Raw genomic sequence first — 56,060 nt, forward strand, 5'->3', positions numbered from 1 at the left:
TGCTGCGATCAGGGTTTCGCGTTCGATCCGGTCCTCGCTCAAGAGAGGCTCCTTCACCGTCGTCATCGGATGCAACCCCAGGGTTGCACTTTGACCGCTGAGATGCAACCCGAGGGTTGCGCCTAGTGTCCTGAGCCGGAGGTCCGGTGTCGGCTGGGTATGAGTCGTCCGGGTCCCGAGCCCGCGCCGTTGTCGGTCACCGATGCCCAGCGGGTGGTGCCGGAAGGCCGGCGCGCCTGCGCACCCCGGTCACGGAACCAACCGCCGGGGCAAGCCCCGGAGGACTTCCTGAGCCGATCGGTAAGCTCGGGTCTCATGCCGACCAGCCGAGTCCCCGTCGTCGTCCTCACCGGCCATCTGGGCAGCGGGAAGACGACGCTGCTCAACCACCTGCTGCGGAACCGCGCGGGGCTGCGCATCGGCGCGGTCGTCAACGACTTCGGCAGCATCCCGGTCGACGCGCTGCTGGTGGACGGGCAGGTCGACGCGATGGCGTCGTTCGGCAACGGCTGCCTGTGCTGCGCCGTGGACACCGAGGACCTCGACGCGGCGCTCGGGCGGCTCGCCGACCCGGCCACCGGGATCGGCCTGGTCGTCGTGGAGGCCAGCGGGCTCGCCGAACCGGCCGCGCTGGTCCGCATGGTCCTCGCGAGCGGGCATCCCCGTGTCGTCTACGGCGGGCTGGTGCACGTCGTGGACGCCGCCGAGGCCGAACGCGCCCCGTACCCCGGCTTCGCCGACCTGCTGGTCCTCAACAAGACCGACCGCGTGGACGCCGCGCGGCGCGACGGACTGCTGGCCGCGCTGCGGGAGGCGGGCGGGGGAGCGCCCGTCGTCGCCGCCGAGCAGGGCCGGATCGACCCGCGCCTCCTCTTCGACCCCGCGGGCGCGGGCGGGGAACCGCGCGCGCGGCAGCTGTCGTTCGCCGACCTCCTCGCCGAGGACGACACCCACGACCACGCGGCGCACGCGCACACGCCGTACGAGAGCCTGGCGTTCGAGACCCCGGGGCCGCTGGAGCCCGGCGCGTTCATGCGCTTCCTCGACACACGGCCCGCCGGTCTCTACCGGATGAAGGGCTTCGTCTCCTTCGGCGGCGGCCCGGCGGACCCGTCGTACGCGGTGCACGCCGTCGGCCGGTTCCTGCGCTTCCACCCCGGGGCCGCCACGGGCGCGACGCGGCTGGTCCTCATCGGCGCGGGTCTGGACACCGCCGCCCTGCGGGCCGGGCTCGCCGCCTGCGTCGCGACGGACTGGGACACGCCCGGCGCGGCCCGCGAGGGCATGGGCGAGGTGCTGCGCTTCGTCGAGCACCCCGAGCACCCCGAGCACGCACCGGAGCCCGGCGCGCCCGACGTGGCCGACCCCGCCCACCCGTACGCCGCCGGGCCGGGGGCACCCGCGGCGTACGGGGGCGCGGCGGCCCGCTGATCAGGCCGGGCCCGCGACCACCGCGACGACCTTGCCGAGCGGCGCGCCCGAACCGTCCCGCCGCGGATCGGGCTCCGGCAGCTCGACCGGCGCGCCGGTCGCCGTCGCCGCCCGCGCCGGAGCCGCCCCCGCCCAGGCGAACGTCAGCCCCTCCTCGCCCTTCAGGAACCGCTGGCAGCGCACACCACCCGTCGCACGCCCCTTGCGCGGGTACTGGTCGAACGGCGTCAGCTTCGCCGACCCGAGCGAGTCGTCCAGCGTCCCGCTGCCGCCCGCGACCGTGAACACCACCGCGTCACGCGCCGGATCGACCGCCGTGAACGACAGCACCCGCGCGCCCTCCGCCAGCTTCACGCCCGCCATGCCGCCCGCCTGCCGCCCCTGCGGCCTGACCTGCGACGCCTGGAAGCGCAGCAGCTGGGCGTCGCTGGTGATGAACACCAGGTCCTCCTCGCCCGTCCGCAGCTCGACGCCGCCCACGACGCGGTCACCCTCGCGCAGCGCGACGACCTCAAGCTCCTCCTTGTTCGCCGGGTAGTCGGGCACCACGCGCTTCACCACGCCCTGCTCGGTGCCGAGCGCGAGCCCGGGGGACGACTCGTCCAGTGTCGTCAGGCAGACCACCGTCTCGCCCTGCCGCAGCGACAGGAACTCCGACAGCTGCGCGCCGCCCGCCAGGTTCGGCATCGCCGGGGTCTGCGGGAGCTGCGGCAGGTCCACCACCGACAGGCGCAGCAGCCTGCCCTCCGATGTCACGGCGCCGATCTCGGCCCGGATCGTCGTCGCGACGGCGGAGACGATCACGTCGTGCTTCGTCCGCTTGGCGCGCGGCTCCCCGCCCTCGCCCGCGTCCGTCGTACGGGCCAGCAGCCCCGTCGAGGACAGCAGCACGCGGCACGGGTCGTCCGAGACTTCGAGCGGCACCGCGTCCACCGGCGCGCCGTCCGCCTCGGCCAGCACGGTGCGCCGGGGCGTGCCGTACTTCTTGGCGACCTGGGCCAGCTCGCCCGAGACCAGCTTCCGCAGCTCGGCGTCCGACTCCAGGATGCGCGTCAGCTCCTCGATCTCCCCGTTCAGCCGGTCGCGTTCCGCCTCCAGCTCGATGCGGTCGAAGCGCGTCAGCCGCCGCAGCGGGGTGTCCAGGATGTACTGCGTCTGGGTCTCCGACAGGCCGAAACGCCCGATCAGCGCGTCCTTGGCCGCCGCCGCGTTGTCGCTGGAGCGGATCAGCCGGATGACCTCGTCGATGTCGAGCAGCGCCACCAGCAGGCCCTCGACGAGGTGCAGCCGGTCGCGCCGCTTCGTCCTGCGGAACTCGCTGCGTCTGCGCACCACCTGGAGCCGGTGGTCGACGTAGACCTCCAGCAGCTCCTTCAGACCGAGCGTCAGCGGCTGCCCGTCGACGAGCGCGACGTTGTTGATGCCGAAGGTCTCCTCCATCGGCGTCAGCTTGTACAGCTGCGCGAGGACCGCCTCCGGGTTGAAGCCGTTCTTCACCTCGATGACCAGCCGCAGCCCGTGCTCGCGGTCGGTGAGGTCCTTGACGTCCGCGATGCCCTGGAGGCGCTTCGCGTTCACCAGGTCCTTGATCTTCGCGACGACCTTCTCCGGGCCGACGGTGAACGGCAGCTCGGTGATCACCAGGCCCTGCCGCCGCGCCGTGACCTTCTCCACCGTCGCCGTCGCCCGCATGCGGAAGACGCCGCGGCCGGTCGCGTACGCGTCACGGATGCCGTCGAGCCCGACGATCCGCCCGCCGGTGGGCAGGTCGGGGCCCGGGACGTGGCGCATCAGCGCGTCGAGGTCGGCGTTCGGGTACCGGATCAGGTGCCGCGCGGCGGCGATGACCTCCACCAGGTTGTGCGGCGGCATGTTGGTGGCCATGCCGACGGCGATGCCGCTCGACCCGTTGACCAGCAGGTTCGGGTACGCGGCTGGCAGCGCGAGCGGCTCCTGCTCGCTGCCGTCGTAGTTCGCCGTGAAGTCGACGGTGTCCTCGTCGATCGAGTCGACCATCAGCCCCGACGCCGGCGCCGAGCGGCACTCGGTGTACCGCATGGCGGCGGGCGGGTCGTCGTTGCCGAGCGACCCGAAGTTGCCGTGCCCGTCCACCAGCGGCAGCCGCATGGAGAACGGCTGCGCCATCCGCACCAGCGCGTCGTAGATGGCCGAGTCGCCGTGCGGGTGCAGCTTGCCCATCACCTCGCCCACGACGCGGGCGCACTTGACGTACCCCCGGTCGGGGCGCAGCCCCATGTCGTGCATCTGGTAGAGGATGCGGCGGTGCACCGGCTTCAGCCCGTCCCGCGCGTCGGGCAGCGCCCGCGAGTAGATCACCGAGTAGGCGTACTCCAGAAAGGAGCCCCGCATCTCGTCGACGACGTCGATGTCGAGGATGCGCTCCTCGAACTCCTCCGGCGGCGGGGTCTTGGAACTTCGGCGGGCCATCGGGGCGCTGGCTCCTTCGTACGGGTGGACGGGTTCGTGTGCGGACCATTGTGGACCGCGCCGCTGACAACCCGGAACTTCGCACAGCCCGGCCCGCCTTGCATAAGGTGACAGGACATCGCGACCGTCCGAGAGAAGGGACCTCATGCCCATGGGCCACACGGCCACCCCGCAGAATACCGCCGGCGGGCTCACCGCGACCGAGCACCGGCTGGCCAACGGGTTGCGGGTGGTGCTCTCCGAGGACCGTCTCACGCCCGTCGCGGCCGTCTGCCTCTGGTACGACGTCGGCTCCCGCCACGAGGTCGCCGGCCGCACCGGCCTGGCGCACCTCTTCGAGCACCTGATGTTCCAGGGCTCCGCGCAGGTGTCGGGCAACGGGCACTTCGAACTGGTCCAGAGCGCCGGCGGCTCCCTGAACGGCACCACCAGCTTCGAGCGCACCAACTACTTCGAGACCATGCCGGCCCACCAGCTCGAACTGGCCCTGTGGCTGGAGGCCGACCGCATGGGCACCCTGCTGACGGCGCTCGACGACGAGTCGATGGAGAACCAGCGCGACGTCGTGAAGAACGAGCGCCGCCAGCGCTACGACAACGTGCCCTACGGCACCGCGTTCGAGCGCCTGACCTCCATGGTCTTCCCGGACGGCCACCCCTACCACCACACCCCCATCGGCTCGATGGCGGACCTCGACGCGGCCTCCCTTGAGGACGCCCGCGCGTTCTTCCGCACCTACTACGCGCCCAACAACGCGGTGCTGTCCGTCGTCGGCGACATCGACTCCGAGCGCACCCTCGCCTGGATCGAGAAGTACTTCGGCAGCATCCCGGCCCACGACGGCAAGCGCCCGCCGCGCGACGGCGCGCTGCCCGACGTCATCGGCGCCGAGCTGCGCGAGCTGCTGCGCGAGGACGTCCCCTCCCGCGCCCTGATGGCCGCCTACCGCCTCCCGCAGGACGGCACCCGGGAGGCCGACGCCGCCGACCTCGCGCTCACCGCGCTCGGCGGCGGCGAGTCGTCCCGCCTGCACAACCGCCTGGTGCGGCGCGACCGCACCGCCGTCGGCGCCGGCTTCGGCCTGCTCCGCCTGGCGGGCGCGCCGTCGATGGGCTGGCTGGACGTCAAGGCGTCGAGCGACGCGGAGGTCGCCGACATCGAGCGCGCCGTGGACGAGGAGCTGGCGCGCTTCGCCGAGGAGGGGCCGACTCCCGAGGAGATGGAACGCGCCCAGGCGCAGCTGGAGCGCGAGTGGCTCGACCGGCTGGCCACGGTCGGCAGCCGCGCCGACGAACTGTGCCGCTACGCGGTGCTGTTCGGCGACCCGCAGCTCGCGCTGACGGCCGTGGACCGCATCCTCGCGATCACCCCGGAGGAGGTGCGCGCCGTCGCCGCCGCACGCCTGCGGCCCGACAACCGCGCGGTCCTCGTGTACGAGCCCACCGGGGCGCCGGCCGCCGACGCGGACGCCACGCCGGACAGCAGCACCGAGAGCGACGCCGCGACCGAGCCGACCGAAGGGGCGGACCAGTGACCGACCGGACCGACCGGACCGAAGACCACGTGACGGGGGACGGCGCCCCCGCCGCCACGATGACCCTGCACCCCCGCCCCGCCGGCGGCGAGCCGAACCCCTGGGCGTTCCCCGCACCCGACCGGGGCGGGCTGCCCAACGGGATGACGGTCCTGCGCTGCCACCGTCCCGGCCAGAAGGTCATCGCCGTCGAGATCAACCTGCCCGCCCCGCTGGCCGCCGAGCCCGCCGGGCAGGAGGGCGTCGCGACGATCATGGCCCGCGCGTTCTCCGAGGGCACCGACCGGCACTCGGCCGAGGAGTTCGCCGCCGAGCTGGAGCGCTGCGGCGCGACGCTCGACAGCCACGCGGACCACCCCGGCGTCCGCGTCTCCCTGGAGGTGCCCGCCTCGCGCCTGACGCAGGCGCTGCGGCTGACCGCCGACGCGCTGCGTGCCCCCGCGTTCCCCGAGCACGAGATCGAGCGCCTCGTGCGCAACCGGCTCGACGAGATCCCGCACGAGCTGGCGAACCCGGGCCGCCGCGCGGCGATGGCCCTGTACGACACGCTGTTCCCCGCCACGGCGCGCCTGTCGCGGCCCCGGCAGGGCACGGCGGAGAGCGTCCAGCGCGTGGACGCCAAGGCGGTCCGCGCGTTCTACGAGGCGCATGTCCGCCCGGCGGGCGCCACGGCCGTCGTCGTCGGCGACCTGACCGGCATCGACCTGGACGCCGCCCTCGCCGAGACGCTGGGCGCCTGGACGGGCACGCCCGCGACCGAGCCCGTCTGGGAGTCCGTCACGGCGGACGACCGCGCGCGCGTCGTGATCGTGGACCGGCCCGGCGCCGTCCAGACGCAGCTGCTGATCGGCCGCACCGGCGCGGACCGGCACGACCCGGTGTGGGCCGCCCAGCGCGTCGGCGTCTACTGCCTCGGCGGCACGATCACCTCCCGCCTGGACCGCGTCCTGCGGGAGGAGAAGGGCTACACGTACGGCATCCGTGCGTTCGCCCAGGTGCTCAACTCGCGGGCCGACGGCTCCGGGCTGGCCCTGCTGGGCATCCGCGGCTCGGTCGCGACCGATGTCACGGGCCCGGCACTCGCCGACCTGTGGCAGGTGCTGCGGACGCTGGCCGCCGAGGGGCTGACGGACGAGGAGCGGGACGCGGCCGTGCAGTTCCTGGTGGGTGTCGCCCCGCTCAGCTTCGAGACGGCCGCCGCCGTCGCGGGCACGCTCGCCGACCTGGTCGAGGAGGGTCTGCCGGAGGACTACCAGGCGCGGCTGTACGCGCGGATGGCCGAGACCGGCACGGTCGAGGCGTCCGCGGCCGTGGTGAGCGCGTTCCCGCTGGAGCGGCTCGTCACGGTCCTCGTCGGCGACGCGGCGCAGATCGTCGGGCCCGTGCGCGCCCTCGGCATCGGCGAGGTCACGGTGATCGGCGGCTGACGCCCGCCCCGGCCCCCGGCGGCGGGAAGGCCGCCGCCGGGGGCCGTTTCCCTGTCCGGGGACTTTCCGCGCGCGGGTTTTCCGCGCCCTGGACTCTCCTGGCTGTGAAGTTTTCGTGCTGTGAAGTTTTCGTAAAAATGGGCCGAAAGGCATCGCAGCCCACCGGGACCCCTATCGGCATTCCCGGTTTCTTGCCATACAGTTCGGGGGAGTGATCCGGTCGTAATGCAACAGGGCTGAAGCCGGCGATGGCTGTGGGGGTTTGTCATGCGTATCTCCGCGCACACGGTATGCACGGCGATCCGTGACGACATCGTCGGCGGCGTCCTGCCGCCGGGCGCCCGCCTCGCCGAGGAGCAGCTCGCGCAGCGGTACGGCGTCTCCCGCGTCCCGGTGCGCGAGGCGCTGCGCACGCTGGAGTCCGAGGGCTTCGTCGTCTCACGCCGCCACGCGGGCGCCTGCGTCGCCCAGCCGGGCGACCGCGAGGCCGCCGACCTGCTCGACATGCGCGCCCTCCTGGAACCGCTGGGCGCCGCCCGCGCCGCCCAGCGGCGCACGGAGGCGCACCTCAAGGTGCTGCGCGGGCTCGTGCGCCTCGGACGCCAGCGCGCGGGCCAGGGTCAGGAGGCCGACCTGCGCTCCCTCGCCGACTGGTTCCACGAGACGGTCGCGCAGGCCACGTGCAGTCCCGGCCTGACCGCGCTCCTCGTGCAGCTGCGGCGCAAGGTCACCTGGCTCTACACGGGCGAACCCGTCTCCCGCGCCGTGGTGCTGTGGCAGGAACGCGGCGCCCTGGTGGACGCCATCGCCCGCGGCGACGCGGAACGGGCGCGGGCCCTGGCCGCGGCCCAGCTGGAGCGCGCCGCCCCCGTCAGGCGGCAGTTCCGCACCCCCGTCGCGAGGACCCCGAAACCTGCTGTCAACACGGGCCGCGGCCAGATTTAACAACGACCGCATACAAAAGAACGGCGAGGTCGCGGGAGCGGCGGGACCGTGAATTCCGCCGCCGTATTGGCGGCCGCGCATCGTGCTGCCCGGAATCCAGGAAAACCGCCGCTGTTTATTGTCCGCGGGTGAGTGCGCGCTTACGCATTCGACCGCGACAGGAAGAATCCGCCCGCGCGGCCGCGTGTTTTTCCTCACACCGTTCCGGCTTCCGCCCGCTTTACGTGCTCACGCCTTTTCGGGGAGTTCGTCGAGGCCCTCGGAGACGAGCCGCGCCAGCCGGTCCACCGCCTCCTCCGCCGCCGGGGTGTCCTCGGCGGACGACGCGAGCACGACCTCGTCGCCCCCCTGCGCGCCGAGGGTCAGGACGGCGAGGAGCGACGCCGCGTTCACCGGCGCGCCGCCCGGCCGGGCGATCGTCACCGGTACCCCGGTCGCCATCGCGGCCCGGACGAAGACCGAGGCGGGCCTGGCGTGCAGCCCGTCGGCCCACCCGATCGTGACACGGCGTTCAATCATGCTGTTGCCCTCCGCTGAGGTGGATCGTCGGCCCGACGCCGGTTGCGCGGCCACCTCGGCCGCCCGCCCGGTCCCGCCCAACCGTACGCTGGGCCCATGGCGCCGACACCCGCCGAGCACCCGTACCCCGCCCATTGGGAGGCCGACGTGGTGCTGCGCGACGGCGGCACGGCCCACATCAGGCCCATCACCCCGGCGGACGCCGACCGGCTCGTCAGCTTCTACGAGCGCGTCTCCGACGAGTCGAAGTACTACCGCTTCTTCGCCCCCTACCCCCGGCTGTCCGACCGCGACGTCCACCGCTTCACCCACCACGACTACGTGGACCGCGTCGGCCTCGCCGCCACCGTGCGCGGCCGGTTCCTCGCCACCGTCCGCTACGACCGCGTGGCGCCCGGCTCCGACGTCGCCGAGGTCGCGTTCCTCGTGGAGGACGCCCACCAGGGCCGTGGCCTCGGCTCGGTCCTGCTGGAGCACGTCACCGCCGTCGCCCGCGAGCGCGGCGTCCGCCGCTTCGAGGCCGAGGTCCTGCCCGCCAACGGCAAGATGATCAAGGTCTTCACGGACGCCGGGTACTCCCAGCGCCGCAGCTGGGAGGACGGCGCCGTCCGCCTCACCCTCGACCTGGCGCCCACCGCCGAGTCGCTGGCCGTCATGCGGGCCCGCGAGCAGCGCGCCGAGGCCCGTTCCGTCCAGCGGCTCCTCGCGCCGCGCTCGGTCGCCGTCGTCGGCGCGGGCCGCAGGCCGGGCGGCGCGGGCCGGCGGGTGCTCGCGGCGCTGCTCGCCGCCGGGTTCACCGGCCGCCTCCACGCCGTCAACGCGACCCTGCCGCCCGGCACGGAACGGCTCGGCGGCGTGCCCGCGCACCCGTCCGTGCGCGCCATCAGCGAGCCCGTGGACCTCGCGGTGGTCGCCGTCCCCGCCGGACGGGTCCCCGGCGTCGTCACCGACTGCGGCGAGGCGGGCGTCCAGGGCCTGGTGGTGCTGGCGGCCGGACACGGCACCCACGAGCAGCGGGCGCTCGTCCGGACGGCGCGCGAGTACGGCATGCGCGTCGTGGGCCCCGACGCGTTCGGCCTCCTCAACACGGACCCGGCCGTGCGGCTCAACGCCAGCCCGGCCCCCGCGCTGCCGCCCGCCGGGCGCACGGGGCTGTTCACGCAGTCGGCCGCCATCGGCATGGCCGTGCTCGCCGAACTGGAGCGCCGCGGCGCGGGCCTGTCCACCTTCGTCTCCGCCGGGAACCGCGCCGACGTCTCGGGCAACGACCTCCTCCAGTACTGGGACGAGGACCCCGCCACCGGCGTCGCCCTCATGTACCTCGAATCCATCGGCAACCCCCGCAAGTTCACCCGGCTGGCCCGCCGCACCGCCGCGTCCGGCACGCCCGTCGTCGTGGTGCGCGGCGGGCGGCACAGCGGCGGCGTCCCCCCGCACGGCCACGACGTCCCGCAGGGCGCCACCCCGGAGGCGACCGTCTCCGACCTCCTGCGGCAGGCCGGGGTCATCGAGGCGGACACCGCCACCGAACTCGTCGACACCGGGCTGCTCCTGGCGCAGCAGCCCCTCCCCGCCGGGGCGCGGACCGCCGTCATCGGCAACGCGGAGGCGCTCGGCCTCGTCGCGTACGACGCCTGCCGTGCCCAGGGGCTCACCCCGCTGCCGCCCCGGGGCCTCGGCGCGGCGGCCGGCCCGGACGCGTACGGCGCGGCGCTGGCGGCCGCGCTCGCCGACCCGGGCACCGACGCCGTGGTCGTCACGGCCGTGCCCGCCGGGGCGGCGGCCGTGGTGGCCGAGGACCCCGACAGCACCGACAGCCCCGCTCCCGGCCCCGGACGGCTCGCCCCGGCCCTGCGCGCGGCCCTCGACGCCGCCGCCGACACCGGGCCCCGCAAGCCCGTCCTCGTCGCCCACCTCGGCCTCGACACCCTCGCCGCCGACCTCGGCGGCCACGGCATCCCCGCCTACCCGTCGGCGGAACGCGCCGTCCAGGCACTCGCCCGCGCCGTCCGGCACGCCGAGTGGCGCGCCCGCGCCGCCGATCCGGGCCGCGTCCCGGTGTTCGACGACGTGGACGAGGCCGCCGCCGCCCGGCTCCTCGCCGCCGCCGCGCCCGCCTCCGGCACCGCCGCGCTCGGCCAGGACGCGACGGGACGCCTGCTCGCCGCGTACGGCATCCACGTCCCGCCCACCGCCCCGGCGCCCACCCCGGACGCCGCCGCCGAGGCCGCCGCGCGCCTGGGCTACCCGGTCGCCCTCAAGACCACCGCCCCCCACCTGCGCCACCGCGCCGACCTCGGCGGCACCCGGCTCGACCTCGCCACCGAGGACGAACTGCGCCGCGCCCACGCCGAGCTGACCGGCCGTCTCGGCGACGCCGCCCGCCTGCGCCCCGTCGTCCAGCGGATGGCGCCGCGCGGCGTGGACACGGTGGTCAGGGCCACCGTCGATCCCGCCATCGGCGCCGTCCTGTCCTTCGGCCTGGCCGGCCCCGCGTCCGAACTGCTCGGCGACGTCGGCCACCGGCTGCTGCCCGTCACCGACCGGGACGCGGCCGGGCTCGTACGCTCCCTGCGCGCCGCCCCGATGCTCTTCGGCTGGCGCGGCGCCGGCCCGGTGGACACGGCCGCGCTGGAGGAACTCCTGCTGCGCCTGGGGCGGCTGGTCGAGGACCACCCGGCCATAGCGTCGGTCGACCTGGAGCCGGTCGCGGTCGCCCGGGAGGGCGCCACCCCGCTCGGCGCGACCGTCCGCGTGGCGCCGCCGCCCCCCAGGCCGGACCTCGGCCCGCGCAGGCTGCGCGCGTACTGACGCGTCCCCGGCGGAGTCGGCGACGGCGGCGCCGCTGTCGGAGGCGCCCCGTAGGATGGGCACATGGCGAAGACCGGTACAACGTCCCAGGGACTGCGGGAGGCGATCGAGCGCAGCGGCTACTACCCGGCGCTCGTCGCGGAGGCGGTGGAGGCGGCCGTGGGCCGCGAGCCCGTCGTCTCTTTCCTTGTCCACCAGGAGACCACCTTCGACAGCAACGAGGTGCGCCGTCACGCCACCGTGCTCGTGCTGACCGGCACACGGTTCATCGTCAGCCACACCGACGAGCAGACCGCTGAGACCTCCTCGCCCGCCCCGTACGCGACGACGTCCACGGAGTCCGTCAAGCTGTCCCGCATCTCCTCCGTCGTGATCAGCCGCGTCGTGGCCGACCCGCAGTCGTACGTGCCGGGCACGCTGCCCCGCGAGGTCGTCCTCACCATCGGCTGGGGCGCCGTCTCCCGCATCGACATGGAGCCCGCCGCCTGCGGCGACCCCAACTGCGAGGCGGACCACGGTTACACCGGCTCCAGCACGGCCGACGACCTCTCGCTGCGCATCAGCGAGGCGGGCGACGGCCCGGAGACGGTCCGCCAGACCCTGGACTTCGCGCAGGCGCTGTCCGAGGCCACGGCGGCGGCGGGCAGGTGACGTACGCCCAGGCCGCCGATCCCGAGCCACTGGACCCGCGCGACGCCCCCGCGCCCCGCTACGGTTCCGCGTCACTCGCCGACGTGCTGCCCGCCGCGGCGGCCGGGATCGGCGTACCCGGGCTGACGTCGGGTCTCGAACTGCCGCCCGCCGACCGGGTCTGCCTCTTCCTCGTCGACGGCCTCGGCTGGCACGCCCTGCTGGACAACGCGGCGGACGCCCCGTTCCTCACCTCGCTGCTGCCGACCTCCAAGGCCGGGACGGGGGAGCCCATCACCTGCGGCTTCCCCTCCACCACGGCCACCTCCCTCGCGTCCGTCGGCACCGGGCTGCCCCCCGCCGCCCACGGCCTGGCGGGCTACCGCGTCCGCGACCCCGCCACCGGCGCGCTGATGCACCAACTGCGCTGGGACCCCTGGACCGAGCCCGCGCTCTGGCAGCCGCACCCCACCGTCTTCCAGGTCGCCCACGCCGCGGGCGTCCCCGCCGCCCAGGTCTCCGCTCCCCGCTTCGAGCGCACGCCGCTGACGCAGGTCGCCCTCTCGGGCGGCACGTTCCTCGGCCGTCTCGACGCGGGCGAGCGGATCGACCTCGCCGCCGCCAGGCTCGCCGCCACCGAGCGGGCCCTCGTCTACACGTACTACGCCGAACTCGACGCCACCGGGCACCGCTACGGCATGGCGTCCGCCGACTGGCGCCGCGAGCTGCGCGAGGTGGACCGCCTCGCGCGGCGCCTCGCCGAGCAGCTGCCGCCCCGGTCCGTCCTCTACGTGACGGCCGACCACGGCATGGTGGACACGCCCCCGGCCGGGCCCGACCGCCTCGACTTCGACGAGGACTGGGAGCTGTCCGCGGGCGTCGCCACCCTCGGCGGCGAGGGCCGCGCCCGCCACCTGTACGCCGTCCCCGGCGCGGCGGCCGACGTCCACGCCGTGTGGCGCGAGGTCCTCGCCGGGCAGGCGTGGGTCGTGACGCGCGACGAGGCCGTGGAGCTCGGCTGGTTCGGCCCGCCGGGCACCGGCGTCGAGGCCCGGGTGCGCGACCGGATCGGCGACGTCGTCGTCGCCATGACCGGCAACGCCGCCGTCGTCGCGAGCCGCCGTGAGCCCAAGGAGTCGGCGCTGGTCGGCATGCACGGGTCGCTGACCCCCGCCGAGCAGCTCGTGCCGCTTCTCGAAGTCCGCACCTGAGACCGCACTGGAGCACGATCCGTGGCTGAACTCGCCTTCTTCTCCGGCACGATGGACTGCGGGAAGAGCACCCTCGCCCTCCAGATCCAGCACAACCGCTCGGCGCGCGGCCTGCTGGGCCTGATCTTCACCCGGGACGACCGGGCGGGCGCCGGGCGCCTCTCCTCCCGCCTCGGCCTGGTGACGGAGGCCACCGAGGCGGGCGACGGCTTCGACTTCCACGCCCACCTCGTCGGCCTGCTCACGGCCGGGGGCCGCGTGGACTACGTCATTGCGGACGAGGCGCAGTTCCTCTCGCTCGGGCAGGTGGACCAGCTGGCCCGCGTCGTGGACGACCTGGGCATAGACGTCTTCGCCTTCGGCATCACCACCGACTTCCGCACCCGCCTCTTCCCCGGCTCGCAGCGGCTGATCGAGCTGGCCGACCGCGTCGAGGTCCTCCAGGTCGAGTCCCTGTGCTGGTGCGGCGCGCGGGCCACGCACAACGCCAGGACGGTCGGCGGCCGGATGGTCGTCGAGGGCGCCCAGGTCGTCGTCGGGGACGTCGGCGAGCCCGGTGGCGGGCTCGCCGACGTCGGCTACGAGGTGCTGTGCCGCCGGCACCACCGCCGTCGGCTCACCGCCGCCTCGGCGGGCGCGGGCGCCCTGTCGCCCGAGGTGCTGCCGGTCGACGCGGCGCGGCGCGCCGACTGACGCCGGACCGGCCGGGGGCGCTCAGCGGTCGGCCGGGCGGATCAGCGCGAACGGCGCGCCCTCCGGGTCGGTGACCTCCGCCCAGCGCCCGAACCGCGAGTCCGCCGGGTCGCTCGTCCGCCGCCCGCCCAGTTCCTCGGCGCGCGCCACGGCCTCCTCGACGTCCGGCACCGAGAAGTACGTCAGCCAGTGCGGCCCGCGGTCGTGCGGCAGTTCGCCGGCCACGCCCCGCACGCCCGCCACCGGACGCCCGTCGAGCCGCAGCGTCAGCCGGTCCGAGCCCTCGGGGGCGGTGGGCTCCGGCGCCGCCTCGTACCCGAAGACCGTGCAGTAGAACTTGGCGGCGCCCGACGCCTCGCGGGTGATCAGTTCGTTCCACACCGGCGCGCCCCACGGGCCGCGGTACGGTCCGCTGCGCCGCGGGCCGCCCTGCCACAGGCCGAACGCCGCGCCGCTCACGTCCGAGGCGATCCCGAGGCGCCCCACCCGGTCGATGTCCAGCGGCCCGACCGCTACGGTCCCGCCGCAGTCGCGCACCAGCGCGGCCGTCTCGTCCGCGTCGCGGGCCGCGATGTACGGCAGCCACGCGACGACCCGCCGCGCTCCCGCCGCGATCTCCCCGAGCCCGGCCACCGGGTGGCCGTCCCGCAGCGCCCGCACGTAAGGCCCGAGCTGGGGCTCGTCCTCGTCGAACTCCCAGCCGAACAGCTCTCCGTAGAACCGCCGTCCGGCCGCCAGGTCGTGCACCATCAGACTCACCCAGCGGTGCGTTCCAGGAACGGGCGGGCTCGCAGTCTCGGCCATCCTTGCCTCTCTTCTGGGGGCTCCCCGGCTCGCCGTCGCAAGTCTCCCCAGGGCTGGGGAGAATGGGGCCATGACACCAATGATCCCCGCATCCGGCCTCGCCGCCGCACTCGCCCCCGGCACTGCGGAGGCGGACCGGCCCGTCCTGCTGGACGTGCGCTGGCAGCTCGGCGGCCCGCCAGGACGTCCCTCGTACGAGGCGGGGCACATCCCGGGTGCCGTCTACGTGGACCTGGAGGAGGACCTGGCGGGCCCGCCGGGACCCGGCGGGCGGCATCCGCTGCCCGACACCGGGATCTTCGGCGCGGCGATGCGCCGGGCCGGTGTGTGCCTCGGCCGTCCCGTCGTGGTCTACGACGGCGGCCGGGGCTGGGGGGCGGCCCGCGCGTGGTGGCTGCTGCGCTGGGCGGGGCACGGGCGGGTGGGCGTGCTGGACGGCGGACTGCCGGCCTGGGAGGGCGAGCTGTCCACCCGCACGCCGGAGCCGGCCGAGGGCGACTTCGTGCCCGCCCCCGGCGGCCTGCCCGTCCTGGACGCGGACGGCGCGGCGGCGCTGGCGCGCGAGGGCGTGCTGCTGGACGCGCGGGCGGGGGAGCGGTACCGGGGCGAGGTCGAGCCGATCGACCCGGTCGCCGGGCACATCCCGGGCGCCGTCTCCGCGCCGACCACCGAGAACACCGGTCCCGGCGGCCTGATGCGCCCGCCCGCCGAGCTGGCCGCCCGTTTCGCGGCCCTGGGCGTCGGCCCCGACACCCCGGTGGGTGTCTACTGCGGTTCCGGCGTCTCGGCGGCGCACGAGGTACTCGCCCTCGCCTCCGCGGGGATCGGGGCCGCGCTCTACCCGGGCTCGTGGAGCGAGTGGACCGCCCTGCCGGGCCGCCCGGTGGCGACCGGCCCCGAGGCCGGCTGACCGGGCGTACGACGGCGGGTCACCCGTGCGGTGTCCCGCCGTCCCGCGTCACTCCTTCTTCTTGCGGCGCGTGCCGAAGACGATCTCGTCCCAGCTCGGCACCGCCGCGCGGCGGCCGGGCCGCACGCCGTCCGCCTCCGCCTGGCGGTCGGTGCTGCCCGTCAGCCGGTCGCGGTGCCCGCCGACCGAGCGGGGCATCAGGACGTCCGCGTACGTGGACCCGGCGCTCGCCGCGGGCGCCGAGGGGCCGCGCGGCACGGGGGGCTCGTCGTGCAGGTCGTCGTCGTCCGCCTCGGGCTCCGCGGTGGCCGCCGCGGCGAGCGCGGACGCCGGTTCCGGCACGACCAGGTCGCCCCGGAAGCTCGGCACGGCCTCCAGCAGGCTGGTGAGCGAGTCGGGCTCGGAGTCGCGGTCGCGGCCCAGGGGCTCGGGCGGGCGGCCGGAGGACCGCTCGCTCTCCCGGGGCAGCCGCGCGATCCTGGGCACGAACGGCGTGCTCGGCTCGGGCGTGTCGTCCGTCTCGCCGAGCAGCGCGCGCGCCTCGTCGTCCACGGCCTGGACGAGGCGGCGCGGCGGGTCGTACATCCAGCTCGCCGAGTGTGTCTCGCCCGCGACGCGGTAGACGAGCAGGACCTCCCACGTCCCGTCGTCGCGCCGCCAGGAGTCCCAGCGGACGGCGTCCTTGTCGGCGCCGCGCAGCAGCAGCCGCTCGGTGACCGCGTCGCCGAGCTGCGGCCCCGCGGTCTCGCCGGGGCGCCGTACGGCGGTCTTGCGGGCGCGTTCGGCCATGAAGGCGCGCTCGGCCAGCACGGGACCCTCGAAGCGGCGCACGCGGTCCACGGGGATGCCCGCGAACTGCGCGACCTCCTCGGCGGTGGCCCCGGCTCTTATGCGCGCCTGGATGTCGCGCGGCCGCAGATGGTTCTCGACCTCGATCTCGATCTGGCCGAGACGGGCGCGGTCGTTCCGCACGGCGGCGCGCAGGCGCTCGTCGATGGGAAGGGTGTACTCCGTGTTGTCGGCAGCCTTGAGTACCAGACGTGTGCCGTCATTGCTCACGGCCACGACACGCAGTTCGGGCACGAGGACCTCCCGGGTGGTGCCTGCCGACGTCACGTACGTCGCTGCTCTCCCGCTGACGAGTGTGACCTGCCCGGGTGCAGCCTGCCACAACCTTGCCGACTTGCCCGGCGTGTCGGGCCATGGTCTTTCGCCGCCGTTATGGCACAGTCACCACTTTGCCACGAGCGGTGACCGGCGGGGGCCGGATCTCCGCGCGGGCCGGACGACGGCTTGGACCAGGTGTCGTCACATTACTCCATCAGGACGCGCCCCGTGGGGTGAAGTGCGCCGGAAGTTCACATCCGGCAAGGGAGTTGGGCGGGTGTTTCCCGACACTTTCGGGTGGTAAGACTCACAGAATCCGCAAAAGTGGAACTTTCGGCCGCCCCCGTATGTCTCTTCCGTGGGCGGAGTCGTCCCATGCGTGGACACGGTGCGAGGAGTGTGCGGGAAGCGGCAAATGGTGGAACCTCAGGTAAAGAATCCGGACTCCGTCCCGGACCCCTCCCCGGACGGCGGGACCCGGCGGCGGGGCGTCGAGCTGACCGTCACGCAGGTCGCGGCGAGCGCCGTGGCCGCCGTCCTCGGCGCGATGCTCGCGTCCGGGCTCGGCGTGTACGGCACCGTCATCGGGGCGGCGGTGCTCAGCGTCGTGGCGACGACCGGCGGCGCCTTCCTCCAGCACCTGTTCGACTCCGCGCGCCGTCCCGCCGGTCCACGGCGAGCCGGTCGGCCCGCCGGGACGCCGCCACCGCCGACACCGCAGCCGCGCGCCCGGCGCTGGCGCCCGCGCCGCGCCCTGCTCGCGGCGGCGGGCGTCTTCCTGCTGGCGATGACGGCCGTGACCGGCATCGAGCTGGCGGGCGGCTCCTCGCTGTCCGGCTGGTGGGGCCGCGACGACGCCGGGACCTCCGTCGGCCGCCTGATCCACGGCGGCGGTGACGGCGGCGACAGCCCGGGTGACAGGCCGGGTGACAGCCCCGGCGGCGACGGTGACGACGACGGCGGGGACGACCGGCGGGACGAGGGCCCGGCCGAGGACGGCGACGGCGGGAGCGGCGCCCCGTCCCCCGACGACACCGGCGGCGCCCCCTCGCCGTCGGACGACGCGCCGGACGAGGACACCCCGGACGAGGACACCCCGGACGAGGACACCCCGGACCAGGGCACCCCGTCCCCCGGCACCGGCACGGACGGCACCGGCGGCGGGGAGACCGGCCAGGACACCGGCGGCACGCCCGCGCCCACCCCCACGGCCCCCACGCCCGGCTCCGGCGGCACGGGCCCCGGCGCAACCTCCGGCACGCAGGACGGCGGGGCGGAGGGCGCCACCGGCTGATGGCAGGATCGGGAGACATGGACCGTGCGACCGACACCCAGCCCTACGACGCGCTGCTGCTTCTCTCCTTCGGCGGGCCCGAGGGCCCCGACGACGTGATCCCGTTCCTGGAGAACGTGACGCGCGGCCGGGGCATCCCGCGCGAACGGCTGGCCGAGGTGGGCGCGCACTACCGGCTTTTCGGCGGCGTCAGTCCCATCAACGAGCAGAACCGCACCCTGCTCGCCGCCCTCCGCGCCGACTTCGCCGGACACGGCCTCGACCTGCCGGTCTACTGGGGCAACCGCAACTGGGCGCCGTACGTCACCGACACCCTCCGGGAGATCGCCGCCGCCGGGCACCGCCGCGTCCTCACGCTGGCGACGAGCGCCTACGCCTCGTACTCCGGCTGCCGCCAGTACCGCGAGGACCTCGGCGCGGCCCTCACCGCGCTCGCCGCCGAGGGCGTGCCGCTGCCGCGCGTCGACAAGCTCCGGCACTACTGGAACCACCCCGGTTTCCTCGACACGATGACGGACGGCGTCCTCACCGCCCTGGTCGAGCTGCCCGAGGAGGTGCGCGACGGGGCGCGCCTCGTCTTCACGACGCACTCCATCCCCGACAGCGCCGCCGACACGTCGGGCCCGCCGTCCGGCCGCGCCCCCGGCGGCGCGTACGTCGCGCAGCACCTCGACGCCGCGCGGACCGTCGCCGCCGCCGTGGCCAAGGCGACCGGCGTGGAGCGCCCGCACGAGCTGGTCTACCAGTCCCGCAGCGGCTCGCCCGAGATCCCGTGGCTGGAGCCGGACATCGTGGACCGTCTGCGCGAGCTGCACGCCGAGGGGACGCCGGCCGTCGTCATGGTGCCGATCGGCTTCGTCTCGGACCACATGGAGGTGCTCTACGACCTCGACACCGAGGCGATGGACGCCGCCCGCGAGCTGGGGCTGCCCGCTGTCAGGTCCGCGACCGTGGGCGCCGACCCGCGCTTCGTCGCCGCCGTCCGCGACCTCGTGCTGGAACGCGCCGCCACCGAGCGCGGCGAGTCCCCCCGGCGCTGCGCCCTGGGCGACCTCGGCCCGAGCCACGACCTGTGCCCGGCGGGCTGCTGCCCGGGGCGTGTCGCGCGTCCGGCCGCCGCCGGGGCCGACAGCCCGTTCGCCTGACCCAGCCCTTCCCGGCCGTCCGCGGCCGCCGCCACCGCACGCACGAGGAGCGACCCGCCATGCCCCCTGCCGACCTGCCCGCCGAACTCCTCGCCCTCGCCCGGGAGGCCGCGGCCCGCGCCGGGCGGCTGCTGCGCGACGGCCGCCCCGCCGACCTGGGCGTCGCCGCCACCAAGTCGAGCCCGATCGACGTCGTCACCGAGATGGACGTGGCCGCCGAGCGGCTGATCACCGGGTTCCTCGCCGAACACCGCCCGGACGACGGCGTGCTCGGCGAGGAGGGCGGCGAGCGCGGCGGCGCCGGCGGCGTGCGCTGGGTGGTCGATCCGCTCGACGGCACCGTCAACTACCTGTACGGGCTGCCGAACTGGGCCGTGTCCGTCGCCGCCGAGGTGGACGGCGAGACGGTCGCGGGCGTCGTGGCCGTGCCCGCGCGCGGCGAGACCTTCTTCGCGCGGGCCGGCGGCGGCGCCCACCGCGTGACCGGGGACGGCGCCCCCGAGCCGCTTGCCACGCGCCCGTCCCCGCCCCTCGACCAGGCGCTGATCGCCACCGGCTTCAACTACGTCGCGGCCGTCAGGACGGCCCAGGCCGCCGTCGCGCACCGCCTCATCCCGCGGGTCCGCGACATCCGCCGCGGCGGCTCGGCGGCCATCGACCTGTGCGACGTGGCCGCGGGACGGCTCGACGGGTACTACGAACGCGGCCTGCACCCCTGGGACCTGGCCGCGGGCGACCTGATCGCCCGTGAGGCGGGCGCCCTCACCGGCGGCAGGCCGGGCCGGCGCCCGGACGGCGACCTCACCGTCGCGGCGTCCCCCGGCGTCTTCGCCGTCCTCCAGCCGCTCCTGGACGAGCTGGGCGCCTGGCACGACTGAGGTCCGTACACGCGCCTGGGCGCCCCCGGGGAGGTCCCCAGGGGCGCCCAGGCCCGCTCGGATCACCGGCGCCCGGACGTGCCGGGCGCGGGCGTCACGCGGCGGTGGAGCCGATCTCCACACCGTGCTCCGCCGCCAGCCGTCGCAGGTCGTCCAGCTCGGCCTGCTCCACGTCCATGGTGAACAGATCTCCGTCTTCGCGAGCGCGGCTGAGGCCGGACTCGGTGTTCTCGATGCGCTGCAGGATTCCAGCGGTGAACGCGTCCAAGGTGCGCCCCCTCGTCTTCGATCGGCGGCACCGGGGTGCCGGGGGTGGGTGCGGCCACGGGGGGGTCCACGGGTCGGTCGGCAGCGCGGGGCTTGCCGCCTCCGAGGGGGAGGGTGGTCGCGGGGTGTGTGGTTCGTCCTCCCCGATGTGGCGGGTGGGGAAACATGGCCGAAGCAGAAAAGCGCACAGACGTGTGCTCCGGCGCACGTCCGGGTGCTTACCGGGCGCTTACCGGTCTTCGGGGCAGGATGGAGGGGCCGGGCCGCCGGGGCAGGATGGGGGAGCCAGGTCACCGGTGCGGGACGGCGTGACGGGCGGGGACGAGCGGGACGATCGAGAAGAGGACAGGACGTGCGCGTACTCGTCGTGGAGGACGAGCAGTTGCTCGCGGACGCGGTGGCCACCGGCCTGCGCAGGCAGGCCATGGCGGTGGACGTGGTCTACGACGGCGCCGCCGCCACCGAGCGCGTGGACCTGAACGACTACGACGTGGTCGTCCTCGACCGCGACCTGCCGCTGCTGCACGGCGACGACGTGTGCCGCCACATCGTCGCCACCGGCAAGCCCACCCGCGTCCTCATGCTCACCGCCGCCGGCGACATCTCGGACCGCGTGGAGGGCCTGGAACTGGGCGCGGACGACTACCTGCCGAAGCCCTTCGCGTTCACCGAGCTGACCGCCCGCGTACGCGCCCTCGGCCGCCGTGCCACCGCGCCGCTGCCCCCGGTGCTGGAGCGCTCGGGCCTGCGCCTCGACCCGAACCGCCGTGAGGTCTTCCGGGACGGACGGCAGATCCACCTCGCGCCCAAGGAGTTCGCCGTGCTGGAGGTCCTGATGCGAGGCGCGGGGGGCGTCGTCTCGGCGGAGCAGCTGCTGGAGAAGGCATGGGACGAGAACACCGACCCGTTCACGAACGTGGTGCGCGTCACCGTCATGACCCTGCGCCGCAAGCTGGGCGACCCGCCGGTCATCACCACGGTGCCGGGCGCCGGCTACCGGATCTGACGCCATGGCCGCTGCCCCGCCCCCCGGACCACCGCCGCCGCCCAGGATGCCCGCGGCGCCGCCCAAGCCGAGCTGGAGCCCGCACGAGGGCGAGCGCCGCGCGGGCTGGTTCCGGCCGACCATCCGCATCCGCCTGACGCTGCTGTACGGCGGCATGTTCCTGATCGCCGGGTTCGTCCTGCTGACGATCATCTACCTGCTCGCCGCCCAGGCGCTCAACCGGGGCAGCGACCTGCCCTACGACATCACCGACGGCGCCCAGGTCAGGATCACGTCCGACGTGTGCCCCGAGATCTCCGGGCTGGTCAGCGGCGACGTGTTCACCACCTGGGTCGAGAAGTGCCAGGGCACCCAGCGCGACATCGCGCTCGACCAGCTCCTGCGCAGCTCGCTGCTCGCCCTGCTCGGCCTGGCGGTGGCGGCGTTCGCGTTCGGCTACGTGATGGCGGGGCGCGTGCTCTCGCCGCTCGGCCGGATCACCCGCATCGCCCGCCAGGTCGCCGGGTCCGACCTGCACCGGCGTATCGAGCTGGACGGCCCGGACGACGAGCTGAAGGAACTGGCCGACACGTTCGACGAGATGCTCGACCGGCTGGATCGCGCGTTCACCGCGCAGCAGCGCTTCGTCGCCAACGCGTCGCACGAGCTGCGCACCCCGCTCGCGATCAACAGGACGCTGCTGGAGGTCCAGCTCTCCGACCCCGACGCGTCGCCCGAGGTGATCCAGCTGGGCAACACGCTGCTGGCCACCAACGAGCGCAGCGAGCAGCTGGTGGAGGGCCTGCTGCTGCTCGCCCGCAGCGAGAACGAGCTGGTGGACCGCAAGCCCGTGGACCTCGCGGAGGTGGCGGGCCAGGCGGTCGAGCAGACGCGCGCGGAGGCGCAGACGCGGGGCGTGGAGCTGCGTGGCGACCGGCAGCCTGTCCAGGTGATGGGCAACGGCGTCCTGCTCGAACGTGTGGCGCTGAACCTGGTGCAGAATGCCGTGCGCTACAACGTGGCGCGGGGCGGCTGGGTCCGCGTCGGGGTCGAGTCGCGCCCCGGGCAGGCCGTGCTGGTGGTGGAGAACACCGGGCCGGTCGTCCCCGCCTACGAGATCGATAATATGTTCGAACCCTTCCGGCGGTTGCGCACGCAGCGTACACGGAGCGACAAAGGTGTCGGTCTCGGTCTGTCCATCGTCCGGTCCGTCGCCCGTGCGCACGGGGGCTATGTGGCGGCCGAGCCGCGTGAGGACGGCGGTCTCGTGATGCGGGTCTTCGTACCCGTCTGAGACGCTGTCCTGACGGGAAAGCTGTCCGGGCGGCCATCCGTCCGGGTGGTCACGGCCCGGGAGGGGCGCCACGGCGCCCGGCCCGGCGCCGGAGGTCCTGGCGTGAAGGTCCTGACAGGAGAGAAGTGGAATGTGATCAATCGCATACCGCGGGCCCGTGCGGACGGGCCCGGGGCAGGCACCGACCGGCCTTTCGGGCGTCCAGGGGCCCGATCGGCAGCCCGGATGATCACCTCTTCAGGCGTTCGGTTGGGTGTCGATTGAGTAACAGCACTTGATGTGAGGCAAAATCTCGGCCTCGGGTCGGGCACAAAGTCCGGCCCCCACGCGTTACGTGCGCTGGAGATACCACAGACACCCGGAGGGGGAGTACGAAATGGCAACCGACTACGACACTCCACGCAAGACCGATGACGATGTCAACGAGGACAGCATCGAGGAGCTGAAGGCCAGGCGCAACGACAAGTCGGCGTCCACGGTGGACGTGGACGAGTTCGAGCAGGCCGAGGGCCTGGAACTGCCCGGCGCGGACCTCTCCAACGAGGAGCTGTCCGTCCGGGTCCTGCCCCGGCAGGCCGACGAGTTCACCTGCATGAGCTGCTTCCTCGTGCACCACCGGTCGCAGCTCGCGAAGGAGAAGGACGGCCAGCCCATCTGCCGCGACTGCGCGGCCTGATGCGACCGCCCGGACAGGCGTCAGGCCGGGTCCGGGCGGGTCGCGGTGAGCGCCGCGACCAGACGGCCGGGCTGCCGGGTCGAGAGGTACAGGTAGGGCGTCGGGTCCGCCGGGTCCTTCACCTCGACCCGCACGGCCGTCGGGATGTAGGCGCGGAGCAGCATATGAGCCCGGACATCCGCCCGGTGAGTGCGCCAGGCCAGCGCCTCCCCGGCGTCGAGCGTCCGGGCTTCGCCCAGTGCCGTCAGCGGCACGCGGGCGTCTCCGGCGATCAGCGAGCCGGCCGCCACACGGATGCGGGCCGAGCCGTAGGCGCTGAGGGACACCCCGACCAGGGCGCCCGAGACGGCGAGACCGCACAGCAGGGGCACGGCCCCGAGCGGCAGCAGGGCGACGCCCACCAGGAGGACGCAGCCCAGGCCCATCAGCCACCAGGTCCGGGGAACGGTCAGACGCTCGTCGTACGGCTTCATGGGCCCAAGCATGGCAGGCGCGCCTCCCGGGCCCGTCCGCGGCGGTAGGGTCTGCATCGTGAGTGCCGACCCTGTGAGCCGTCCCCCCGTGGACGTCCTGATCCGGCGGATCGATCCGGCGGTCCCCGTCCCCACCCGCGCGCACCCGGGCGACGCCGGTGTCGACCTCGTCACGACCGAGGCGGCCGAGCTGGCGCCGGGCGAACGCGCGGTGCTGCCCACCGGCGTGGCCGTCGCCCTGCCCGACGGTTACGCGGCGTTCGTGCACCCCCGCTCGGGGCTCGCGGCCCGCTGCGGGGTCGGGATGGTGAACGCGCCCGGCACGATTGACGCCGGGTACCGTGGGGAGATCAAGGTCATCGTGATCAATCTGGACCCGCGTGAGACCGTCCGGTTCCAGCCGTTCGACCGGATCGCCCAGCTCGTCGTCCAGCAGGTGGAGACCGTCCGTTTCCACGAGGTCGCCGAGCTGCCGGGCTCGGCACGGGCGACGGGGGGTTTCGGCTCCACGGGCGGCCATGCCGGCGTGCGGAACCCCTATGCTGCGGTCGGTCCCGGCGGGAGCGCCGACCGGAAAGGACTGTGACGTGTTCGGACGTCGAGGCAAGCGCAAGGAGGAGCCCGAGGAGGCTCCGGAGGCCACCGAGGAGGCCAGGGACGACGAGGAGGCCGCCGAGGAGCGCCGCGTCCGCCTTGAGCCCGCGCCCCGCCCCGAGGGGCCCTGGGACCTGAGCGAGGTCGGGTCGCCGGCCGAGGGCCGCGTCGATCTCGGCGGACTCTTCGTGCCCGGTGTGCCGGGGATGGAGCTGCGGGTAGAAGTCGCGGGTGACGCGATCGTCGCCGCCACGGTCGTCCTCAAGGACAGCGCCGTCCAGTTGCAGGCGTTCGCCGCGCCGAAGCGCGAGGGCATCTGGGGCGAGGTCCGCGAGGAGATCGCCGGGGGCATCACCAAGCAGGGCGGCACGATCGACGAGATCGAGGGCCCGCTCGGCTGGGAGCTGCGGGCCCAGGTGCCGGTGCAGCTGCCGGACGGCAAGCGCGGGCTCCAGGTCGTGCGCTTCGTCGGCGTGGACGGTCCCCGCTGGTTCCTGCGCGGTGTGATCTCCGGGCAGGGCGCGGTCCAGCCGCAGGCGGCCGGGCTGCTGGAGCAGATCTTCCGCGACACCGTGGTGGCGCGCGGCGACTCTCCGATGGCGCCCCGCGACCCGATCGTGCTGAAGCTGCCGCAGGACGCCCAGATGGTCCCGGACGGCGTCAAGCAGGAGCAGGCGGGCGAGGACGGCGCGCCGGTGTCCCGTTTCGCGGGCGGGCTCGACAAGCTCCGCCGCGGCCCGGAGACCTCCGAGGTCCGCTAGGCCGCGTCGTCCGGATCTTCCCTGGCGCGCTCTGCCGGCGTGGGGGCACCTCCCCGGTCTCCTGGGCCTGGGTGAGCCTCGCTGCGTTGTCGCATCGTGCCGGGGCCCGCACGGCCCCTGTGTTCCCCTGTGTCCCGCCCGGCGTGCGGCGTGTCCCGCACCCGGGCGTCGTGGTGCGCCGGTCCCGGTGCGTGTGGTGTGTCGGCACGCGTCGGGGCGGGTACCCGGCGGGCTCCCGACGGGAGGACCGCATGAGCGACCGCAAGGGCAGAGGACGCCGCGTACGGACCGGCACCGAGCCGGTGACCGCCTACAGCGACCTGCGTCTGCGACTGATCCTGTCGCTCGTCTTCGTGCCGCTCTTCCTCGCCGCCACCGTCGTCTTCGCGATCTGGTGGGCCGCCGCCGACGCGGGGGACACCCCGAGCCCGGCGCAGCTCGGCTGGCTGACGGTGGGCTGCGCCGTCCTGACCGTCATCGCGGCCGTCGACCTGCTGGTCGTCGCGCGCCGCATCCGCAGGCGCCGCCCGCCGGGCGTCTGAGCCCGCGCCTCCCCTGTCCACGCGCCGCCCGGCGACCCCGGGCGGCGCTTTCGCGTACGGGCGGCGTACGGGCCGCGTCAAGGGCTGTATGGGCGTCGTCAACGCCCCGGCGGGCGTCGTCAACGTGCCGTCAACGTACGCCCTACCCCCTCCGAACAGGGGTTCTCTGGGTGAGTCAGGTTCCGTTCCCCGACTCGTTCAGGAGTCCCACGATGGCCGATGCGGTCTTCGTCCTGGTCACCGTCGCAGGTTTCGCGCTGGTGGCCCTCGTCGCCCATGGGGTGAGCAAGCTGTGAGCGCCGGTACGGCCGAGAGCGTCGCCGGCCTCGTCGTCGCCGTCGCCCTGCTCGGCTACCTCGTCGCCGCCCTGCTGTTCCCCGAGAGATTCTGAGCGAGCCCCATGAGCCCCGTACTCGCGGACGTGCTCCAGGTGACCGCCCTCGTGGTGGCCCTCGTCCTCGCACACCGTCCGCTCGGCGACTACCTGGCCGCCGTCTACACGTCCCCGAAGCACCTGCGCGCCGAGCGCTGGATCTACCGCGCCATCGGCGCCGACCCCGACGCCGAGATGCGCTGGACGGCGTACCTGCGCGGCGTCCTCGCGTTCTCGTTCGCCGGTGTGCTGCTGCTGTACGCGATGACCCGCGCGCAGGACCTGCTGCCCTTCTCCCTCGGCTTCGCGCCGCTACCGCCCGACCAGGCGTTCAACACCGCCGTCTCCTTCGTCACCAACACCAACTGGCAGTCGTACCCGGGCGAGGCGGCCATGGGCCACTTCGTCCAGGCGGGCGGCCTCGCGGTGCAGAACTTCGTGTCGGCCGCCGTGGGGCTGGCCGTCGCCGTCGCGCTGCTGCGCGGCTTCGCCCGGACGCGCACCGGCGGGCTCGGCAACTTCTGGGCCGACCTGGTGCGCGGCGTCGTACGCGTCCTGCTGCCGCTGTCCGTCGTCCTCGCCGTCGTCCTCGTCGCCCTCGGCGCCGTCCAGAACTTCTCGGACGGCCAGACCGTCGAGACCGTCACCGGCGCGACGCAGCACATCCCCGGCGGCCCCGTGGCCTCCCAGGAGGTCATCAAGGAGCTCGGCACCAACGGCGGCGGCTTCTACAACGCCAACTCGTCCCACCCGTTCGAGAACCCGGACGGCATCAGCAACCTGCTGGAGATCTTCCTGCTGCTGCTGATCCCCTCGGCGCTGCCCCGCACGTTCGGCCGCATGGTCGGCAGCGTGCGCCAGGGCTACGCGGTCGCGGGCGCGATGGCCGTGATCTGGCTCGCCGGTGTCGTCGCCGTCACCGTGGTCGAGCACCAGGCGCCGGGCGCCGCCTCGCAGCTCGCGGGCGGCGGCATGGAGGGCAAGGAGCAGCGCTTCGGCATCGGCGGCTCCTCGCTCTTCGCGGTCTCCACGACCATGACGTCCACCGGCGCGGTCAACGCGTTCCACGACTCGTTCCAGGGCCTGTCCGGCGGTGTGCTGATCTTCGGCATGGTGCTCGGCGAGGTCGCGCCCGGCGGCGTCGGCTCCGGGCTCTACGGCATGCTGCTGATGGCCGTGATCGCCGTCTTCGTCGCCGGCCTCATGGTCGGCCGCACCCCCGAGTACCTGGGCAAGAAGATCGGCACGCGCGAGATCAAGCTCGCCGCCTCCGCCATCCTCGTCACCCCCGCCCTCGTGCTCATCGGCACCGCCCTCGCGATGGCGCTGGGGCACGGCGAGCGCGCCATGACCAACATCGGGCCGCACGGCTTCTCCGAGGTCCTCTACGGCTACGCGTCGGCCGCCAACAACAACGGCAGCGCCTTCGCCGGGCTCGGGGCGAACACGGAGTTCTTCAACACGAGCCTCGGCATCGCCATGCTGCTGGGCCGCTTCCTGCCGATGGTGTTCGTCCTGGCCCTGGCCGGGTCACTCGCCGGGCAGGGCCGCGTGCCGGAGACGGCGGGCTCCCTGCACACCCACAGACCACTGTTCACGGGCCTCCTCGTGGCGAGCACCGTCGTCGTCGCGGGACTGACGTTCTTCCCGGCGCTCTCGCTCGGCCCGCTCGCGGAAGGACTGGCCGCATGACCACCTCGGCACCACCCCGGCACGACGACGTCCCCACCGGCACCGGGGGGCACACGCCCGCCGGGGGCGGGCGCGTCGCGCGCGGGGCGTTCGACCCCCGCCTGCTGCTCACGTCGCTCCCCGACGCCGTGCGCAAGCTGCACCCGCGCACGATGATCGCGTCCCCCGTGATGTTCGTGGTGGAGGTCGGCTCGGTCCTGACGACCGTGCTGGCCTGCGCCGACCCGGGCGACTGGTTCGGCTGGACCATCGCGGCCTGGCTGTGGGCGACCGTCCTGTTCGCCAACCTCGCCGAGGCCGTCGCCGAGGGCCGCGGCCGCGCCCAGGCCGACTCGCTGCGCCGCGCCCGCACCGGCACGGTCGCCCGCCGCCTCACCGGCGACGGCCGCGAGGAGCGCGTGCCCGGCACCGAGCTGCGCGTCGGCGACCGGGTCGTCTGCGAGGCCGGGGACACCGTCCCGGGGGACGGCGACGTCGTGGCGGGCGTCGCCAGCGTGGACGAGTCGGCGATCACCGGCGAGTCGGCGCCCGTCATCCGCGAGTCGGGCGGCGACCGCTCGGCCGTCACCGGCGGCACGCGGGTGCTGTCGGACCGGATCGTCGTCCGCGTCACGACCAGGCCGGGCGAGACGTTCCTGGACCGGATGATCGCGCTGGTCGAGGGCGCGTCCCGGCAGAAGACGCCGAACGAGATCGCCCTGAGCATCCTGCTGGCGAGCCTCACCATCGTCTTCCTGCTGGCCGTCGTCACCCTCCAGCCCTTCGCGGTCCACGCGGGGGCCGGGCAGTCCACGGTCGTCCTGACCGCGCTGCTGGTCTGCCTCATCCCGACGACCATCGGCGCGCTCCTGTCCGCCATCGGCATCGCCGGGATGGACCGGCTGGTGCAGCGCAACGTGCTGGCCACCTCCGGCCGGGCCGTCGAGGCGGCGGGGGACGTCTCGACGCTGCTGCTCGACAAGACGGGCACCATCACGTACGGCAACCGGCAGGCCGCCGCGTTCCTGCCCGCGCCGGGCGTGGGCGGGGACGAGCTGGCGGCGGCGGCCGAGCTGTCGTCGCTGGCCGACGAGACCCCGGAGGGGCGTTCCATCGTCGCCCTGGCGGCCGGCACGGTGGGCCGGCCCGCCAGGACGCGCGACGGGCTCGGGGACGCGGACTTCGTGCCGTTCACCGCCCGGACGCGCATGTCGGGCGTGGACACCGGGGGCCGCAGCATCCGCAAGGGCGCCGTGAGCGCGGTCACCGGCTGGGTCACCGGGCAGGGCGGCACGGTGCCGTCCGCCGTCCTCGGCGCCGTCGAGACGATCGGCGCGGACGGCGGCACGCCGCTGCTGGTCGCGGACGGGCCGCGCGTCCTCGGCGCCGTCCACCTGAAGGACGTCGTCAAGGAGGGCATGGGCGAGCGCTTCGCGCGGCTGCGGGCCATGGGCATCAGGACCGTCATGATCACGGGCGACAACGCGCGCACCGCCAAGGCGATCGCCGCCGAGGCGGGCGTGGACGACTTCCTCGCGGAGGCCACACCGGAGGACAAGATGGCCCTGATCAAGCGGGAGCAGGCCGGCGGCCGGCTGGTCGCCATGACCGGCGACGGCACCAACGACGCGCCCGCCCTCGCCCAGGCGGACGTCGGCGTCGCCATGAACACCGGCACCTCCGCCGCCAAGGAGGCCGGGAACATGGTCGATCTCGACTCCGACCCGACCAAGCTGATCGACATCGTCCAGATCGGCAAGCAGCTGCTCATCACGCGCGGCGCCCTGACCACGTTCTCGCTGGCCAACGACATCGCGAAGTACTTCGCGATCATCCCGGCGATGTTCGCGACCGTCCACCCGGGGCTCGACAGCCTCAACATCATGGCGCTGTCGTCGCCCGAGTCGGCCATCCTGTCGGCCGTCGTCTTCAACGCGCTGATCATCGTCGCCCTCGTGCCGCTGGCCCTGCGCGGCGTCGGCTACCGGCCGCTCAGCGCCGACCGGCTGCTGCGGCGCAACCTGGCGGTCTACGGGCTCGGCGGCCTCGTCGCCCCGTTCATCGGCATCAAACTCATCGACCTGCTCCTCTCCCTCATCCCTGGCATCGGGTGATCACGCCATGTCCCCTTTCCTCCGGTTCTCCCCTCGCTTCTCCCCCCGCGTCCTGTGGGCAGGGCTGCGCGCCCTGCTGGTGCTGACGCTGGTGACCGGCGTCCTCTACCCGCTCGCCGTCACCGGCGTCGCCCAGGCGCTCTTCCCCGACCGGGCGAACGGCTCGGTCGTCACGGCGGACGGCCGCGACATCGGCTCGGAGCTGATCGGCCAGACATGGAACGGCCCCGACGGCGCGCCGGACCCCCACTGGTTCCAGCCGCGCCCCTCGAACAGCGGGTACGACACCCGCGCCACCGGCTCAGGCCAGCTCGCCGCGGGCGACCCCACCCTGGTGGAGACCGTCAGGCAGGCGCGGGAGGACGTCGCCGCGTTCAACGGCGTGCCCGTCGCCGACGTACCGCCGGACGCCGTCACCGGCTCCGCGTCCGCGATCGACCCGCACATCTCCCCGGCCTACGCCGGCCTCCAGGCCGCGCGCGTGGCCGAGCGCAACGGGCTGCCGCGCGGCACGGTCCAGGCGCTGGTGGACGCGCACACCGAGGGCCGCGACCTCGGCGTGCTCGGCGGCGAGCGCGTCAACGTGCTGCTGCTCAACCTCGCGCTGCGCGACCTGCTCGACGGCTGAGCACCCGCCCCGGCGGGAACGCCCGCGCCCGGCCCGGCGCGCGCGTTCCCGCCGGTCACGGGCCTGCGGGGGCCGCGCGATCCATACGGAACCCTGACGGCCCCCGCCCCCCGACCGGCGCGGGTTTCCGCGCCGTGGGACGAGAATGGGAGACATGGCACGACGCGGCAGGCTCAGGATCTACCTGGGCGCGGCACCCGGTGTGGGCAAGACCTACGCCATGCTCTCCGAGGCGCACCGGCGCACGGAACGCGGCGCCGACCTCGTCGTCGCGCTCGTGGAGCACCACGACAGGCCCCGCACCCAGGTCCTCCTGCACGGCCTGGAGCAGGTGCCGCGCCGGGAGCTGCGCTACCGCGACGGCGTCTTCACCGAGATGGACACGGACGCCGTCCTGCGCCGCGCGCCGCGCGTGGCGCTGGTGGACGAGCTGGCGCACACGAACGTCCCCGGCTCCCGCAACCAGAAGCGCTGGCAGGACATCGACGAGCTGCTGGACGCGGGCATCGACGTGATCTCCACCGTCAACATCCAGCACCTCGAATCGCTCGGCGACGTGGTCGAGTCGATCACGGGCGTGCGGCAGCGCGAGACGGTGCCGGACGAGGTGGTGCGCCGCGCCGACCAGATCGAGCTGGTGGACATGACGCCCGAGGCGCTGCGCCGCCGCCTGGCGCACGGCAACGTGTACGCGCCGGACAAGGTGGACGCCGCCCTGTCCCACTACTTCAGGCCGGGCAACCTCACCGCGCTGCGCGAGCTGGCCCTGCTGTGGACCGCCGACCGGGTCGACGCGTACCTCCAGCAGTACCGCAGCGAGCACGACATCCGCTCCACCTGGCACGCGCGCGAGCGCATCGTCGTCGGCCTCACGGGCGGCCCCGAGGGCGCCACGCTGATCCGCCGCGCCGCGCGGATGGCGGCCAAGAGCTCGGGCGCCGAGGTCATGGCCGCCTACATATCGCGCGCCGACGGCCTCACCTCCGCGTCGCCCCGCGAGCTGGCGGACCAGCGGACCCTGGTGGAACAGCTCGGCGGAACGTTCCACCACGTCATCGGCGACGACGTGCCCAGCGCCCTCCTCGACTTCGCGCGCGGCGTCAACGCCAACCAGATCGTCCTCGGCTCCAGCCGCCGCAAGAGCTGGCAGTACATGTTCGGCCCCGGCGTCGGCGCCACCGTCGCCCGCGAGTCCGGCTCCGACATCGACGTCCACATCGTCACCCACAGCGAGGTCGCCAAGGGCCGCGGCCTGCCCACCGCGCGCGGCGCCAGGCTCGGCCGCTCCCGCCTCCTCGCGGGCTGGCTGACCGGCATCCTCGGGCCCGTGCTGCTCACGCTGGGGCTGGCCGAGCCGGCGCCCGGCGCGGAGTTCGCGAGCGACGTCCTGCTGTTCCTCTCCGTCACGGTCCTCGCCGCCCTGACCGGCGGCCTGCGGCCGGGGCTCACCTCGGCGATGGTCGGCTCGCTGCTGCTGAACTACTACTTCGCCCGCCCCACCGAGCAGTGGCGCATCGCCGAGGGCCACAACATCGTGGCGATCATCGTCTTCTTCGCCATCGCCGTCTCCGTCGCCACCGTCGTGGACCGCTCCGCGCGCCGCACCCAGCAGGCGGCCAGGCTGCGCGCCGAGTCCGAGACCCTCACGCTCCTCGCGGGCAGTGTCCTGCGCGGCGAGGACACCCTCGGGGCGCTGCTGGAACGGGCGCGCGAGACGTTCGGCATGGAGACCGCCGCCCTCCTGGAGCGCGACCTCGAACGCCGCCGCTGGTCGTGCGTGCGCAGCGTCTCCGTCACCGGGCAGACGCGGAAGCTCGACGGGCCCGAGGACGCCGACGTGGACGTGCCCGTGGGGGAGCACACCATGCTGGCGCTCGCCGGGCGCGTCCTGCCCGCCGAGGACCGCCGCGTCCTCAGCGCCTTCGCCGCGCACGCCGCCGTCATACTGGACCGCCAGCGCCTCAAGACGGAGGCCGTCCGGGCCCACAAGCTCGCCGAGGGCAACCGCATCCGCACGGCGCTGCTCGCCGCCGTCTCCCACGACCTGCGCACGCCGCTCGCCGCGATCAAGGCGGGCGTCTCCAGCCTGCGGTCCGACGACGTCGCCTGGTCGGAGGAGGACGAGGCCGACCTGCTGGAGAGCATCGAGCAGGGCGCCGACCGGCTCGACCAGCTCGTCGGCAACCTGCTGGACATGTCGCGCCTCCAGACCGGCACCGTCGAGCCGCTGATCCGGGGCATGGACCTCGACGAGGTCGTGCCCCGCGCCCTCGGCGGCGTCCCGGGGGACGTCGTGGACCTCGACATCCCCGAGACGCTGCCGTACGTCGCCGCCGACCCGGGGCTGCTGGAGCGCGCCGTCGCCAACATCGTCGAGAACGCCGTCAAGTACAGCCCCGCCGACACCCCCGTACGGGTAAGGGCCAGCGCGCTCGGCGGGCGCGTCGAGCTGCGCGTCGTGGACCGCGGCCCCGGCGTGCCAGACAGCGACAAGGAGCGGATCTTCGAGCCGTTCCAGCGGTACGGCGACACGCCGCGCGGCAACGGCGTCGGCCTCGGCCTGGCGGTCGCGCGCGGCTTCGCGGAGGCCATGCACGGCACCCTCGACGCCGAGGACACCCCGGGCGGCGGCCTGACGATGGTCCTCACGCTGCCCATCGCCCAGCCGTCCCTGGGCCTGCCGGGCCCCGAAGGCGACGAGGACGCCGCCGACCCCCTCACCGACGACACCGCCCCCGCGCCCGAGGGCGCGGACGGGCACGCAGAACGGAAGGCCGCCCATGCACCGGGTGCTCGTAGTCGATGACGAGCCGCAGATCCTGCGCGCGCTGGTCATCAATCTGAAGGCCCGCAAGTACGAGGTGGACACCGCCGCGGACGGCGCCTCCGCCCTGCGCCTGGCCGCCGACCGGCACCCGGACGTGATCATCCTCGACCTCGGCCTGCCCGACATGGACGGCGTGGACGTCATCGGCGGCATACGCGGCTGGACGCGCGTGCCGATCATCGTGCTGTCCGCCCGCCACACGTCGGACGAGAAGGTCGAGGCCCTGGACGCGGGCGCGGACGACTACGTGACCAAGCCGTTCGGCATGGACGAGCTGCTGGCCAGGCTGCGGGCCGCCGTGCGCCGCGCCGAGCCGGGCACGGGCGAGGACGCGGCCGTCGTGGACGCGGCGGACTTCGTCATCGACCTGGCGGCCAAGAAGGTCCACCGGGACGGCAAGGACGTCCGGCTGACCCCGACCGAGTGGCACCTGCTGGAGGTCCTCATCAGGAACACCGGCCGCCTCGTCAGCCAGCGCCAGCTGCTCCAGGAGGTCTGGGGGCCCTCCTACGGCACGGAGACGAACTACCTGCGCGTCTACATGGCGCAGCTGCGCCGCAAGCTGGAGGCCGACCCGTCGGCGCCGCGCCATCTGATCACCGAACCGGGTATGGGTTACCGCTTCGAGCGCTGACGGGGCGCCCGCCCACGTTACGCTGAAGGCATGAGTACGGAGGGCCGACCCGGGATGCTGCGGCGGCTGCTGGGACGTGGCGGGCAGGCGGGCCACGGGCACGGCGACGACCTCGCGCCCGCGAGCGAGCCGCCCGACGCCGGCTGCACGCGTATCCGCGACTGCTCCGAGGCGACGCGCGGCCGTCCCGTGCTGAGCGTCACCGGGGTGCTGTGCGACGTGGGGGAGCGGACCGTGGCGGGCATGCCCGCGCTGCGGGCGGAGCTGGACGACGGCACGGCCCGGCTCGACGTGGTCTGGCTCGGACGCCGGGCGATAGCGGGCGTGGAGCCCGGCCGGGAGCTGGTCGCCTCCGGCAGGGTCGTGGTGATGCACGGGCGGCCCGTGCTGTTCAACCCCCGTTACCAGCTGCAACCCCTCGGACAGGAGTAGCCAGTGAGCTCACCCGACAGCCGGGCCGTCGCCCCGCGGTCACCGGACGAGGAGGCCACGCGCGCGGCGTTCTTCGAGGCGTTCGGCGGCGTCCGGGGCATGATCGAGACGACGGTGCCGGGGCTCGTCTTCGTGCTCAGCTACACCATCGAGCGTTCGATCAACACGTCCGCCGTGCTGGCGCTCGGCATCTCGGCGGTCCTCGCCGTCGCCCGGCTCATCGGGCGTGACACCCTCAAGCACGCTCTCAGCGGCGTCTTCGGCGTGGCCTTCGGCGCGGTCTTCGCGATGATCTCCGGCGACGCCAGGAACTTCTACCTCCCCGGCATGCTCTACACGCTGGGCCTCGGCGTCGCGTACGTCGTGACGTCCCTCGCCGGTGTCCCGCTGCTCGGGCTGATGCTCGGGCCGGTGTTCCGCGAGAACCTGTCGTGGCGCACCCGCAACCCCGGGCGGAAGGTCGCGTACACCAAGGCCAGCTACGTGTGGGGCGCCATACTGCTGGCGAAGTCGGCGATCACCTTCCCCATCTACTTCTGGGGCGACGCCACCTCGCTCGGCTGGCTGCGGGTGGCCCTGGGCATCCCGCCGTTCCTCCTCGCCGTCTACTTCACCTGGATCATCCTGGTGAAGGCCCCGGCGCCGATCGACGTCATCGCCGAGTGGGAGGCCAAGGAGGAGGCGGAGAAGCGGGCGAAGGCGGAGCGCGAGGCCGTGGAACGCGCCGCCGCGCCGGGTTCCGAGGGGCCGGGCGGCGCGGCCGTCTGACGACCGCGCCTTGCCCGTACGCGCCTGCCCCGCCCGTACGCCTGCGCCCGTCAGAGGGGCCCGGACCCGGTGTCCGGGCCCTTCGGCGTGGGCCTGGTCCGCGTCGCGCCGGGGCCGAACAGCGCCTCCAGCTCCTCCTCGCGGTCCGGCGCGGCCACGAACAGCAGCTCGTCACCGGCGGCGAGGGCGTCGTCCGGGTCGGGGATGAGGACGCGGGTGCCGCGGATGATCGTCACCAGCGCCGTGTCCTGCGGCCACGCGACCTCCCCGACGCGGCTGCCGACCAGCGGCGCGGCGTCCGGCAGGGTGACCTCCACGAGGTTCGCCTCGCCCTGGCTGAAGCGCAGCAGCCGCACCAGGTCGCCGACCGAGACGGCCTCCTCGACCAGGGCCGACATCAGGCGGGGCGTGGAGACGGCGACGTCCACGCCCCACGAGTCGTTGAACAGCCACTCGTTCTTCGGGTTGTTCACGCGTGCCACGACGCGCGGCACCCCGTACTCCGTCTTGGCGAGCAGCGACACGACCAGGTTGACCTTGTCGTCGCCGCTGGCCGCGATGACGACCTGGCAGCGTTCCAGCGCGGCCTCGTCCAGCGTGCTGATCTCGCACGCGTCGGCGAGCAGCCACTCGGCCTCGGGCACCCGTGCCACCGACACCGCCTCGGGCGACTTGTCGATGAGGAGCACCGCGTGCCCGTCCTCCAGCAGTTCCGCCGCGATGGAACGGCCCACCGCGCCCGCGCCCGCGATCGCCACGCGCATCAGGACACCTCCTCGGGACCGAGCAGGCAGGCGGCCTCGACCTCGGCGACCCGGTCGCCGTACATCATCACGTGCACCAGATCACCTTCCTGGATGACCGTCTGCGCGGTCGGCAGCATGGCCTCGCCCAGGCGTGTCAGGAACGCGACGCGCACCCCCGTCCGCTCCTGGAAGCGGCTGACGCGGTGCCCCGCCCACGCCTGCGCCACGTGCACCTCGGACAGCTGCACGCCGCCGCTCGGGTCGCGCCACAGCGGTTCCGCGCCCGCGGGCAGCAGGCGGCGCAGCATCTGGTCGGCCGTCCACCGCACGGTCGCGACGGTGGGGATGCCGAACCGTTCGAACACCTCGGCGCGCCGCGAGTCGTAGATGCGCGCGGTGACGTTCTCCACGCCGAACACCTCGCGCGCCACGCGGGCGGCGATGATGTTCGAGTTGTCGCCGCTGCTGACGGCGGCGAACGCGCCCGCCTCCTGAAGCCCGGCCTCGGTGAGCGTGTCCCGGTCGAAGCCGAGGCCCGTCACGCGGCGGCCGGCGAAGCGCGAGCCGAGCCGCCGGAAGGCGGTCGGGTCCTGGTCGATCACGGCGACGGAATGTCCCCGTTCCTCCAGATTCAGCGCGAGGGTCGCGCCCACCCGGCCACAGCCCATGATCACGATGTGCATTGGTCTCCTTCGTGCGCACCAAACGCTACCCGCGTCGTCCCCGTCCTCCACTCCCGCCCCAGGTCACGGCGGTAATGTCGGCCCATGGCCGGTACCAAGCGCCTGTTCCTCGGCCGCGCGCTCCGGAGCGACGACCTGGGGGAGACACTGCTCCCCAAGCGCATCGCCCTCCCCGTCTTCGCCTCCGACCCGCTCTCCTCGGTGGCGTACGCGCCGGGTGAAGTGCTGCTCATCCTCTCTCTCGCGGGACTGTCGGCCTATCACCACAGCGTGTGGATCACGCTGGCGGTCATCGTCCTGATGGTCACGGTCGTCGCCTCGTACCGGCAGACCGTGCACGCCTACCCGAACGGCGGCGGGGCGTACGCGGTCGTCTCCGCGAACTTCGGCCGCCGCGCCGGGATCACCGTCGGCAGCGCCCTGCTCGTGGACTACGTCCTCACCGTCGCGGTCTCCGTCTCGTCCGGCATCGACAACCTCGGCTCGGCCGTCGGCTTCGTGCGCGGCAACGAGGTGGCCTGCGCGCTCGTCGTCATCCTCCTGCTGATGCTGATGAACATGCGGGGCGTCCGGGAGTCGGGGAAGCTCTTCGCGGTGCCGACGTACGCGTTCGTCGTCTGCGTCCTCGGCACCGTCCTGTGGGGCGCCTTCCGCGGGCTCGCGCTCGGCGACACGATGCGCGCCCCGAGCGCGGACTTCGAGATCGTCGCCGAGCAGACGGGCCTCGGCGCCGCCGCCACCGCGTTCCTGCTGCTGCGCGCGTTCTCCTCCGGCTGCGCGGCGCTGACCGGCGTCGAGGCGATCAGCAACGGCGTCCCGGCGTTCCGGCCGCCCACGTCGCGCAACGCGGCGGCGACCCTGGCGATCATGGGCCTGCTGGCGTCCGCGATGTTCCTCGGCATCATGACGCTCGCGCTCACCAGCCACGTCCACGTGGCCGAGCACCCGGCCAGGGACCTCCTGATCGACGGGGAGCCCGCCGGGGCCGGCTACCAGCAGGACCCCGTGATCGCCCAGGTCGGCGCGGCCGTGCTGGGGGACGGCTCGTTCGCCTTCATCGTCCTGGCCGCCGCCACCGCGCTCGTCCTCTTCCTCGCCGCCAACACCGCGTACAACGGCTTCCCCGTCCTCGGCTCGATCCTCGCCCAGGACCGCTACCTCCCGCGCCAGCTCCACACGCGCGGCGACCGGCTGGCGTTCAGCAACGGCATCGTCTTCCTGACCGTCCTCGCCGGGCTGCTGATCGTCGCGTTCCGCGCCAACGTCAACCAGCTGATCCAGCTCTACATCATCGGTGTCTTCGTCTCCTTCACCTTCAGCCAGAGCGGGATGGTCAGGCACTGGAACCGCCTGCTGGCCGACGGGCCAGGCGTCGCCGACCGCCGCCGCATGCTGCGCGCCCGCGCGCTCAACGGCTTCGGCGCCGGGCTGTGCTTCGTCGTGCTGCTGATCGTGCTCGTCACGAAGTTCGCCGAGGGCGCGTGGGTCTCCGTCGTCGGCATGGGCACCTTCTACGCGCTGATGACCCGCATCCGCGGCCACTACGACGAGGTGGCCGACGAACTGTCCGTGGACGACCCCGACGAGCACCGGCTCGACGTCCGCGCCTCGCAGGTCCACGCCGTCGTCCTCGTCTCCCACGTCCACAAGCCCACGCTGCGGGCCCTGTCCTACGCCAGGCTGCTGCGCGCCGACAGCCTCGTCGCCGTCACCGTCGCCGTCGACCCGGACGACTCGGCCCAGCTCAAGAAGGAGTGGCGGCGGCGGCACATCGACGTCCCCCTCAAGGTCCTCGACGCCCCCTACCGCGAGATCACCCACCCGGTGATCGCCTACGTCAAGCAGCTCCGCAAGAAGCACCCCGACGACGTCGTCAGCGTGATCATCCCCGAGTACGTCGTCGGCCACTGGTGGGAGACCGTCCTGCACAACCAGAGCGCGCTGCGCCTCAAGGGCCGTCTCCACCTCGCGGCGGGCGTCACCGTCACGTCGGTGCCCTGGCAGCTCGACTCCGCCGAGGCGGCCCGCGCCCGCGCCAGGCGCCGGGCCCGCCTGCGCGCCCAGCTGCGCGCGCCCGGGGCCGTACGGCGGGGGGCGGCCCCGCCGCGGCGGCGGCCGTAGACTGGGCCGCTGCCGTCCCCGCACCCCGTACAGGAGCACCCCTCTCATGGCCACCCCGGAATCCTCACCCAAGGCCGTCTCGCTGGTCGGCCAGGAGTACGAGGTGGAGGTCGGGCCGGTGGCGCACGGCGGCCACTGCGTCGCCAGGACGTCCGAGGGACGCGTCCTCTTCGTCCGGCACACGCTGCCGGGCGAGCGGGTCGTGGCGCGCGTGACGGAGGGACACGAGGGGTCGCGCTACCTGCGGGCCGACGCCGTGCAGATCCTCGACGCCGCCAAGGACCGCGTGCCCGCGCCCTGCCCGTACGCCGCTCCCGGCGCGTGCGGCGGCTGCGACTGGCAGCACGTGAAGCCGGGCGCGCAGCGGCGGCTGAAGGGCGAGGTGCTGACGGAGCAGCTGCGCAAGCTCGCCGGGCTCACGCCGGAGGAGGCGGGCTGGGACGGCACGGTCGAGCCCGCGCCCGGCGACAAGGTCGCGCCGGGCGAGGTCCCGGCGTGGCGCACGCGCGTGCAGTACGCGATCGACGAGGAGGGGCGGGCGGGGCTGCGGAAGCACCGTTCGCACGAGGTGCAGCCGGTCGACCGCTGCCTGATCGCGGCGGAGAGCGTGCGCGAGCTGGGGGTCGAGAGCCGGCCGTGGCCCGGCATGGAGTCGGTCGAGGCGGTCGGCGCCAGCGGCTCGGGGGACCGCATGGTCGTCCTCACCCCGCGCCCCGGCGGGCGGCTGCCGCTCGTCCAGCTGGACCGGCCGGTCTCCGTGCTGCGCGCCGACGAGCGGCGGGGGCAGGGCGAGCAGACGCTGCACCGGGTCCACGGGCGGGCGTTCGTGCGGGAACGGGCGGACGGCCGGACGTGGCGGGTCGGCGCCGGCGGCTTCTGGCAGGTGCACCCGCAGTCGGCGGCGCTGCTGGTGGACGCGGTGATGCGCGGCCTCACGCCCCGCAAGGGCGAGACGGCGCTCGACCTGTACTGCGGCGTCGGCCTGTTCGCGGGCGCGCTGGCCGACCGGCTGGGGGAGCGGGGCGCGGTGCTCGGCATCGAGGCGTCCAAGCGTGCCGTGGAGGACGCGCGGCACAACCTCGCCGACTTCGACCGCGTCCGCGTCGAGCACGGCACGGTCGAACGGGTCCTGCCGCGCACCGGCATCACGCAGGCGGACCTCGTGGTCCTCGACCCGCCGCGCGCGGGCGCGGGCCGCTCGGTCGTCCGCCGCCTGGCGGCCCTGTCCCCCCGCCGCATCGGCTACGTGGCCTGCGACCCCGCCGCCCTCTCCCGCGACCTGGCGGACTTCCGCGCGGCGGGCTACGTCCCCCGCTTCCTGCGGGCGTTCGACCTGTTCCCGATGACCCACCACCTGGAGTGCGTGGCGATCCTCGAACCGGTGGAACGGGCCCGCTGACCCGGGGTTCCGGCCGGTGCGGCGGGGCGGGCGTCAGGCACCGATGATCCGCTGACCGCCGCCGCGAAGGACCCCGCCGCCGATCCCCGCCCGGAGCTGCACCGTCTTCCCGGAGCGCGGGAGGCGTTCGACCTGCTCGACGGCATCCCCGCGCACCTGGACACCGAGCAGCAGGCCCTCTTCATCCTCGGCTACGAACACCAGCGCGCCCACTCCGCGCGGGCCGCCGCCGAGCAGGAGGCTCCGCGAGGCCGGGAAGGACCTCTCCGACGACCAGGCGGCGGACGCCCTCACCCCGCTCGAAGCCGGCTTCACCCGCGTCGCCCCCAACAAGCCGGAGGACCTCGCCAAGGGCAAGGTCACCGAGAGGGGCAACAAGCACTACGTGCCCTACGGCCTCTACCGCGGCCACGGCTTCTACTCGGGGGCCCTCGGCGCGAAGGCGGGCGTCACCCCGGACGACCTGGCCGCCTTCTGGCAGGCCATGACGATGATGTTCGACCACGACCGCGCCGCCTCACGCGGCGAGATGGCGCTGCGCGCGCTGTACGTCTTCTCCCACGAGAACGCCTACGGGCTGGTCCCCGCGCACAAGCTGTTCGACCGCATCAGGGTCAAGCCGCTGGGCCACAGCGAGGCACGGTCCTGGGACGAGTACGCCGACCGGGTCACCGTGGACGAGGACGGCATGCCGGACGGCGTGAAGTTCACCCTGCTCGCCTGACCCACCCCCCGTCCGGCCGCCGCCCGACGGCCGAGGATCGCAACGCCTGTCCGACCGGCCTCTGTATCGAGGTGTCCGCACGGCGGTCGTCCGCCCCGGCCGTGGCCGGGGCGGATAATGGCGGGGTGGGGGAGAAGCGACTGCGCGTGGTGCTGGCCGAGGATTCCGTCGTGCTGCGGGACGGCATGGCCGAACTGCTCGCCGCGCGTGGGTGCGAGGTCGTGGCCGCCGTGGGGGCGGTGCCGGAGTTGCTCGCGGCGGTCGCCGGACACCGGCCGGACGTCGCGGTGGTGGACATCCGGATGCCGCCGACCCATACCGACGAGGGCATCCGTGCCGCCGTCGGGATCCGTGAGACGGCGCCCGAGGTCGGCGTCCTGGTCTTCTCCCAGCACATCGAGACCGCCTGGGCCGCCCGGCTGCTGGCCGGTGGCGCCGCGGGTGTCGGGTACCTGCTGAAGGAACGCGTGGCGCGGACCGCCGAGTTCGTGGACGCGCTGCACCGGGTCGCCGCCGGGGGCACGGCGCTCGACCCGGAGGTGGTCACCCTCCTGATGCGCGGTGGACGGCGCAGCCGGGTGGACACGCTGACGCGGCGCGAGCGCGAGGTGCTCGAACTGATGGCGCAGGGCCACTCCAACCGCTCCATCGCCGCGCTGCTCGTGGTGTCGGAGCGGGCGGTGGAGAAGCATGTCGCCGCTGTCTTCGCCAAGTTCGGTCTGCTGGCGACGCACACCGACAACCGGCGGGTGAAGGCCGTCCTCGCCTACCTGGCGGAGAGCGGCCGCTGAGGCGCCCGTTCTACAGGCGCGTCGGCAGCTCGGCGGTGACGGCGGTGGGTCCGCCGGGCGGGCTGTCCACCCGCAGCAGCCCGTCCACGGCCGCGAGCCGCTCGGCGAGGCCGGTCAGGCCGCTGCCGCTGCCGGGCGCCGCGCCGCCCCGGCCGTCGTCGCGCACGGTCAGGCGGACGCGGCCGTCGCCCGAGAGCGCCGTGAGTCCGGCCGAACGGGCGCCGCTGTGCTTGGCGACGTTCGTGAGGAGTTCGGCGGCGCAGAAGTAGACGGCCCGTTCGATCACCGGGTGCGGGCGTTCCCGCAGATCCAGGTGGAGGGTGACCGGTACCGGCGACGTGGCGGCGAGGCCCGGCAGCGCCGCGCCGAGGCCGCCGTCCAGCGCCACCGGGTTCAATCCCCGGGTCAGGCCGCGCAGTTCGGTGATCGTGTCGTCGGTCTGGGCACGGGCGCGGCCCACGAGGGTGCGCAGCCGCCCGAGATCGGGACCGGCGGCGGGGGACAGCGCGTCGTCGGCCAGCGAGAGCGTGATGGCCAGGGCGACGAGCCGGGCCTGCGTGCCGTCGTGCAGGTCGCGTTCCAGGCGGCGGAAGCGGTCGGTCTGGTCCGCGAGCAGGGTGGCGCGGGCGGTCTCCAGCTGCCGTACGCGCTGCTGGGCGCGGACCGGGCCGAGCAGCAGCCGTGCGAGGCGCCGGTTCGCCCCGCTCAGTGAGCGGACGGCGACGGGCACCGCGGACAGGAGGAGCAGCCCGAGCAGGGTGGAGGCGGCGTCCAGCCACCAGGCGGGCCGCTGGCCCGGCTGCAACAGGCGCACCCACAGCGGGAATCCGATCAGCCATCCGCAGCCGAGGGGGAGCACCACGGCGGCGGCGAAGCCCGCCACGCCGAGCGGCAGCCGCAGCGCCAGGTAGAGCAGCGCCCGCCAGGCGACCGGGTCGGTGAGCACGGCCCGGCCGCGCGCGAACGCCGTCGCCCGGCGGGGCGGCCTCGCCGGTGCCTCGACGCGCTCGCCGAGCAGCCGGCCGACGAGCCGCCGGTGCAGCGTGCCCAGGCCGCGCGCGCCCAGCAGCGCGGCGACCACGAACGGCAGGCCGAGGACGGTCAGCGAGAGCAGGGCCCCCGCGTACAGGACGGCGAACGCGTAGCCGCCGCCGAGCAGGGCGAGCGGCAGCCCGGCGACGGCGAAGGCCCATTCGCCGCCCCGGACCGACAGGTACCGCCCGCCGCCGCGTTCAGTCACGGCCGCCGCCCACCAGCTCCGCCGCCGGGCCGCGGATGGCCCGCAGGCCCGTGAGCAGGATGGCCGGGACGGTCAGCAGCGCCGCGCCCGCCACGGTGAACGCGCAGGCGGCCACCGGGACGGACGGCACCGGCGAGCCGGTCACCGACGCGCTGAACGCCGACGACGCCGCGCCCGCGACCGCCGCGCCGAGCAGGACGCCCACCGCCGTGGTCACCGCCGCCTCCGCGGCCAGCATGCGCATCAGCTGCGGCCGGGTCGCGCCGACGAGCCGCAGGAGCGCGAACGCGCGGCGCCGTTCGGCGGTCACGGCGACCAGCGTGTTCACGGTGGAGACGGCGGCGAAGCAGGCGAGCATCGCCAGTTCGGCCTGGCGCAGCCACACGTCCGTGGCGGAGGCGGTCCCGGCCGCCGCCGCGCTCGCGGAGTGCTCGGCGGTACGTGTCATGACCAGCATGGTGCCGGACAGCCCCACGAGCAGCGCCACGGGCACCACGGCGGACGACAGCCGTCGCGCGTAGCCGCGGAGGTGGGCGTCGGCCAGCCATCCCGCGCCGGGGGCCAGCGCCCGTACCGGCGCGCCGAGCGCGGCGGCCAGGAGGCGCGCGGCGAACGGGCCCACCAGGGCGACCCCGGCCAGCAGGACCAGCGCCGCCAGCAGCGCCGCCTGGCCCGCCTTGTCCGCCTGCTCGTCCGGCCGCGTCGCGGCCAGCCGCAGCAGCAGGGCCCCGCCGGCCAGTACGGCGAGCCCGGCGAGCAGGCGCGGCGCGCCCGTACGCCCGTGCTCGGTGGTGCTCGCGGTGAGGGCCGCCGCGGGCGCGACGCGGGAGATCCGCCTGGCGGCGACGGCGGCCGCCGCCAGGCCGACGGCGAGCGCGGCGGCCAGGGCGGCCAGCATCGGCAGCGGCGTCACCGGCACGCGTACGTCCGGTGGCGCCATCCCGAGCCGCCGCAGCTCGGTGAGGATGCGGCGGGCGGCGGCCACCCCGGCGGCCCAGCCGGGCACGGCGACCAGCAGCGTGGTCGCGACGACCTGGCCCCTGACCAGCCGCCGTGTCTGGCGGGGCGTCGCCGCGATCGTGCGCAGCAGGGCCAGCTCGTGGTGCTGCTGGCGGACGGCGGACCCCAGCGCGTTGACGACGACGAAGAACGCGGTCAGGACCGCGATCTCCCCGAACGCCCCGGCGATCACGGCCAGTCCCGGCCCGTCCGCCTCCCCGCGCGCGGACGCGGGCGCGGCGAGGTGGGCGGCGAGCAGCGAGCCGAAGAGCGTCACGGTGGCGACGGCGAGGAAGAGCGCCGCCGCCGGACCGGCGAACGCGGCCGGGCGCCGCCGCAGCTGTCCGAGGGCGAGCGCGGCCACGGCGCTCATCCGCCCAGCCTGTTCAGGCGCTCGCCGACCCGGGCGGCGGTGGGCCGGTCCAGCTCGTCCACGACCAGGCCGTCGGCGAGCAGCAGGACCCGGTCCGCGTACCCGGCGGCGACCGGGTCGTGGGTCACCATGACGCAGGTCTGCCCGTCCCTGTCCACGCCGGTGCGCAGGAGGGCGAGGATCTCGTGGCCGGTGGCGCGGTCGAGTGCGCCGGTGGGCTCGTCGGCGAAGACCACCGCGGGGCGGGAGACCAACGTGCGGGCGATCGCGGCCCGTTGCTGCTGCCCGCCGGAGAGCTGGCCCGGCCGGTGCCGTTCGCGGCCGGTCAGGCCGACGCGGGCGAGGGCCTCCGCGACCTGGCGGCGGTCGGGCCGTGCGCCCGCCAGCCTGCCGGGGAGCGCGACGTTCTGGGCGACCGTCATCGCGGGCATCAGGTTGAACGCCTGGAAGACGAAGCCGACCCTGGCGCGCCGCAGCTTCGCCAGCCGCCGTTCGGGCAGCCGCGACACCTCGGTGGCGCCCCACCAGACGGAGCCGCGGGTGGGGCGGTCCATCCCGGCGAGGCAGTGCAGCAGGGTGGTCTTGCCGGAGCCCGAGGGCCCCATCACCGCCGTGAACGTGCCGGGCGCGAGGGCTACCGACACCCCGCGGAGTGCCCGTACGGTCGCGGCGCCGCGTCCGTACTCCCGGTGCAGGTCCGCCGCCCGTGCGGCGGTGTCCGTCGTCGTCTCAGCCATGCGCTCATCCTCGGCCGGGGCCGCGCGGCGATCGATCGTGCAGGCTCCCGGATCCGGGGTGCGGGAAACCGAACCGTGCCGCCCGGAAGCCCTCTGACCTGGGGCGCCCTGGAGAGTTATAGGGACGCTTCCCGCCCCTGTCTCCCTAGCCTGGTCATGTCCGAGGAACGGGCGAACCAAGAGGGGGATTGCCATGAGCAGGATCATGTTCAAGGGGAAGACGGCCGCCGTCGCGGCGGGGGCCACGCTGCTGGCGGGGCTCGGGCTCGGGGTCGTGGCGACCCCGGCGCAGGCCGCCTGGAGCGACTGCGACTCCGGCGCGCTGTGCGCCTACACGGAGACGTCCGGGGGAGGGACGCCCGGTCAGGTGTGGGGCGACAACGGCGACCTGCGGCAGTACAACAAGTTCGACAATGCCAAGTCCCTGTACAACAACGGCAACTACTGCGATGTCGCGCTCTTCACCAACACCTGGTTCCGGGGGACGGGCCAGACCCTCCACCGCGGCTACGTCCTCCGGGACACCGACGGCACCGCCTACGAGAACGGCGTCGGCTCCAACATCTGGACGAACTGCTGACCGATGCGCCGGCCGCTCCTGACAGCAGCGGTCGCCGTACTCCTCACGGCCGGGTGCGGGGGACCCGGCCGTGAGGCCGCGACCGATGCCGAGACCGAAGCAGTCGTCCCCCGCCCGCTGTCGGGCGCCCTGCACTTCACGGCCGCCGAGCAGACCGCCCTGCGGGACGCCGAGGAGGCCCTGGTCCGCGACTGCATGCGGGAACGGGGCCACGACTACCGGACCGCCCCCGCCCGCGACGCCCGGCGCGCGGCGGCCGTCAACCCGTACACGCTGCTGTCTCCGGAATGGTCGGCGAGCGACGGCTACGGGCTGACGGGCGCGGTGCTCGAAGGACCGCCGGTCGATCCGAACGAGGGGACGCTGGCCGCCCTCACCGAAGCCGGACGCGCCGCGTGGGAGGAGGCGTTGCTCGGCCGCCGGGAGGATCATGTGGAGTTCGGCCTGCCCAGTGGCCGGAGCATGAGCTACGCGCCCGACTCGTGCGTCCAGGTCGCGCGGGACGGCGTGTACGGCGAGGGCTGGTCCGAACTGCGCTTCACCGTCGAGGACCTGAGCAACGACGCCATCCGCCGCACGCTGGAGTCACCCGGCTTCGGCGACGCGGAGGCGGCCTGGGCCGACTGCATGGCGCGACTCGGCTACACGTACGTCACGTTGGAGGACCCCCGCCGGGAGATCCTCGGCCTGCTGGAGGAAGCGGGCGACGACCCCGACCGGCTCCGGGCCGTGGGGGAACGGGAACTGGCCCTGGCCGCGGAAGACGTGACCTGTCAACTCGAAGCAGACACACATCAGCGGATGGCGGACGTCCAGGCGGCGGCCGAGGAGCCGGTACGCGCGGGGGCCGAGGAGGTGCTCGCGCGCTTCCAGCGGGCGAAGCGCCAGGCGCTCGACCGGGTCCTGCCGCCGCGGACCGCCGCATCCGCGTCAACGGGAGGGGAAGCAGACCGATGAGGAACCGCTCGACACGCACCCGGATCACGGCCGCCCTGGCGGGCGCCCTGGCCGCCACGACACTGGCGGTCAGCGCCACGCCCGCCGCCGCCAAGGCCAGCGACGGCTATGTGCGGGGCTACGACACGTACGTGGGCGACTGGGGCGACGAGGGCGTCCTGAAGTACAACGGCACCTACAGCCCCTCCAACGCCGTCTGCCTGTGGCAGAAGGTCCTGTGGGCCGAGGGCGCCACCGAGATCGACGGCACCCAGTTCGACGCGGCCGACATCGACGGCGTCTTCGGCCGCAACACCGAGCTGGCCACCTCCTCGCTCCAGGGCAGGTGGAACATGGACTACGTCGACGGCATCGTGGGCTCCTCCACCTTCAGCCTCGCCGGCATCAAGCTCGCCGTGACCGGCGGCAGCGAGGCCCGGGGCAGGACGCTCTACCTGACGTACCGCGGCCTGCGCCACACGTTCGATCTGACCCGCGACACCGAGGGCAGGTACAGGTTCCCCGACCGCAACGGGAACTGGCAGACGGCCGGGTACAACACCTGGACGTGCAGCTGACACCCGCCGCTCCCGCCGTCCGCCCCGCTCCCGGCCGGGAGCGGGGCGGACGGCCTCACGCCGTGCGGAGCGCCCGCCATGTCCGCGGCCCGACGATGCCGTCCGCGTCCAGCCCCGCGCGTTCCTGGAACGTCACGACGGCCGCACGGGTGAGCGGCCCGAAGTCGCCGTCCACCTCGCCGACTTCGGTGACGTCGTGGAGGTGCTTGAGCAGGCATTGCAGCTCGCTCACCTGGCTGCCGCCGTCCCCCTGCGTCAGGACGAAGTCCCACGTGCCGCTGTAGCCCGCCGTCCAGCCGCGCCCGAACTCCGCGTCGTCGAACAGGGCCGGCCGCTCGCAGGTGGGGGAGACGGAGGACGCCGTGGCGGGGGCGCGCAGCGCGTATGTTGCCGCCGTCGCCGTGCCCAGCACGAACGCGGCGAGCGCCGTGGCCACGACCGGCCGCACCCACCGCCGGGGCCGCAGCCTCGGCAGCCGGGCCGAACGCGCGGCGCCCGTCACCCGCTCCACCTGCCGCAACAGGGCCTCCGCGCCGACCCGTCCGGCGTGGGTGCGGGCCAGGCAGCCGGTGATGATCCCGGACCAGCCGTCCGGGAGGGCGGGCGACAGGCGCAGCTCCTCTGCGCCGCGCGCGTACCGGGTGGCGGCGTCGCAGCGGGCCTGCGTGGTCGCGCCGGGCAGCGGGAACGTGCCGGTCAGCACCACGTGCGCGAGGACCCCGAAGGCCCAGACGTCGGCGGACGGCCGCACCCGCGTGCCCCGTTCGTCCACCTCGGGCCACAGCAGCTCGGGCGGGGTGTAGTCGGGTGTCGAGAACGCGGGCGCGTACGCGTGGGTGCCCTCCAGTTCAGCCGCCATGTTGAAGTCGGCGAGCCGCACCGAACCGTCCGCGAGCAGCAGCACGTTGGCCGGTTTCAGGTCGCCGTGCACCCAGCCCGCGTGGTGCAGCTGGTGCAGGCCCTCACAGATCTGTGTGAGCAGGGCGGGTCCCGCCTCCGGCCGCGGCTCGCGCGCGAGCAGGGCGTCGAGGGAGCCCTCGGCGCGTTCCAGTACGAGGACCGTCGCGCCGTCCAGCTCGGGGCGGGCGGGGTCGTCGAGCGTCAGCGTGTCGTACATCCTGATCAGGCGGGGCGCGCGCAGCTTGCCGAGCAACTGCACCTCGCGTTCGGCCAGTTCGCGCAGGTGGTGCAGCTGGCGCGGGGTGCGGGTGCCGGTCGGCAGGAACTTGAGGGCCGCCGCGCGGGGCAGGTCCGGCCGGTCGTCGGCGGCGAGCCTGGCCGCGTAGACCGTGGCGAACGCGCCGGACGCCAGCGGCTCCCGCACCTCCCACGGCCCGGCACGGTAGCCGGGCGGCACGGTGACGGCGTACGGCCCCCCGGTCACCGGGCCACCGCGTCCCGCGCCGGGGCCAGCACCGCCAGGTCGTCCTCGCGCACCAGGTCGAACCGGAGCGCCAGCGAGACCAGCGACTCCTTCCGCCCGTTGACGCGCTGTCCCGGCTCCGCCGACTCCGGGCCCGCCTTCAGCCGGAGCTTGAGGGCGAGGTAGTCGATGTTCCAGTAGACGGCCGAGCGGCTGACCGCCGGCCAGGCGGGGCGCAGCAGTTCCACCAGCTCGTCCACGGCCGGCGGCGGGGCGTGCGGTGTGCCGCGCAGGCGCGGCGCGCACAGGGCGGTGAGGACCGTGAAGTACCGCTTGGTGCGGTCGAGCGTGAACGCGGGCGCCGTCAGGGCTCCGGCGAGGCCGTCGCGCGCGACGCTGCCGAACGCGTGGCGCGGCGCCCACACGTCGAAGGTGAGCAGGTCACCGGCGGCGGGCAGGACCACGCGCGAGAACTCGAACGGTACGGGCGCCTCCAGGCGGCCCGGCGCGACCTTGACGTGTTCCCCGGCGCCCTCCGGGTTCTCCACGACGTACGTCTGGTCCTCGCTGAGGTTGCTGAGCAGCCAGAAGTTCCGGTGTGCCGTGATCTGCCCGGCGACGCGGGGCACACCGTCGTGCGCGATGGTGAGGCCGTCGCCCGCCTCCGCCCTCCCGAACGCGAGCCGTTCGCCGTCGGCGATCCTGAGCTGCCCGTCCGCGCCCCCGCACGGCGGTGGTACCACGATGAGGCTGTACATGGAGTCGTCCCCCCCTCGTCCGACACCACGGGGGCGCGGCGCACCCCCCCCAGTGCGATCAGGGGCAGATTAAGGGACGCCCCGCACACCAGGCGATACTCCGTACGGGTTGCGGCGCGTCGTGACCGGGCCGGTGCGGCGGCGGGCCGGGTACGGCTGGACGGTCGTCGGCGCGCTGCTCGTCGGCGCCGGGTCGTTCGCCGTCATCGCCGTGTCCGGGAACGTGTGGGTGGTCGGGTTCTGCCTGGCGGCCTACATCGGGCACGCGGTGGTGTGGAACGTGCTGGCCGCCTCGATCCGGCAGAAGGCGACGCCCGCGGCGCTGATGGGGCGCGTCGGGTCGGTCGGGCGCCTGGTGGGGATCGGCGGGCTGTCCGCCGGGGCGGGGCTCGGCGGTGTGCTGGCGGCACAGTGGGGCTACCGGGCGCCGTTCGCCGTCGCGGCGGGCCTCTTCGTGCTGTGCGCCCTGCTCGTGGCGGCCACGTTCGGGCACTTCCGGGCCTTCGAGCACGCCGACGGGTGAGGAGGCGGCGTGGTGACGCGGTGGCTTCTGGTCCCCGCCCGTGCTGCGCTCCGCGTTCTCCAGGGGCCCCGGGCTCCTGGGTACACTGCCGAGCCGCGGTGTCCGGGAGTGGGCTCGCGTCCGCGCGGGGCAGGGGAGGAAGGCGTTCATGGAGGCGTTGAGGGCCGACGACCCCCGGGTGCTCGGGGGGTTCACGCTCCTGTGCCGTCTCGGTGCCGGCGGCATGGGCCAGGTGTATCTCGGTGAGTCGGCGGCGGGGCAGCGGGTGGCCGTCAAGGTGATCAAGGCGTCGGCGCTCGACGAGGACGGCAGGGCGCGGTTCGCGCTGGAGGTGGACAGCCTGAAGACGGTCTACGGGCCGTTCGTCGCCTCCTTCGTCGCGGCGGACGCGCACGCGGAACGGCCCTGGCTGGCCGTCGAGTACGTCCCCGGTCCCGACCTGGCCGCGTTCGTCGCCGAGCGGGGGCCGCTGCCGCTCGTGGAGTGCGCGAGTCTCGGCGCGCTGATGGCGGAGGGGCTCGCGCTCGTCCACGACGCGGGCCTGCTGCACCGCGACCTCAAGCCGCAGAACGTCCTGCTGGCCCCCTACGGCCCGAAGCTGATCGACTTCGGGCTCGCCGTGCTGGCGGAGCGCCGCTCGGTCCTGACCGCCACCGGGGTCGTGGTCGGTTCCGTGCGGTACATGCCGCCGGAACAGGCGCGGGGCGACCATCAGCTCTCCCCGGCCGCGGACGTCTACGCGCTCGGTGCCGTCCTGCTGTACGCCGCCACGGGCCACCATCCTTACGACGGGCCGACCTGGCAGGCGATTGCGCTCCGGATCGAGGATCCGGACACGCCGCCCGACCTGAGCGGCCTGCCGCCCGGACTGGCCCCGCTGCTCTCCGAGATCCTGGTGCCGGAACCGGCCGGGCGGCCGGCACTGGAGCGGATCACCGGGCAACTCGTCGCGATCATGGCCGACGCGGGAGTGACCGCCTCCCAGGCGAAGCAGCGGCTCACGGACCGCGTCCCACCTGCCGTGCCGCCGGAGGCACCCGCCGTGCCCCTGGACCCGCCGCCGGACCTCTGGGCCGGGTACACACCCACCGTCGTGGACGTGGCCGTGGAAGAGGAGGACGACGAGGCGCCGCCACTGCCCCGGCCGGACACCGGCCGGGACGCGGACGAGCCGGACGAGCCGGACGTGCCCCCCGGCCCGCCGCAGCCCGCGACGCCCCGCAGCGGGGAGACGCCACGCCCCGGCGCCCCGTTCACCGTGCCCGCTCGGATCGCCGAGCGCTTGCGGACCGCGTACGCCCGCGACGCCCGCTTCTGAACGCCCCTTCCGACCCCCGTGAAACACTTGCTCCCCACCGATCGCGGTACATTCCTGGCCTGATCGACGGAGGGACGACGGGTGGCACAGCAGGGGGAGACGCGGTACCCGCCGGGGGCGCAGATCCTTGTCCGGGACGAGGAGTGGCTGGTGCGGACCTCCACCCGCACCGACTACGACGGCGACCGGATCGAGGCGACCGGCGTCTCGGAGTTCGTCCGCGACGAGGAGGCCGTCTTCTTCACCGGCATCGACACGGTCGAGCTGCTGGAACCGGAGCGGACACGCCTGGTCCCGGACACCTCCGCGCACTTCCGCCGTGGCCGGCTCTTCCTCGAAGCGGTCTTCCGCAAGACGCCCCTGCCGCAGTCGGAACGCGGCCTCGCCCTCGCAGACCGCTTCCTCCTCGACCCGCTCGCCTACCAGCAGCGCCCGGCGGAGCTGGCCCTGTCGATGCGCAACCTCCGCCCGCGCGTTCTGATCGCCGACGTCGTCGGCCTCGGCAAGACGCCGGAGATCGGTCTCACCCTCGCCGAGCTGATCCGTCGGGGCCGGGGCGAACGCATTCTGGTCGTCACCCCGCAGAGCGTCCTCGAACAGTTCCAGCACGAACTGTGGACCCGCTTCGCCATCCCGCTGGTGCGTCTCGACTCCCTGGGCATCCAGCGCATCCAGCGGGAGATCCCCGCCGGGCGCAACCCGTTCACGCACTACAAGCGGGTCATCATCTCCGTGGACACGCTGAAGAACATCGGCCAGTACCGGCACCACCTGGAACGCATCCAGTGGGACGCCGTCGTCATCGACGAGTCGCACAACCTGATCAACCGGGGCAGCCAGCGCCGCGCCCTGGCGGAGACCCTCGCCCCCCGCACGGACGCCCTGCTGCTGGCCAGCGCCACGCCCCACAACGGCGACAAGCGGTCCTTCGCCGACCTCGTGTCCCTCCTGGACCCGGCGGCCATCGTGGACCCGGACCACTACGACCCGGCCACCGACCTGGGACACCTCTTCATCCGCCGCACGAAGATCAGCCCCGAGGTGCGCGACGACATCGGCACCGAGTGGGCGGACCGGGGGCCCACACGGTCCGTGCACTGCCCGGCGGGCGACGCGGAGGAACGTGTCTTCGCCGAGCTGACGGAACACTGGCTGCCCCCGCTGCCCGCAGGGCGGGACGCGCCGGAGCGCACGGCGTCCGGCACGGTGCCCGACACGGCGGACGAGGACCGCGCCCCGGTCGGCACGGACCCGCTGTTCGCCTTCAACCTCCTGAAGTCCTTCCTCTCCTCGCACACCGCGCTCGCCGAGACGGTCGCACGCAGGAGCGCGCTGCTCGCGAGGAAGGCACGCGAGCCCGGCACCGGTCCGGCGCTCGCGGCGGAACGGGCGGCGCTCGCCCGCCTGACCGAGCTGACCGCCGCCATGGGCGACGGCACCGCGCCCGGCGACTCGGCGAAACTGGACGCCCTGATCGACCAGTTGCGCCAGATCGGCGTGGGCCCCGGCAGCGCCACCCGCGTCGTCGTCTTCTCCGAGCGCGTCCCCACCCTCCAGTGGCTGGCGAAGGCCGTCCCCGCGCGCCTCGGCTTCCCGGCCGACAAGGCGGGGAACGTCAAGGCCGTCAGCACGATGCACGGCGGCCTCGGCGAGGAGGAACAGCGCGCGCGCCTGGAGGCGTTCGGCCTGGCCGACAGCCCGGTCCGGCTGCTGTTCACCGGCGACATCGCCTCCGAGGGCGTGAACCTGCACCGCCAGTGCCATCACCTGATCCACTACGACATCCCGTGGTCCCTGATCCGCATCGAGCAGCGCAACGGCCGTATCGACCGGTACGGGCAGCGGCACGAGCCGCAGTTCCGCGCGCTGATCCTCACCTCCGCCGTGCCGGGCGCCAGGGACGACCGCACCGTCGCCGAGAAGCTCCTGGCCCGCGAGGAGGAGGCCCACAAGCTGAACGGCACGGCGGAGGCCGAGACCGGCTGGTACCGGGCCGACGAGGAGGAACGCCGCCTCGTCAGGGAACTGGTCGAGGGCGGCAGCGTCGAGGACTTCCTCGCGGGCGCGACCGCCGGGGCTGACACCGACCTCGCCGGGCTCTTCGGCCAGGTGGACACCATCACCCGGAAGGAGCCGCCGCCGCGCGCCGAGGTCCCCTCGCTGTTCGACGGGGACACCTCGGCCTTCGTGGACGCGGCGTTCGCCGAGCTGTACGAGGACCGGGCGGACGACCTCGTCGGCCTGTCACGCGGCGCGGACACCCGGGGACGCGCCTCCCTCTCCGTCTCCCCGGTGAGGGCGCCGGACCTGCTGCGCCGGCTGAAGGCCCTGCCGCCCTCCTACCTCAAGGAGCGGGGGGTGGCGGAGCGCCTGGTCATGACGTTCGATCGCGGCCTCGCCCGCGACCAGCTCGACCGGGCGCGCGACAGCTCGGACAGCATGTGGCCCGGCGTCTCGTTCCTCACGGACATCCACCCGGTCGTGGAGTGGCTGACCGACAAGGTGCTCGTGCAGTTCGGGCGGCAGGAGGCGCCGGTCATCACCTCGCCGCACGTGACGGACCCGACGTTCCTGATCCAGGGCATCCACTCGAACGCGCTGGGCCGCCCCACCGTCGTGCGGTGGATGGCCGTGCGCACCGAGCCGGGCGCCCCCGTCGCGGACCTGTCGGACGCGCTGCGCGAGGCACGGATCGGCCCGGGGCTCGCCCGGGTCGGCGGCCCGCGTGACCTCGGCCGGCTCCAGGCGCTGGTCCCGGCGGCGGTCGCGATCGCCCGTGACCACCTGGAGAAGTCGAAGGAGCTGTGGGAGGAACGGATCAGCGGCCCGCTCGCCGACTACCGCGCCCGGCTCGGGGTGTGGCGCCAGGACGCCCTTCCGGGCGCGAGCGCGCGGCGCGAGCGGCAGATCGAGCGGACCGCCGACGCGCAGGCCCATCTCCTCGACCAGCTCACCACGACCGGCCCGCCCCTCCTGCGGGTGCTGGCCGTACTCGACAAGCCCGCCCCGGACGACGCGTCCGACGGCGGCCACGACCCGGCGGAGAGCTGACGTGACGTACGACTCGCTGGTCAACCACGGCGACTACCTGTCGGCGCACTACCTCGCCGAAGTCCTGCCGAAGGACCTCAGGGCCAAGGACGGCCTGCTCGCCCGCTGGGCCCAGGCGGAGGACGAGGCACGCCGCGCGCACGACGCCGCCGTCGCCGAGGCGCGGCGCACCGGCGCCGACCCCGCTTCCGTACCGCCGCGCGCCCGCACCCCGCGTGAGGGACTGCGCGCCCTGCACGGCCCGTACTTCGCCGACCGCGCCGACTTCGCGCGGGACGCCGCCGCGCTCACCGAACCCGACGCGCCCGTCCCCGCCGACTGGGGCAAACGGCTCACGGACGCGCATCTCGCGACCTTGCGCGCCCTCGGCTACGCGACGGCCCACGAGCAGTCCGTCACCGTCCACCGCGCGGGGCACGACCACACGGTCCAGGTCGCGCACGCCGAGCCGGGGCTGCTCGCCGTCCCGTGCGGCTGGACCACCCAGCCGGACGCCGCGCTCGACCCGGACGGCGCGGGCCGTCTCCTGCACCCGGTCGCCCTGGAGGCGTCCGGCCGGCTCACCGACGCGAAGGCCCTTACCGACTTCCTCTTCGAGTGCGAGGACCCGCCCCGGTACGTGCTGCTCCTCGCCGGTGGCGTCCTCGTCCTGGCGGACCGCCTGGCGTGGCACGAGGGCCGGTACCTCGCGGCCGGCCTGGACGCCGCCCTCGGCCGCCGCGACGACCGCAACGGCGGTGAACTCGACACACTCGCCGCCCTGTTCGGCGCCGACGCCCTCCGCGTCCCCGAGGGCGGCGGCACCGCGCCGCTCGCCGGTTTCGTCGAACGGTCGGGCAAGCACGCGGTCGGCGTGTCGAACGAGCTGCGCGAGGGACTGCGGCTGTCCGTCGAGTGGATCGCGAACGAGGTCCTGGACCGGCTGCGCGAGCAGGGCGTCACCCCAGAGCGGCTGGACGACCCGGCGCGCCTCGCCAAGGAGTTGAGCCGCGAGTCGCTGCGCTACCTGTACCGCGTCCTCTTCCTGCTGTACGCCGAGGCGCAGCCCGCGCTCGGCATCCTGCCCGCCGACTACCCCGAGTACGCCCAGGGTTACGGTCTCCAGCGCCTCGGCGATCTGGTGGTGCGGGACCTGGTCGGCGAGCGCTCACGGCGCGGCTTCCACCTGTACGAGTCCCTGGACCTGCTGTTCCGGCAGGTCGAGGAGGGGCACCGCCCGTTCGGCAGCGAGCCGGAGGACCTGGCCGCCGAGGCCGCCGAACGCGCGGCCACCGAGGCCGGGCGCGAGGCCGCCGACCTGCTCGCGGCGGGCGCCATCAGCCGGGCCGACTACACGGAGCGTGTCCGCGAGGCCGACCGCGCGCGCCGCGCGGCGGCCCGCAGCGCCGATGCCGGGCTGCGTTTCGAGCCGTTGCGCTCGGAGCTGTTCCGGAGGGACGCGGTCCGGCTGATCTCGGCCGACCAGATCGAGCACCCGGCCCGGGACGGCGGCGAGGAGGACGGCGGGCAGGACGGCGACGGCGGGCGTTTCCTGGACACGCGGCTGCGCAACGAGACCCTGCACAAGGTGCTGCGCCGCCTGATGCTGACCAAGGGGCGGGGCCGCGAACGCGGCGGCTTCATCTCGTACGCGCAGCTCGGCATCAACCAGCTCGGCGCGGTCTACGAGGGCCTGATGTCGTACTCCGGCTTCATCGCCGAGGAGGACCTGTACGAGGTCGCGAAGAACGGTGACGCGTCCGGCGGCAGCTGGATGATCCCGGCCTCCCGCGTGCAGGACTACCCGGACGGGGTGTTCGTCGAGCGGCCCGACGAGGAGACCGGCCGCCCGGTGCGCGTCGTGCATCCCCGGGGCTCGTTCGTCTACCGGCTGGCGGGCCGCGACCGGCAGACGTCCGCCTCGTACTACACGCCGAAGTCGCTGACCGAGGTGACGGTCGAACTGGCCCTGCGGTACCGCCTCGACCAGGACGGCGCCACCACCCCGGCCCGTGAGCTGCTGGAGTGGAAGATCTGCGAACCGGCGCTGGGCTCGGGCGCGTTCCTCAACGAGGCCATCGACCAGGTGGCGGCCGAGTACCTGCGCCGCCGTGAGACGGAGCTGGGCCGCCGGGTGGACGCGGAGCAGCGGCAGATCGAGCTTCAGAAGGTCAAGGCGTACATCGCGCTGCACAACGCGTACGGCGTGGACCTCAACGCCACCGCTGTCGAGCTGGCCGAGGTCTCGCTGTGGCTCAACACCATGCACCCCGGCATGCGTGCCCCGTGGTTCGGCCTGCACCTGCGGCGCGGCAACTCGCTCATCGGGGCGGCG

Annotated in this window: 52 protein-coding genes and 1 pseudogene (2 of these 53 cut by a window edge); 38 read left to right on the forward strand and 15 right to left on the reverse strand. The window is 74.4% G+C overall.

Annotated features, from left to right (window positions below):
• Positions 1–42, reverse strand: partial view of an SRPBCC domain-containing protein gene (locus tag ACL02R_RS14710; protein ID WP_412797337.1) — the 5' end (the start) only. The gene continues 405 nt to the left of window position 1, outside the view; the window shows 42 of its 447 coding nt (coding positions 1–42); its start codon is at positions 40–42; its stop codon lies beyond the left edge, outside the window.
• A gap of 273 nt (positions 43–315) precedes the next feature.
• Here ACL02R_RS14710 and ACL02R_RS14715 point away from each other — a divergent pair, with 273 nt between their 5' ends.
• Positions 316–1,431, forward strand: coding sequence for a CobW family GTP-binding protein (locus ACL02R_RS14715; RefSeq protein ID WP_412797338.1), 1,116 nt, complete (start codon positions 316–318; stop codon positions 1,429–1,431).
• Here the strand turns inward: ACL02R_RS14715 and ACL02R_RS14720 are convergent, their stop codons facing one another.
• Positions 1,432–3,879 carry a DNA gyrase/topoisomerase IV subunit A gene (locus ACL02R_RS14720; protein ID WP_412797339.1) on the reverse strand — a complete coding sequence of 816 codons (2,448 nt, stop codon included), beginning with the start codon at positions 3,877–3,879 and terminating at the stop codon, positions 1,432–1,434. It lies immediately after the preceding gene.
• Positions 3,880–4,030: 151 nt separating this feature from the next.
• Between ACL02R_RS14720 and ACL02R_RS14725 the strand changes: the two genes are divergently transcribed.
• The 3 genes from ACL02R_RS14725 to ACL02R_RS14735 all read left to right on the forward strand — a co-directional run bounded on the left by ACL02R_RS14725 (position 4,031) and on the right by ACL02R_RS14735 (position 7,785).
• Positions 4,031–5,413, forward strand: coding sequence for a M16 family metallopeptidase (locus tag ACL02R_RS14725; protein ID WP_412797426.1), 1,383 nt, complete (start codon positions 4,031–4,033; stop codon positions 5,411–5,413).
• Positions 5,414–5,472: 59 nt separating this feature from the next.
• Positions 5,473–6,840, forward strand: a complete 1,368-nt coding sequence (locus tag ACL02R_RS14730; RefSeq protein WP_412797427.1) for a M16 family metallopeptidase — start codon at positions 5,473–5,475, stop codon at positions 6,838–6,840.
• Positions 6,841–7,107: 267 nt separating this feature from the next.
• Entirely contained in the window at positions 7,108–7,785 is a 678-nt protein-coding gene (locus ACL02R_RS14735) for a GntR family transcriptional regulator (protein WP_412797340.1), read from the forward strand.
• Between the two features lie 228 nt (positions 7,786–8,013).
• Here the strand turns inward: ACL02R_RS14735 and ACL02R_RS14740 are convergent, their stop codons facing one another.
• Positions 8,014–8,304, reverse strand: coding sequence for an HPr family phosphocarrier protein (locus tag ACL02R_RS14740; protein WP_412797341.1), 291 nt, complete (start codon positions 8,302–8,304; stop codon positions 8,014–8,016).
• Positions 8,305–8,400: 96 nt separating this feature from the next.
• On the opposite strand from ACL02R_RS14740, the gene ACL02R_RS14745 reads away from it, so the two are divergent.
• From ACL02R_RS14745 to ACL02R_RS14760, 4 genes are all read left to right on the forward strand, one after another.
• Positions 8,401–11,115 carry a GNAT family N-acetyltransferase gene (locus ACL02R_RS14745; RefSeq protein ID WP_412797342.1) on the forward strand — a complete coding sequence of 905 codons (2,715 nt, stop codon included), beginning with the start codon at positions 8,401–8,403 and terminating at the stop codon, positions 11,113–11,115.
• A gap of 63 nt (positions 11,116–11,178) precedes the next feature.
• Positions 11,179–11,766, forward strand: a complete 588-nt coding sequence (locus tag ACL02R_RS14750; protein ID WP_362960474.1) for a DUF5998 family protein — start codon at positions 11,179–11,181, stop codon at positions 11,764–11,766.
• The gene (locus tag ACL02R_RS14755; RefSeq protein ID WP_412797343.1) at positions 11,763–12,956 is read left to right on the forward strand and encodes an alkaline phosphatase family protein; all 1,194 of its coding nucleotides are present in this window, start codon (positions 11,763–11,765) and stop codon (positions 12,954–12,956) included. Before ACL02R_RS14750 ends, ACL02R_RS14755 begins: the two co-directional genes overlap by 4 nt.
• A 21-nt stretch (positions 12,957–12,977) precedes the next feature.
• Complete coding sequence (locus tag ACL02R_RS14760; RefSeq protein WP_412797344.1) at positions 12,978–13,649, forward strand: thymidine kinase; 672 nt, start codon at positions 12,978–12,980, stop codon at positions 13,647–13,649.
• 21 nt (positions 13,650–13,670) lie between these two features.
• On the opposite strand, the gene ACL02R_RS14765 is transcribed toward ACL02R_RS14760, so the two are convergent.
• A complete protein-coding gene (locus ACL02R_RS14765) occupies positions 13,671–14,453 on the reverse strand; it encodes a VOC family protein (RefSeq protein WP_412797345.1) in 783 nt (260 codons plus the stop codon).
• A 70-nt stretch (positions 14,454–14,523) separates the two neighbouring features.
• Here ACL02R_RS14765 and ACL02R_RS14770 point away from each other — a divergent pair, with 70 nt between their 5' ends.
• Positions 14,524–15,363, forward strand: a complete 840-nt coding sequence (locus tag ACL02R_RS14770; protein ID WP_412797346.1) for a sulfurtransferase — start codon at positions 14,524–14,526, stop codon at positions 15,361–15,363.
• Between the two features lie 48 nt (positions 15,364–15,411).
• On the opposite strand, the gene sepH is transcribed toward ACL02R_RS14770, so the two are convergent.
• Entirely contained in the window at positions 15,412–16,479 is a 1,068-nt protein-coding gene (gene sepH, locus ACL02R_RS14775) for a septation protein SepH (protein ID WP_412797347.1), read from the reverse strand.
• A 406-nt stretch (positions 16,480–16,885) separates the two neighbouring features.
• On the opposite strand from sepH, the gene ACL02R_RS14780 reads away from it, so the two are divergent.
• The 3 genes from ACL02R_RS14780 to ACL02R_RS14790 are packed head-to-tail and all read left to right on the forward strand — an operon-like array spanning position 16,886 to position 19,787.
• The gene (locus tag ACL02R_RS14780; protein ID WP_412797348.1) at positions 16,886–17,764 is read left to right on the forward strand and encodes a hypothetical protein; all 879 of its coding nucleotides are present in this window, start codon (positions 16,886–16,888) and stop codon (positions 17,762–17,764) included.
• Positions 17,765–17,781: 17 nt separating this feature from the next.
• On the forward strand, positions 17,782–18,909 hold the full coding sequence (locus ACL02R_RS14785) for a ferrochelatase (protein ID WP_412797349.1): 1,128 nt from the start codon (positions 17,782–17,784) through the stop codon (positions 18,907–18,909).
• Positions 18,910–18,968: 59 nt separating this feature from the next.
• A complete protein-coding gene (locus ACL02R_RS14790; RefSeq protein ID WP_412797350.1) occupies positions 18,969–19,787 on the forward strand; it encodes an inositol monophosphatase family protein in 819 nt (272 codons plus the stop codon).
• Between the two features lie 94 nt (positions 19,788–19,881).
• Here ACL02R_RS14790 and ACL02R_RS14795 read toward each other — a convergent pair whose 3' ends face one another.
• Positions 19,882–20,055 (reverse strand): hypothetical protein, encoded by a 174-nt coding sequence (locus ACL02R_RS14795; protein ID WP_362960453.1) that lies wholly within the window; start codon positions 20,053–20,055, stop codon positions 19,882–19,884.
• 351 nt (positions 20,056–20,406) lie between these two features.
• Between ACL02R_RS14795 and ACL02R_RS14800 the strand changes: the two genes are divergently transcribed.
• From ACL02R_RS14800 to ACL02R_RS14810, 3 genes are all read left to right on the forward strand, one after another.
• Positions 20,407–21,060 (forward strand): response regulator transcription factor, encoded by a 654-nt coding sequence (locus ACL02R_RS14800; RefSeq protein WP_362960643.1) that lies wholly within the window; start codon positions 20,407–20,409, stop codon positions 21,058–21,060.
• A 4-nt stretch (positions 21,061–21,064) separates the two neighbouring features.
• Positions 21,065–22,333, forward strand: a complete 1,269-nt coding sequence (locus ACL02R_RS14805) for a sensor histidine kinase (protein ID WP_412797351.1) — start codon at positions 21,065–21,067, stop codon at positions 22,331–22,333.
• Between the two features lie 376 nt (positions 22,334–22,709).
• On the forward strand, positions 22,710–23,009 hold the full coding sequence (locus ACL02R_RS14810; protein WP_052851347.1) for a DUF4193 domain-containing protein: 300 nt from the start codon (positions 22,710–22,712) through the stop codon (positions 23,007–23,009).
• Positions 23,010–23,029: 20 nt separating this feature from the next.
• On the opposite strand, the gene ACL02R_RS14815 is transcribed toward ACL02R_RS14810, so the two are convergent.
• A complete protein-coding gene (locus tag ACL02R_RS14815) occupies positions 23,030–23,482 on the reverse strand; it encodes a DUF3093 domain-containing protein (protein WP_412797352.1) in 453 nt (150 codons plus the stop codon).
• Between the two features lie 73 nt (positions 23,483–23,555).
• On the opposite strand from ACL02R_RS14815, the gene dut reads away from it, so the two are divergent.
• From dut to ACL02R_RS14875, 12 genes are all read left to right on the forward strand, one after another.
• Positions 23,556–24,068, forward strand: coding sequence for a dUTP diphosphatase (gene dut, locus ACL02R_RS14820; protein WP_412797428.1), 513 nt, complete (start codon positions 23,556–23,558; stop codon positions 24,066–24,068).
• Position 24,069: 1 nt separating this feature from the next.
• Complete coding sequence (locus ACL02R_RS14825; protein WP_412797353.1) at positions 24,070–24,837, forward strand: DUF3710 domain-containing protein; 768 nt, start codon at positions 24,070–24,072, stop codon at positions 24,835–24,837.
• Between the two features lie 251 nt (positions 24,838–25,088).
• On the forward strand, positions 25,089–25,379 hold the full coding sequence (locus ACL02R_RS14830) for a DUF6343 family protein (protein WP_412797354.1): 291 nt from the start codon (positions 25,089–25,091) through the stop codon (positions 25,377–25,379).
• 170 nt (positions 25,380–25,549) lie between these two features.
• Positions 25,550–25,675: a hypothetical protein gene (locus ACL02R_RS14835; protein ID WP_362960438.1), complete on the forward strand. Its 126-nt coding sequence runs from the start codon at positions 25,550–25,552 to the stop codon at positions 25,673–25,675.
• On the forward strand, positions 25,672–25,770 hold the full coding sequence (kdpF, locus tag ACL02R_RS14840; RefSeq protein WP_412797355.1) for a K(+)-transporting ATPase subunit F: 99 nt from the start codon (positions 25,672–25,674) through the stop codon (positions 25,768–25,770). The genes ACL02R_RS14835 and kdpF overlap by 4 nt, the downstream gene beginning before the upstream one ends.
• 9 nt (positions 25,771–25,779) lie before the next feature.
• Positions 25,780–27,444, forward strand: coding sequence for a potassium-transporting ATPase subunit KdpA (gene kdpA, locus ACL02R_RS14845; protein ID WP_412797356.1), 1,665 nt, complete (start codon positions 25,780–25,782; stop codon positions 27,442–27,444).
• Positions 27,441–29,537, forward strand: a complete 2,097-nt coding sequence (kdpB, locus tag ACL02R_RS14850; protein WP_412797357.1) for a potassium-transporting ATPase subunit KdpB — start codon at positions 27,441–27,443, stop codon at positions 29,535–29,537. Before kdpA ends, kdpB begins: the two co-directional genes overlap by 4 nt.
• Before the next feature lie 7 nt (positions 29,538–29,544).
• On the forward strand, positions 29,545–30,165 hold the full coding sequence (locus ACL02R_RS14855; protein WP_412797358.1) for a potassium-transporting ATPase subunit C: 621 nt from the start codon (positions 29,545–29,547) through the stop codon (positions 30,163–30,165).
• Between the two features lie 154 nt (positions 30,166–30,319).
• Positions 30,320–32,971 carry an ATP-binding protein gene (locus ACL02R_RS14860; protein WP_412797359.1) on the forward strand — a complete coding sequence of 884 codons (2,652 nt, stop codon included), beginning with the start codon at positions 30,320–30,322 and terminating at the stop codon, positions 32,969–32,971.
• Positions 32,946–33,626, forward strand: coding sequence for a response regulator (locus tag ACL02R_RS14865; RefSeq protein ID WP_362960421.1), 681 nt, complete (start codon positions 32,946–32,948; stop codon positions 33,624–33,626). Before ACL02R_RS14860 ends, ACL02R_RS14865 begins: the two co-directional genes overlap by 26 nt.
• 30 nt (positions 33,627–33,656) lie before the next feature.
• The gene (locus ACL02R_RS14870; RefSeq protein ID WP_412797360.1) at positions 33,657–34,058 is read left to right on the forward strand and encodes an OB-fold nucleic acid binding domain-containing protein; all 402 of its coding nucleotides are present in this window, start codon (positions 33,657–33,659) and stop codon (positions 34,056–34,058) included.
• A 3-nt stretch (positions 34,059–34,061) separates the two neighbouring features.
• Positions 34,062–34,826, forward strand: coding sequence for a DUF3159 domain-containing protein (locus tag ACL02R_RS14875; RefSeq protein WP_412797361.1), 765 nt, complete (start codon positions 34,062–34,064; stop codon positions 34,824–34,826).
• Positions 34,827–34,876: 50 nt separating this feature from the next.
• Here the strand turns inward: ACL02R_RS14875 and ACL02R_RS14880 are convergent, their stop codons facing one another.
• Together ACL02R_RS14880 and ACL02R_RS14885 are read right to left on the reverse strand one after the other, a co-directional pair.
• Positions 34,877–35,590: a potassium channel family protein gene (locus ACL02R_RS14880; protein ID WP_362960415.1), complete on the reverse strand. Its 714-nt coding sequence runs from the start codon at positions 35,588–35,590 to the stop codon at positions 34,877–34,879.
• Positions 35,590–36,255: a potassium channel family protein gene (locus tag ACL02R_RS14885; protein WP_412797362.1), complete on the reverse strand. Its 666-nt coding sequence runs from the start codon at positions 36,253–36,255 to the stop codon at positions 35,590–35,592. Before ACL02R_RS14885 ends, ACL02R_RS14880 begins: the two co-directional genes overlap by 1 nt.
• An 84-nt stretch (positions 36,256–36,339) precedes the next feature.
• On the opposite strand from ACL02R_RS14885, the gene ACL02R_RS14890 reads away from it, so the two are divergent.
• Together ACL02R_RS14890 and ACL02R_RS14895 are read left to right on the forward strand one after the other, a co-directional pair.
• On the forward strand, positions 36,340–38,376 hold the full coding sequence (locus tag ACL02R_RS14890) for an APC family permease (RefSeq protein WP_412797363.1): 2,037 nt from the start codon (positions 36,340–36,342) through the stop codon (positions 38,374–38,376).
• Between the two features lie 46 nt (positions 38,377–38,422).
• A complete protein-coding gene (locus ACL02R_RS14895; protein ID WP_412797364.1) occupies positions 38,423–39,775 on the forward strand; it encodes a class I SAM-dependent RNA methyltransferase in 1,353 nt (450 codons plus the stop codon).
• A gap of 33 nt (positions 39,776–39,808) precedes the next feature.
• On the opposite strand, the gene ACL02R_RS14900 is transcribed toward ACL02R_RS14895, so the two are convergent.
• On the reverse strand, positions 39,809–39,976 hold the full coding sequence (locus ACL02R_RS14900; RefSeq protein ID WP_412797365.1) for a hypothetical protein: 168 nt from the start codon (positions 39,974–39,976) through the stop codon (positions 39,809–39,811).
• A 100-nt stretch (positions 39,977–40,076) separates the two neighbouring features.
• Between ACL02R_RS14900 and ACL02R_RS14905 the strand changes: the two are divergent.
• Together ACL02R_RS14905 and ACL02R_RS14910 are read left to right on the forward strand one after the other, a co-directional pair.
• Positions 40,077–40,499, forward strand: a pseudogene (locus ACL02R_RS14905) (type I CRISPR-associated protein Cas7); the annotation flags it as partial.
• Between the two features lie 146 nt (positions 40,500–40,645).
• Positions 40,646–41,290: a response regulator transcription factor gene (locus ACL02R_RS14910; protein ID WP_412797429.1), complete on the forward strand. Its 645-nt coding sequence runs from the start codon at positions 40,646–40,648 to the stop codon at positions 41,288–41,290.
• A 10-nt stretch (positions 41,291–41,300) separates the two neighbouring features.
• Here ACL02R_RS14910 and ACL02R_RS14915 read toward each other — a convergent pair whose 3' ends face one another.
• From ACL02R_RS14915 to ACL02R_RS14925, 3 genes are read right to left on the reverse strand one after another with little or no spacing between them, the layout of a single operon-like run.
• Positions 41,301–42,530: a sensor histidine kinase gene (locus ACL02R_RS14915; protein WP_412797366.1), complete on the reverse strand. Its 1,230-nt coding sequence runs from the start codon at positions 42,528–42,530 to the stop codon at positions 41,301–41,303.
• Positions 42,523–43,893, reverse strand: coding sequence for an FtsX-like permease family protein (locus tag ACL02R_RS14920; protein WP_412797430.1), 1,371 nt, complete (start codon positions 43,891–43,893; stop codon positions 42,523–42,525). Before ACL02R_RS14920 ends, ACL02R_RS14915 begins: the two co-directional genes overlap by 8 nt.
• A 5-nt stretch (positions 43,894–43,898) precedes the next feature.
• Entirely contained in the window at positions 43,899–44,639 is a 741-nt protein-coding gene (locus ACL02R_RS14925; protein WP_412797367.1) for an ABC transporter ATP-binding protein, read from the reverse strand.
• Positions 44,640–44,832: 193 nt separating this feature from the next.
• Here ACL02R_RS14925 and ACL02R_RS14930 point away from each other — a divergent pair, with 193 nt between their 5' ends.
• From ACL02R_RS14930 to ACL02R_RS14940, 3 genes are read left to right on the forward strand one after another with little or no spacing between them, the layout of a single operon-like run.
• Positions 44,833–45,219: a peptidase inhibitor family I36 protein gene (locus tag ACL02R_RS14930; protein WP_412797368.1), complete on the forward strand. Its 387-nt coding sequence runs from the start codon at positions 44,833–44,835 to the stop codon at positions 45,217–45,219.
• A gap of 3 nt (positions 45,220–45,222) precedes the next feature.
• Positions 45,223–46,176: a hypothetical protein gene (locus ACL02R_RS14935; RefSeq protein ID WP_412797369.1), complete on the forward strand. Its 954-nt coding sequence runs from the start codon at positions 45,223–45,225 to the stop codon at positions 46,174–46,176.
• Positions 46,173–46,733, forward strand: a complete 561-nt coding sequence (locus tag ACL02R_RS14940; protein WP_412797370.1) for a peptidoglycan-binding domain-containing protein — start codon at positions 46,173–46,175, stop codon at positions 46,731–46,733. Before ACL02R_RS14935 ends, ACL02R_RS14940 begins: the two co-directional genes overlap by 4 nt.
• Positions 46,734–46,788: 55 nt before the next feature.
• On the opposite strand, the gene ACL02R_RS14945 is transcribed toward ACL02R_RS14940, so the two are convergent.
• Both ACL02R_RS14945 and ACL02R_RS14950 read right to left on the reverse strand, forming a co-directional pair.
• Positions 46,789–48,117, reverse strand: a complete 1,329-nt coding sequence (locus ACL02R_RS14945; RefSeq protein WP_412797371.1) for a protein kinase domain-containing protein — start codon at positions 48,115–48,117, stop codon at positions 46,789–46,791.
• Positions 48,114–48,854, reverse strand: coding sequence for an FHA domain-containing protein (locus ACL02R_RS14950; RefSeq protein ID WP_412797372.1), 741 nt, complete (start codon positions 48,852–48,854; stop codon positions 48,114–48,116). Before ACL02R_RS14950 ends, ACL02R_RS14945 begins: the two co-directional genes overlap by 4 nt.
• Positions 48,855–48,963: 109 nt before the next feature.
• On the opposite strand from ACL02R_RS14950, the gene ACL02R_RS14955 reads away from it, so the two are divergent.
• The 4 genes from ACL02R_RS14955 to ACL02R_RS14970 form a co-directional block, all read left to right on the forward strand.
• Positions 48,964–49,377 carry a hypothetical protein gene (locus ACL02R_RS14955; RefSeq protein WP_412797373.1) on the forward strand — a complete coding sequence of 138 codons (414 nt, stop codon included), beginning with the start codon at positions 48,964–48,966 and terminating at the stop codon, positions 49,375–49,377.
• Positions 49,378–49,525: 148 nt separating this feature from the next.
• Positions 49,526–50,695: a serine/threonine-protein kinase gene (locus tag ACL02R_RS14960; protein ID WP_412797374.1), complete on the forward strand. Its 1,170-nt coding sequence runs from the start codon at positions 49,526–49,528 to the stop codon at positions 50,693–50,695.
• An 81-nt stretch (positions 50,696–50,776) separates the two neighbouring features.
• Positions 50,777–53,746 carry an SNF2-related protein gene (locus tag ACL02R_RS14965; protein ID WP_412797375.1) on the forward strand — a complete coding sequence of 990 codons (2,970 nt, stop codon included), beginning with the start codon at positions 50,777–50,779 and terminating at the stop codon, positions 53,744–53,746.
• 1 nt (position 53,747) lies between these two features.
• A protein-coding gene (locus ACL02R_RS14970; RefSeq protein ID WP_412797376.1) for a DNA methyltransferase crosses the window boundary here: on the forward strand, positions 53,748–56,060 show its beginning. Its footprint extends 3,246 nt past the window's final position; the window shows 2,313 of its 5,559 coding nt (coding positions 1–2,313); the start codon lies at positions 53,748–53,750; its stop codon lies off the right edge, out of view.

Origin of the sequence: Streptomyces sp. MS19 (assembly GCF_047200595.1) — a bacterium.
Lineage (GTDB): Bacteria > Actinomycetota > Actinomycetes > Streptomycetales > Streptomycetaceae > Streptomyces.

Excerpts from the sequence above, each read along its gene's own strand:
- ACL02R_RS14765 (WP_412797345.1), bottom strand. The coding sequence starts at position 14,453 with ATGGCCGAGACTGCGAGCCCGCCCGTTCCTGGAACGCACCGCTGGGTG.
- ACL02R_RS14740 (WP_412797341.1), bottom strand. The coding sequence starts at position 8,304 with ATGATTGAACGCCGTGTCACGATCGGGTGGGCCGACGGGCTGCACGCC.
- ACL02R_RS14770 (WP_412797346.1), top strand. The coding sequence starts at position 14,524 with ATGACACCAATGATCCCCGCATCCGGCCTCGCCGCCGCACTCGCCCCC.
- ACL02R_RS14895 (WP_412797364.1), top strand. The coding sequence starts at position 38,423 with ATGGCCACCCCGGAATCCTCACCCAAGGCCGTCTCGCTGGTCGGCCAG.
- kdpA (WP_412797356.1), top strand. The coding sequence starts at position 25,780 with ATGAGCCCCGTACTCGCGGACGTGCTCCAGGTGACCGCCCTCGTGGTG.
- ACL02R_RS14860 (WP_412797359.1), top strand. The coding sequence starts at position 30,320 with ATGGCACGACGCGGCAGGCTCAGGATCTACCTGGGCGCGGCACCCGGT.
- ACL02R_RS14720 (WP_412797339.1), bottom strand. The coding sequence starts at position 3,879 with ATGGCCCGCCGAAGTTCCAAGACCCCGCCGCCGGAGGAGTTCGAGGAG.
- ACL02R_RS14930 (WP_412797368.1), top strand. The coding sequence starts at position 44,833 with ATGAGCAGGATCATGTTCAAGGGGAAGACGGCCGCCGTCGCGGCGGGG.
- ACL02R_RS14855 (WP_412797358.1), top strand. The coding sequence starts at position 29,545 with ATGTCCCCTTTCCTCCGGTTCTCCCCTCGCTTCTCCCCCCGCGTCCTG.
- ACL02R_RS14950 (WP_412797372.1), bottom strand. The coding sequence starts at position 48,854 with ATGTACAGCCTCATCGTGGTACCACCGCCGTGCGGGGGCGCGGACGGG.
- ACL02R_RS14935 (WP_412797369.1), top strand. The coding sequence starts at position 45,223 with ATGCGCCGGCCGCTCCTGACAGCAGCGGTCGCCGTACTCCTCACGGCC.
- ACL02R_RS14780 (WP_412797348.1), top strand. The coding sequence starts at position 16,886 with ATGGTGGAACCTCAGGTAAAGAATCCGGACTCCGTCCCGGACCCCTCC.
- ACL02R_RS14925 (WP_412797367.1), bottom strand. The coding sequence starts at position 44,639 with ATGGCTGAGACGACGACGGACACCGCCGCACGGGCGGCGGACCTGCAC.
- ACL02R_RS14830 (WP_412797354.1), top strand. The coding sequence starts at position 25,089 with ATGAGCGACCGCAAGGGCAGAGGACGCCGCGTACGGACCGGCACCGAG.
- ACL02R_RS14790 (WP_412797350.1), top strand. The coding sequence starts at position 18,969 with ATGCCCCCTGCCGACCTGCCCGCCGAACTCCTCGCCCTCGCCCGGGAG.
- ACL02R_RS14890 (WP_412797363.1), top strand. The coding sequence starts at position 36,340 with ATGGCCGGTACCAAGCGCCTGTTCCTCGGCCGCGCGCTCCGGAGCGAC.
- ACL02R_RS14885 (WP_412797362.1), bottom strand. The coding sequence starts at position 36,255 with ATGCACATCGTGATCATGGGCTGTGGCCGGGTGGGCGCGACCCTCGCG.
- ACL02R_RS14940 (WP_412797370.1), top strand. The coding sequence starts at position 46,173 with ATGAGGAACCGCTCGACACGCACCCGGATCACGGCCGCCCTGGCGGGC.
- ACL02R_RS14810 (WP_052851347.1), top strand. The coding sequence starts at position 22,710 with ATGGCAACCGACTACGACACTCCACGCAAGACCGATGACGATGTCAAC.
- ACL02R_RS14750 (WP_362960474.1), top strand. The coding sequence starts at position 11,179 with ATGGCGAAGACCGGTACAACGTCCCAGGGACTGCGGGAGGCGATCGAG.
- ACL02R_RS14865 (WP_362960421.1), top strand. The coding sequence starts at position 32,946 with ATGCACCGGGTGCTCGTAGTCGATGACGAGCCGCAGATCCTGCGCGCG.
- ACL02R_RS14805 (WP_412797351.1), top strand. The coding sequence starts at position 21,065 with ATGGCCGCTGCCCCGCCCCCCGGACCACCGCCGCCGCCCAGGATGCCC.
- ACL02R_RS14785 (WP_412797349.1), top strand. The coding sequence starts at position 17,782 with ATGGACCGTGCGACCGACACCCAGCCCTACGACGCGCTGCTGCTTCTC.
- ACL02R_RS14725 (WP_412797426.1), top strand. The coding sequence starts at position 4,031 with ATGGGCCACACGGCCACCCCGCAGAATACCGCCGGCGGGCTCACCGCG.
- ACL02R_RS14960 (WP_412797374.1), top strand. The coding sequence starts at position 49,526 with ATGGAGGCGTTGAGGGCCGACGACCCCCGGGTGCTCGGGGGGTTCACG.
- ACL02R_RS14715 (WP_412797338.1), top strand. The coding sequence starts at position 316 with ATGCCGACCAGCCGAGTCCCCGTCGTCGTCCTCACCGGCCATCTGGGC.
- ACL02R_RS14880 (WP_362960415.1), bottom strand. The coding sequence starts at position 35,590 with ATGCGCGTGGCGATCGCGGGCGCGGGCGCGGTGGGCCGTTCCATCGCG.
- ACL02R_RS14815 (WP_412797352.1), bottom strand. The coding sequence starts at position 23,482 with ATGAAGCCGTACGACGAGCGTCTGACCGTTCCCCGGACCTGGTGGCTG.
- ACL02R_RS14870 (WP_412797360.1), top strand. The coding sequence starts at position 33,657 with ATGAGTACGGAGGGCCGACCCGGGATGCTGCGGCGGCTGCTGGGACGT.
- ACL02R_RS14745 (WP_412797342.1), top strand. The coding sequence starts at position 8,401 with ATGGCGCCGACACCCGCCGAGCACCCGTACCCCGCCCATTGGGAGGCC.
- ACL02R_RS14735 (WP_412797340.1), top strand. The coding sequence starts at position 7,108 with ATGCGTATCTCCGCGCACACGGTATGCACGGCGATCCGTGACGACATC.
- ACL02R_RS14730 (WP_412797427.1), top strand. The coding sequence starts at position 5,473 with ATGACCCTGCACCCCCGCCCCGCCGGCGGCGAGCCGAACCCCTGGGCG.
- kdpB (WP_412797357.1), top strand. The coding sequence starts at position 27,441 with ATGACCACCTCGGCACCACCCCGGCACGACGACGTCCCCACCGGCACC.